At 73.3% G+C, this 41,214-nt stretch carries 33 protein-coding genes; 9 read left to right on the top strand and 24 right to left on the bottom strand.

Annotated elements, in window-relative coordinates:
- Nucleotides 1-349: outer membrane beta-barrel protein (locus LLG88_02145; protein ID MCE5245708.1), on the top strand; the 349-nt coding region annotated here is incomplete at its 5' end.
- A 114-nt stretch (nucleotides 350-463) separates the two neighbouring features.
- On the opposite strand, the gene LLG88_02140 is transcribed toward LLG88_02145, so the two are convergent.
- Together LLG88_02140 and LLG88_02135 are read right to left on the bottom strand one after the other, a co-directional pair.
- Nucleotides 464-2,866, bottom strand: coding sequence for a proprotein convertase P-domain-containing protein (locus tag LLG88_02140; GenBank protein MCE5245707.1), 2,403 nt, complete (start codon nucleotides 2,864-2,866; stop codon nucleotides 464-466).
- 229 nt (nucleotides 2,867-3,095) lie between these two features.
- Nucleotides 3,096-4,682: an alpha/beta hydrolase gene (locus LLG88_02135; GenBank protein MCE5245706.1), complete on the bottom strand. Its 1,587-nt coding sequence runs from the start codon at nucleotides 4,680-4,682 to the stop codon at nucleotides 3,096-3,098.
- A 342-nt stretch (nucleotides 4,683-5,024) separates the two neighbouring features.
- Between LLG88_02135 and LLG88_02130 the strand changes: the two genes are divergently transcribed.
- Nucleotides 5,025-5,312, top strand: a complete 288-nt coding sequence (locus LLG88_02130) for a zinc-ribbon domain containing protein (protein MCE5245705.1) — start codon at nucleotides 5,025-5,027, stop codon at nucleotides 5,310-5,312.
- An 81-nt stretch (nucleotides 5,313-5,393) separates the two neighbouring features.
- Here LLG88_02130 and metH read toward each other — a convergent pair whose 3' ends face one another.
- Nucleotides 5,394-8,831, bottom strand: a complete 3,438-nt coding sequence (gene metH, locus LLG88_02125) for a methionine synthase (GenBank protein MCE5245704.1) — start codon at nucleotides 8,829-8,831, stop codon at nucleotides 5,394-5,396.
- Between the two features lie 57 nt (nucleotides 8,832-8,888).
- Between metH and LLG88_02120 the strand changes: the two genes are divergently transcribed.
- From LLG88_02120 to LLG88_02110, 3 genes are read left to right on the top strand one after another with little or no spacing between them, the layout of a single operon-like run.
- On the top strand, nucleotides 8,889-9,824 hold the full coding sequence (locus LLG88_02120; GenBank protein ID MCE5245703.1) for a hypothetical protein: 936 nt from the start codon (nucleotides 8,889-8,891) through the stop codon (nucleotides 9,822-9,824).
- Nucleotides 9,815-10,672 (top strand): tetratricopeptide repeat protein, encoded by an 858-nt coding sequence (locus tag LLG88_02115; GenBank protein ID MCE5245702.1) that lies wholly within the window; start codon nucleotides 9,815-9,817, stop codon nucleotides 10,670-10,672. The genes LLG88_02120 and LLG88_02115 overlap by 10 nt, the downstream gene beginning before the upstream one ends.
- A gap of 9 nt (nucleotides 10,673-10,681) precedes the next feature.
- Complete coding sequence (locus tag LLG88_02110; protein ID MCE5245701.1) at nucleotides 10,682-11,071, top strand: ferredoxin; 390 nt, start codon at nucleotides 10,682-10,684, stop codon at nucleotides 11,069-11,071.
- Between the two features lie 75 nt (nucleotides 11,072-11,146).
- Here the strand turns inward: LLG88_02110 and LLG88_02105 are convergent, their stop codons facing one another.
- The 5 genes from LLG88_02105 to LLG88_02085 form a co-directional block, all read right to left on the bottom strand.
- On the bottom strand, nucleotides 11,147-12,187 hold the full coding sequence (locus LLG88_02105; protein MCE5245700.1) for a ribonuclease Z: 1,041 nt from the start codon (nucleotides 12,185-12,187) through the stop codon (nucleotides 11,147-11,149).
- 64 nt (nucleotides 12,188-12,251) lie between these two features.
- Complete coding sequence (gene yaeI / locus LLG88_02100; protein MCE5245699.1) at nucleotides 12,252-13,130, bottom strand: phosphodiesterase YaeI; 879 nt, start codon at nucleotides 13,128-13,130, stop codon at nucleotides 12,252-12,254.
- 54 nt (nucleotides 13,131-13,184) lie between these two features.
- Entirely contained in the window at nucleotides 13,185-13,547 is a 363-nt protein-coding gene (locus LLG88_02095) for a hypothetical protein (protein MCE5245698.1), read from the bottom strand.
- A gap of 78 nt (nucleotides 13,548-13,625) precedes the next feature.
- A complete protein-coding gene (locus LLG88_02090) occupies nucleotides 13,626-14,414 on the bottom strand; it encodes a cyclic nucleotide-binding domain-containing protein (protein MCE5245697.1) in 789 nt (262 codons plus the stop codon).
- Between the two features lies 1 nt (nucleotide 14,415).
- The gene (locus LLG88_02085; GenBank protein MCE5245696.1) at nucleotides 14,416-15,417 is read right to left on the bottom strand and encodes an HD domain-containing protein; all 1,002 of its coding nucleotides are present in this window, start codon (nucleotides 15,415-15,417) and stop codon (nucleotides 14,416-14,418) included.
- 151 nt (nucleotides 15,418-15,568) lie between these two features.
- Here LLG88_02085 and LLG88_02080 point away from each other — a divergent pair, with 151 nt between their 5' ends.
- Nucleotides 15,569-18,013 (top strand): S9 family peptidase, encoded by a 2,445-nt coding sequence (locus LLG88_02080; GenBank protein ID MCE5245695.1) that lies wholly within the window; start codon nucleotides 15,569-15,571, stop codon nucleotides 18,011-18,013.
- A gap of 236 nt (nucleotides 18,014-18,249) precedes the next feature.
- Here the strand turns inward: LLG88_02080 and LLG88_02075 are convergent, their stop codons facing one another.
- The 5 genes from LLG88_02075 to LLG88_02055 form a co-directional block, all read right to left on the bottom strand.
- A complete protein-coding gene (locus LLG88_02075) occupies nucleotides 18,250-19,011 on the bottom strand; it encodes a PDZ domain-containing protein (GenBank protein MCE5245694.1) in 762 nt (253 codons plus the stop codon).
- A gap of 31 nt (nucleotides 19,012-19,042) precedes the next feature.
- Nucleotides 19,043-19,483, bottom strand: coding sequence for a hypothetical protein (locus LLG88_02070; GenBank protein ID MCE5245693.1), 441 nt, complete (start codon nucleotides 19,481-19,483; stop codon nucleotides 19,043-19,045).
- Nucleotides 19,476-20,036 carry an RNA polymerase sigma factor gene (locus LLG88_02065; GenBank protein ID MCE5245692.1) on the bottom strand — a complete coding sequence of 187 codons (561 nt, stop codon included), beginning with the start codon at nucleotides 20,034-20,036 and terminating at the stop codon, nucleotides 19,476-19,478. The genes LLG88_02070 and LLG88_02065 overlap by 8 nt, the downstream gene beginning before the upstream one ends.
- Nucleotides 20,037-20,174: 138 nt before the next feature.
- The gene (locus LLG88_02060; GenBank protein MCE5245691.1) at nucleotides 20,175-21,788 is read right to left on the bottom strand and encodes a response regulator; all 1,614 of its coding nucleotides are present in this window, start codon (nucleotides 21,786-21,788) and stop codon (nucleotides 20,175-20,177) included.
- On the bottom strand, nucleotides 21,772-22,935 hold the full coding sequence (locus LLG88_02055) for an iron-containing alcohol dehydrogenase (GenBank protein ID MCE5245690.1): 1,164 nt from the start codon (nucleotides 22,933-22,935) through the stop codon (nucleotides 21,772-21,774). Before LLG88_02055 ends, LLG88_02060 begins: the two co-directional genes overlap by 17 nt.
- Nucleotides 22,936-23,236: 301 nt before the next feature.
- On the opposite strand from LLG88_02055, the gene LLG88_02050 reads away from it, so the two are divergent.
- Together LLG88_02050 and LLG88_02045 are read left to right on the top strand one after the other, a co-directional pair.
- Nucleotides 23,237-24,154 (top strand): radical SAM protein, encoded by a 918-nt coding sequence (locus LLG88_02050; protein MCE5245689.1) that lies wholly within the window; start codon nucleotides 23,237-23,239, stop codon nucleotides 24,152-24,154.
- Nucleotides 24,155-24,193: 39 nt separating this feature from the next.
- Entirely contained in the window at nucleotides 24,194-26,422 is a 2,229-nt protein-coding gene (locus LLG88_02045; protein MCE5245688.1) for an Rne/Rng family ribonuclease, read from the top strand.
- Nucleotides 26,423-26,524: 102 nt separating this feature from the next.
- Here LLG88_02045 and LLG88_02040 read toward each other — a convergent pair whose 3' ends face one another.
- The 11 genes from LLG88_02040 to LLG88_01990 form a co-directional block, all read right to left on the bottom strand.
- Nucleotides 26,525-27,106 (bottom strand): hypothetical protein, encoded by a 582-nt coding sequence (locus LLG88_02040; protein ID MCE5245687.1) that lies wholly within the window; start codon nucleotides 27,104-27,106, stop codon nucleotides 26,525-26,527.
- A gap of 7 nt (nucleotides 27,107-27,113) precedes the next feature.
- Nucleotides 27,114-28,841 (bottom strand): hypothetical protein, encoded by a 1,728-nt coding sequence (locus LLG88_02035; protein MCE5245686.1) that lies wholly within the window; start codon nucleotides 28,839-28,841, stop codon nucleotides 27,114-27,116.
- A 102-nt stretch (nucleotides 28,842-28,943) separates the two neighbouring features.
- Nucleotides 28,944-29,795, bottom strand: a complete 852-nt coding sequence (locus tag LLG88_02030; protein MCE5245685.1) for a DUF3034 family protein — start codon at nucleotides 29,793-29,795, stop codon at nucleotides 28,944-28,946.
- A 123-nt stretch (nucleotides 29,796-29,918) separates the two neighbouring features.
- Nucleotides 29,919-30,995: a nickel-dependent hydrogenase large subunit gene (locus tag LLG88_02025; protein ID MCE5245684.1), complete on the bottom strand. Its 1,077-nt coding sequence runs from the start codon at nucleotides 30,993-30,995 to the stop codon at nucleotides 29,919-29,921.
- Nucleotides 30,992-31,396: an NADH-quinone oxidoreductase subunit C gene (locus LLG88_02020; protein MCE5245683.1), complete on the bottom strand. Its 405-nt coding sequence runs from the start codon at nucleotides 31,394-31,396 to the stop codon at nucleotides 30,992-30,994. Before LLG88_02020 ends, LLG88_02025 begins: the two co-directional genes overlap by 4 nt.
- Complete coding sequence (locus LLG88_02015) at nucleotides 31,393-31,902, bottom strand: 4Fe-4S dicluster domain-containing protein (GenBank protein ID MCE5245682.1); 510 nt, start codon at nucleotides 31,900-31,902, stop codon at nucleotides 31,393-31,395. Before LLG88_02015 ends, LLG88_02020 begins: the two co-directional genes overlap by 4 nt.
- Nucleotides 31,902-32,822 (bottom strand): NADH-quinone oxidoreductase subunit H, encoded by a 921-nt coding sequence (locus tag LLG88_02010; protein MCE5245681.1) that lies wholly within the window; start codon nucleotides 32,820-32,822, stop codon nucleotides 31,902-31,904. The genes LLG88_02015 and LLG88_02010 overlap by 1 nt, the downstream gene beginning before the upstream one ends.
- Nucleotides 32,819-33,283: an NADH-quinone oxidoreductase subunit NuoB gene (gene nuoB / locus LLG88_02005; protein MCE5245680.1), complete on the bottom strand. Its 465-nt coding sequence runs from the start codon at nucleotides 33,281-33,283 to the stop codon at nucleotides 32,819-32,821. Before nuoB ends, LLG88_02010 begins: the two co-directional genes overlap by 4 nt.
- The gene (locus LLG88_02000) at nucleotides 33,280-36,273 is read right to left on the bottom strand and encodes a hypothetical protein (GenBank protein MCE5245679.1); all 2,994 of its coding nucleotides are present in this window, start codon (nucleotides 36,271-36,273) and stop codon (nucleotides 33,280-33,282) included. The genes nuoB and LLG88_02000 overlap by 4 nt, the downstream gene beginning before the upstream one ends.
- 228 nt (nucleotides 36,274-36,501) lie before the next feature.
- Nucleotides 36,502-38,310 (bottom strand): aldehyde ferredoxin oxidoreductase family protein, encoded by a 1,809-nt coding sequence (locus LLG88_01995; protein ID MCE5245678.1) that lies wholly within the window; start codon nucleotides 38,308-38,310, stop codon nucleotides 36,502-36,504.
- A 2-nt stretch (nucleotides 38,311-38,312) separates the two neighbouring features.
- Nucleotides 38,313-38,789 carry a 4Fe-4S dicluster domain-containing protein gene (locus LLG88_01990; protein ID MCE5245677.1) on the bottom strand — a complete coding sequence of 159 codons (477 nt, stop codon included), beginning with the start codon at nucleotides 38,787-38,789 and terminating at the stop codon, nucleotides 38,313-38,315.
- A 480-nt stretch (nucleotides 38,790-39,269) separates the two neighbouring features.
- On the opposite strand from LLG88_01990, the gene LLG88_01985 reads away from it, so the two are divergent.
- Nucleotides 39,270-41,214 (top strand): sigma-54-dependent Fis family transcriptional regulator (locus LLG88_01985; GenBank protein MCE5245676.1); only part of this gene is annotated, 1,945 nt, incomplete at its 3' end.

Genomic DNA, 41,214 nt, shown 5'->3' with positions numbered 1-41,214 from the left:
GTTCACGGTCGGCCTCGTCTTCTATCCCGCGGGGAAGAAGGCGCCGGTGATTCCGTACCTCGGCTTCGGGGGCGGGCTCTACTGGTGGCGCTACACCGAGAACGGCGACTTCATCAACTTCAACGACGAGGCGCTGCCGATCTTCACCGGCGAGTACCGCGCCGACGGCGTGCAGGCCGGCTTCTTCGGCGTCGCCGGGCTCGACATCCCGGTGCAGAAGAACTGGTCGGTCTTCGCCGAGGTCCGCTACCACAAGGTGCGGGCCGAGATGGGCGACGACTTCGACGGGATGGGGAAGATCGACCTTTCCGGACCGCAGGTCTCGGCCGGCGTGGCGTGGCGGTTCTGACCGGCCCCGAAGTTCCTTGCGCGACGAGGCGGCCCCGCGGGACCGCCTCGTTTTTTGTTCCGCGTGCGGCGGCCGCGCTTCCGAACGGCGACGCGCCGCGGATCCCGCGCCGCGTCAGCGGAGGAAGTGGCCCCACGTTCCTTCGCCGGAATGACCGACGGCGTTCACGACGTAGAAGAACGCGCTCCCCGCGGCCGGGTTCGCCGCGTCGACGAACGACGTGTCGGTCGGGTCGGCGTCGGACGCGGTGATGTCGGCGAAGTCGGCGGCGGAGGCGGGCGAGGCGGCGCGGCGGACGACGTAGCGCGTCGCGCCGCCGACCGGCCACCACGAGAACGCCGCCGCCCCCGCGCCGTTCTTCGCGACGTCGAGATGCGGCACGGCGGCGATCGGGCTCTCGAACGGACGCGTCGTCAAGCGCAGCTCGAACTTCGTCAGCGAGCCGGTGTTGCCGTACTCGAGATCCTCGACGCGCAGCGTCCACGTTCCCTCGCACGACGTGCCGACGAGGGGCGCGAGCGAGTCGAGCGGCGCGCGATCGACGCCGAAGACGGCGTCCACGCCCGAACCCCACCACGGCCGTTCCGCGAGGACGTACGACTGCCCACCCGGCGCGACGAGGGTGAGGCGGAGGTCGGAGGGATAGGGGTGCGTGATCGTCACGGCGACGGCGACCGACGCGATCTCTTCGTCGGCGGCGACGACGACCGAGCGCTGCACCGATCCGACGTCGGGAATCGCGGCCGGCAGGCCCGAGGCCGCGGCGGTCAGCGATCCCGCGGCGCCGAGCGGCACGAAGAACGGCGCCGTCGCGCCGCGCGTTCCGTCCGGCGCCGTCCACGCCACGCGCGCGGCGACCTTGTGCCCGGACGGCGCGCCCGCCGGCACGGAAACGGCGAAATGGGGCGCGTTCGATTCGGTCGCCGCGCCGGGGCGCAGCGCGGGCCACGTTCCGCCGGCGCTCTCCGCGGCGAGCCACGGGTCGAGCGACTCGAGCGTGCCCGACAGGCCGGCGAGCGGCCCGCCGTCCTCGCGCACCGTCACGGCGAGCGTCGTCGCTTCGCCCGCGGCGAGGACGCCGTCGTCGTCGGCGGCGCGCGCGCCGACGGCGGCGACGTTCGGCGGCAGCGGCGTCAGCGCGACATTCACCCGCGTCGCCGGGCCGCGCGCGTCGGCGACGCTGAACGGCGCCGACGCGGCGGCGTAGCCGGGCGCCGAGAGGTCGAGATTGAACGCCGCGCCGGCGACGAGCGGACGATGGAAGTCGCCGACCGCGGCGTCGGAGCGGAACGGCTCGGCGCGGCCGCGCACCCGGATAGTCGCCGCCACCGGCGCTCCCGTGACGGCGTCGGTCGCGAGGCCGCGCACGCCGGTCAGCGCGCGCTCGAGGTGCGCGAGCAACGACTCGCGGTTGTCGCTCCAGTACTGGTCGAGCGTCGAGGCCGCCGGCATCTTGGTGTTCGAGAGCTCGATCGTCGCCGCCATCTCGCCGCGGTAGTGGTAGAGCCAGTCCTGCATCCCGCCGGAGACCGCGTACCATGCGGCGCCGTTCGTCATCCCCTGGTGGAACTCCGGGCTCGAGAACATCGGCCCGTTGTGCACGGCGTAGTCGTAGGCTAGCGTGATGAACGTGTCGTCGTCGGGGGCGGCGCTGTAGACCGACGCGCCGGCGGCGTTGTTGTCGTAGGGGTAGTTGTAGACCAGCGAGCCGCCGTGGAGATTCGCGGAGAGCGTTCCCGCGCGGCCGGCCTGCCAGTTCATCAGGTTGGCCGTCTCGGCCGGCCGGTCGGTCGCGACGTCGCGCGGGTCGTCGTACTCATCGGGGAAGGTGCGGTTGAGGTCGACGCCGGCGGCGTTCCAGCGCTGGCCGAGCGCCGCGCCGTCGGGATTGACGAGCGGCATGATCCACGTCTCGACGTTCTCGACGATGTTCCGCGCGCGCGCGTCGCCCGCGTATCCCTCGGCCAGCCAGTGGGCGAGCCGGATCAGCAGCTCCATCCCGACCAGCTCGTCGCCGTGGATCGAGGAGAGGTAGCGGACGACGGGGTGGTCGCCGCGGGAATCGGCCGGCAGGCCGATCCGCACCCACCACATCCGCCGCCCCTGCGTCGTCGCGCCGGCCGACGAGAGACGCACGATGTCCGGGTGCGCCGCGGCGAGCGCCTGCAGGTCGGAGGTCAGCGTGTCGTAGGTGTGGTAGGTCGCTGCGGCGGCCTCCGTCGTCGCCGCCGGCGCGGCGCCGGCGCAGAGGCCGGTCTCGGTCCACGCGAAGCCGAGCGCCTCGAGCTTGTCCTCCTGCGCCGGGGTCACGTAGGCGATCGCCTCGCGCCGGCCGTTCCGCTCGACGTCGAACCGCAGCCGGACGAGCCGCGCGAAGGCGGCGTCGTCGAGCGCGCCGAGATCGACGACGCGGCATTCGGCCGGAGCGGCGACGGGAACGGCGGCGCGCGCGGGAAGCGCGGCGCAAGCGACGAACGCGGCGAACGGGAGGAAGGCGGCGCGGAGAGCCCTGTTCATGGTTCGACAGCTTAGCTCTGAACGGGCACGGGCACAGGAACAGGGACGGGAGCGGAAAGGGGAACGCGAACGGAGATGGGAACAGTGACGGGAGCGGAACGGGGAACGCGAACGGGGATGGGAACAGTGACGGGAACGCGCGCGGAGACGGGAACCGGGACGCGTACGGGCCGGGCCCCGGCCGCGGATGCCGCGGGGGCGTCCCGAAGCGGAACGCCCCCCGGCCGCGTCACTTCAGCTTGGCGATCGCGTCGAGCAGCCGCCGCCGGAACTGCTCCTTGTAGGCCGCCGGCGTCCGCTCGTCGCGGCGGAGCAGCACCAACGCGCTGCGGTACGCCTCCTCCGCCTCCTTCGCCTTTCCCGCGCGGGCCAGCGCCTCGCCGAGGCTCGCCGCGGCGTCGGCCGAATCGGGATACGCCTCGACGTTGAGGCGGAAGGCCTCCGCCGCTTCGGCGACGCGGTTCTCGGCGAGCAGCGCCCGCCCGAGCGCCTCCATCGTCGCCTCGCGGAAGACCTGCCACTGCGGATCGACGATCTTGACCTTGCGCAGCGCTTCCCGAGCCCGCTGGACGCCGCCGCGCTCCAGAAGGTCGAGGAACTGCCCTTCGGTCGGCGGGGCGGGAACGGCGCGCCGGCTCTCGAGCCGCGCGAACCCCGCGGGAAGCCCGAGGCCGTCCGGCGATCCGTCGATGAACGCGCGCGCCTCGGCGTTTCCCTTGAGCGTCGCGTCGAGGAAGCGGCGCGCGTACTGCGCGGCGGTTTCGAAGCCGAGGCGCGGATCGCCGCCCCGGGTCCCGCGCTGGTCGGCGGGAAGCAGCTCGAAGAGCACCACGTGCTGCGAGGTGAAGTCGCGGTGCTCCATCCGCGGCAGGCGCAGCAGGCGCGCGTCGGAGTACTTGAGGGCGCGGAAGAACGCCGGGTCGAAGTCGGGGCGCTCGCTCCCCGCGCCGACGAAGAACAGCGACGGGACGCGCAGCCGGTTCGGGTCGAGGCGCGCGTCGGCGCGCTCCGCGGCGTCGAGATGGAGGATCGATCCGTCGAGCGAGACGAGCGCGGCGACCCGCGTGTCGCGCGTCGCGAGCATCACGTCGGCCAGGCCGCCGAAGCTGTAGCCGACGACGGCGACGTCGCGCGCGTCGGCGTAGGGATAGTCGCGCAGCGTGGCGAGGGCGAACGCCATGTCGCGCGTCTGCGCCTCCGCCCCGATCATGTCCGGGGTCATCGCCCGGCCCTCGGCCCCGATCGACGGCACAGCGGCGACGACGTAGCCGTGGCTGGCCAGGTACTCGCAGAGGATCGAGTTCTCGAAGGCCGAGCCGCTCAGGCCGGCGGCGTAGAGGACGAGCGGGAAGGTCCCCTCGGCGCGCGGCGCCGCGGCGATCGCCGCGGTCGGCGCGGCGAGGAGGGCGCGCACCGTGTCGGCCGGAATCCCTTGCGCCGCGGGGAGGGCGACGAACGCCTCGAGCTTCGCGGCGCGCGCGGCGTCGTCGAGCGGCCCGAAGTCGATCTCGCGCGCGGACAGGGCGACGTAGTCGGCGAACGGAACGTGGGCCGCCTCCGCGGCCGGCGACGCCGGGTACCAGACGAGGATCTGGACCGGCCGCGCGACCTCGCGCTGGTTCGGCGCGCCGTCGGCGTCGCGCGGCGAATCGAACGTGCGCGACTGGTCCCGCGCCAGAATCGGCTGGAAGCCGACGGCGTACGGCCCCGGGCGCAGCCCGCCCCAGCCCGCGTAGGCCGGACCGGCGGCGAGGGCGACCGAGACAGTGGCGAGAAGCGCGGCGAAAACGGCCAGAACGGCCACCGCCTGACGCATGGGGACTCTCCTTCGAGGGGAATATCGATTTTGCGCCGCCCCGCGGCCGGCTGTCGATCCAGGGCAAGGCTCTTCCCGATCGACGGACGGACCCGCCGCCCGAACGGCGGCGGATCTGTCGCCACGGCGCGATTTCTGCGCCGTCCCCATTGACGCCGCCCTCTTTTGTGGGATTCAATACTCCCGTTGTCGCGCTTTAAGGCGCCGCGTTCGGGCCTGCGCGGAAAGGTCCGAACGGGGTTTGCGCACTTGCAGTCCCGGAGGATTCGTCCCGCCGCGCCATCACGTCCGTCGCTTTGCGCGTCCGCGCGCGCACGGCCCAATCGTCCGAGGGAACGCTTTATGCCCGACATGACCATCACCTGCGTGGACTGCGGTAGCGACTTCACCTTCAGCGAGCGCGATCAGGCGTTCTTCGCCGAGCGCGGGATGTCCACTCCGAAGCGGTGCCGCGAGTGCCGCGCCGCCCGCAAGGCTCAGGGCGGCGGCGCCGGCGCGCCCCGCGGCGGCGACCGCGTTCGTCACCCGATCGTCTGCCAGCAGTGCGGCAAGGAAGACACCGTGCCGTTCAAGCCGACGGCCGGCCGTCCGGTCCTCTGCCGTGACTGCTTCTCGGCCGGTCGCCGCTGACCGACCGCTCAAGCAATCGCCGGAACGGGCGCCCCTCGAGGGCGCCCGTTCTCTTTTCGGGCCGCCGCGCGGCGCCGGCGTTCAGTCGGCCGCGCCGGCGGAGAAGTAGCGCGCCGCGGGGTGGTGGAAGACGAGCGCCGAGACCGACGCCTCGGGGTCCATCATCAGGCCGTCGGTCAGGCGCACGCCGATCTCCTCCGGGCGCAGCAGGTCGAAGAGGATCCGCTGGTTCTCCAGCGCCGGGCAGGCGGGATAGCCGAACGACACGCGCAGCCCGCGGTATTCGGCGCGGAAGATCCGCAGCGGCGTCATGTCGGGCGGGTCCGGAATGCCCCACAGCGCGCGCAGGTGCGCGTGCAGCCGCTCCGCCGTCCCTTCCGCCAATTCCAGCGCGCAGGCCGCGAGCGCGTGGGCCTTGAGGTATTCGCCCGCCGCGGTCAGCCGCGCCGCCTCCTCGCGCACGCCGGTCCCGGCGGTCGCGACGAAGAGGGCGACCGCGTCGGGCCGCCCCTCGGCGGGCTCGACCCAGTCGGCGACGCAGAGCCGTCCGCGGTCCGCCTGACGCGGGAACGTCAGGCGCGCCGCCTCGGCGCCGTCCTCCCGCGCGAGGACGATCGTCCGGCCGTCGCGGCGCGCGCGGAAGAACTGGAAGACGGCGCGCGGCGCGAGGATCCCCTTCGCGGCGTACTCGTCGACGACCTCTTCGACGAGCGCCCGCAGCTCGCGGTACTTCGGGTCGCGCGCCTCGGCCGCGCTCCGCACGTTCCCGCGCAGGCCGAGGTGCCGGCCGATCAACGTCTGCTCGTTGGCCCAGGCGAGGGCCTCGCGCGCCGGCAGGGCGTACGTGCGCCGCGCGAAATCGGGCGGCGGCGGGACGTCGGGCGCCGGCGCGACGGTCGGCCCGACCTCCGCGGCCTCGCTCTCCGTCTCGGCCGCGGCGTCGGGCGCGGCGCCGGCGGCGACGCGCGCCGCCTCGGCCGCGAGCAGGGCGCGGGCTTCGGGATCGACCAGCCGCTCGGCGAGGGCGAGCCCCTGCATCGCGTCCGGCGCGTAGAGCGCGATCCCGCCGTAGGCCGGCGCGATCTGCGTCTCGACGAAGCGGCGGCTCAGCGCCGCCCCGCCGCAGAGGAGCGGCACGTCGATCCCCGCCGCCTTGAGGTCGGCCGCGGTCGCCGCCATCTGCCGCGCCGACTTCACGAGCAGGCCGGAGAGGCCGACGATCGCCGGCCGGTGCTCGGCGATCGCCCGGGCCAGCGTCGTCGGATCGACCTTGATGCCGAGATCGACCAGCTTGAAGCCGTTGTTGGCGAGGAGGATCCCGACGAGGTTCTTGCCGATGTCGTGGACGTCCCCCTTGACCGTGGCGAGGAGGAACGTTCCCTTGCGCGGCGCCGCTCCCTGCGGCAGCCGCGGCTCGAGCAGCGCGACCGCGGCCTTCATCACCTGCGCCGACTGGAGCACCTCGGCGACGATCAGTTCGTTCGCGCCGAAGAGCCGCCCGACCTCGGCCATGCCGTCGAGCAGCGGGCCGTTGATCAGGTCGAGCGGCGCGTAGCGGGTCAGCGCCTCCTCGACGTCCGACTCGAGCCCCTCGCGGCGCGCCTCGACGATCCGCCGCGCGAGGCGCGTCTCGATCGGCGCGGCGCCGCCCTCGTCGGCCGCGGCGCGCGGCCGCGCGTCGCGGAAGAGAGCCGCGAACCGTTCCGCGGCGCCCTCGCCGCGGTCGCGGAGCAGGTCGAGCGCCGCCTCGCGCTCTTCCTTGGGGATCTGCGCGAAGCGGACGATCTTCTCGCTGTTGACGATCGCGAGGTCCAGCCCCGCTTCGCCGCATTCGTGCAGGAAGACGGAGTTCAGCACCTCGCGCGCCGCGGGGGGGAGGCCGAACGAGACGTTGGAGACGCCGAGCAGCGTCTTGCAGCGCGGGAAGGCCGCCTTGAGCGCGCGCACCCCTTCGATCGTCTCGCGCGCCGAGCCCTTGTACTGCGCGTCCCCCGAAGCGCAAGGGAACACGAGCGGGTCGAAGATCAGGTCGGTCTCCGGCACGCCGTACGTCGTCGTCAGGATCGCGTGGGCGCGCCGCGCGACCTCCAGCTTGCGCGTCGCGGCGATCGCCATCCCTTGCCGCGGGTCGTCGTCGATGCAGCCGACGACCAGCGCCGCGCCGCGCCGGCGGGCGAGCCGCGCGACCTTGCCCAGCCGCTCCTCGCCGTCCTCGAGGTTGACCGAGTTGACGATCGGCTTCCCCGGCACGAGCTCGAGCGCCCGCTCGACGACCGCCGGGTCGGTGGAGTCGATCATCAGCGGGGCGCGGACGCGCCGCGCCAGCCGCGCGAGCAGCCGCTCCATGTCGGCCCGCTCGTCGCGGTCCGGATCGGCGAGGCAGACGTCGAGGACGTGCGCGCCCCCCGCGACCTGCCCTTGGCCGATCTCCGCCGCCCGCTCCCACTCCCCCTCGGCGACGAGCCGCTTGAACTTGCGCGAGCCGATGACGTTCGTCCGCTCGCCGACGAGCAGCGGCCGCCGTTCTTCGTCGAGCGAGAGGAAGTCGATCCCCGCGACCCGCCCGAACCGCGACGCGGCGGGAACGCGCGGCGCGCGCCCCGCGGCGAGCCGCGCGAACGCGGCGACGTGCTCGGCGGTCGTGCCGCAGCAGCCGCCGACGAGGTTGAGCAGCCCCTCGTCGAGGAACCGCGCCAGCGTCCCGGCCATCCGCTCCGGCGTTTCGGAATACCGCCCTTGCTCGTCCGGCAGCCCCGCGTTGGGGACGCAGGCCACCGGCGTCTCGGCGATCGCGGCGAGCGCGCGCAGCGGATCGGCCATGAACTCCGGACCGACGGCGCAGTTCAGCCCGACGTAGAGCAGGTCGCGGTGTTCGATCGACGTGTAGAACGCCTCGATCGACTGGCCGCAGAGCGTCGCGCCGGACGATTCGATCGTCGCCGAGACGGCGACCGGGCGCGACGTCCCGAGCTCCGCCGCGGCGTCGTCGATCCCCTCGAACGCCGCCTTGACGTTGAGCGGATCGGAGGCGGTCTCGACGAGCAGGTAGTCGCAGCCCCCTTCGATCAGGCCGAGCGCCTGCGTGCGGAACGCGTCGCGCATCTCGGCGAAGGTCGCGCCGCCGGTGAGCAGCAGCGAGCGGGTCGTCGGCCCGATCGAGCCGGCGACGAAGCGCGGCTTGTCGGGGCTCGACGCGGCGTCCGCCTCGGCCCGCGCGATCTCCGCCGCGCGGCGGTTGATCTCCCGCGCGCGCGCCGCGAGGCCGTATTCCGCGAGCACCAGCGGCGTCGCGCCGAAGGTGTCGGTCTCGACGACGTCGGCGCCGGCGGCGAGGTACTCGCGGTGCACGAGGGCGACGAGATCGGGCCGTTCCAGGACCAGCGCCTCGAAGCATCCTTCGCGTTCCGCGCCGCCGAAGTCGGCCGGGCCGAGCCGCTCGCGCTGGAAGCGCGTTCCGGTGGCGCCGTCGAGCACGAGCACGCGGCGCGCCAAGAGTTCCTGGAGTGTGTCCGCTCTCATGGCGCACAAGATACAGCCATTGACAGCGCGCCCCGCCCGCGTCATGGTCCCGACGCCATGAACGACACGCCCACGCCCGCTTCGTTCGCCGCGCGTCTCGCCGACCCGCGGCCGCTCCTCGCCGTCGAGCTGCGTCCGCCGCGGCGCGATCTCGAAGGGGCGCGGGCGATGGACGCGTGGATGGACGTTCACCGCGCCGTCGCGCGCCTCTCGAACGCCGACACGGCGATCTTCCTCACCGACAGCGCGGTCGGCGCCGGGGAGGAGGAGGGGATGGCGCACCTCGCCGCGAACCTCGGTCCGCGCGCGGTGCGCGAACGCATCGTCCCGTTCCTGACCCTCAAGCATCCGCTCGACTACTGCCTGCGCTGCGCGGCGCGCGCGCGGCGCGAGCGGTTCCCCGCGCTCGTCGTGCTCGGGGGCGACAAGCGCGGCGGTCCGCCGCGCTGCCTGCCGCACGCCTTCGAACTGCGCGAGCGGCTGCGGCGCGAGCAGCCGGCGCTGCTCCTCGGCGGCTGGGCCAACCCGAACCGCGACCCGCGCGGCCAGGCCCGCCTGCTCGCCGAGCACCGCGCCGGGGCCGACTTCGCCCTCACCCAAGTCCTGTCGCACCACCAGATCGAGCCGGTCGCGGAGTTCATGGACGAGGCGGCGCGGCTCGGCGTCGATCTGCCGTTGTTCGCGGGCGTCTTCTTTTACCGGAGCGGCCGCCCCTCGACCCTCGCCAAGCTGGCCGACTTCATTCCGGTCCCGGCGGAGGAGCTCAAGCGCGACTTCGGCGAGCGGCGACTCGACGCGGAGGAGGTCGCCGTCCAAACTCTCCTCGCGCTGGCGAAGCTCGGCTTCAAGCGTTACTACATTTCCAATGTACCGACCGGCGACGCGCCGCGAATCCTCGCGCGGCTCGCCGCGGCGGCCGGCCTTCCCGATCCCTTCACCGCGCCGCCCTTCCCGCGAGGGGGCGGCGGCTTGGACTCCAACCCATGGCCTTGATCATCGACGTGACGGTCGAGTCGTTTGAAAAGGAAGTTCTCGAACGGTCGAAGACCATGCCCGTGGTCGTCGACTTTTGGGCCCCGTGGTGCGGCCCCTGCAAGACGCTGGGGCCGATGCTCGAGGCCGCCGTCGGCAAGCTCAACGGCAAGGTCGTCCTCGCCAAGGTGAACGCCGACGAGAACGCCGAGCTCTGCGACGCGTTCGGCGTGCAGGGAATCCCCTCCGTCAAGGCGTTCCGCGACGGCCGCGTCGTCTCCGAGTTCAGCGGCGCGCAGCCGGCCCCGATCGTCGAAGCCTGGCTGGCCGGCCTCGCGCCGACGGCGCTCGAGGAACTGCGCGAGGCGGCGAAGCGCGCCCTCGGCGAGGACCGCGTCGAGGAGGCGGAGCAGCTGCTGCGCAAGCTCGTCGACGAGCAGCCGAAAGACACGGCGGCCCTGCTCGATCTGGCCCGCCTGGTCGCGGCGAACGGCAGCCGCGACGAGGCGCTCGCCCTCTTGGACCGCATCCCCGAGGCCGCTCCGGAAGGCGAGGAAGCGCAGCGCGAGAAGCAGCTGCTCGACCTGCTCGCCGCGGGCCGCCGCGTGCGCAGCCTCGACGCCGCCAAGGCGCGGCTGGCGGAGAGCCCGGACGATCTCGAAGCGCGCTTCTCGCTGGCCGGCGCGGCGTGGCTCTCCGGCCGCGCGGAGATGGCGATGGACGAGCTGCTGGAGATCGTCAAGCGCGACCGCGAGTTCCGCGAGGACGGCGCGCGGCGCGCGCTCTTGGCCCTCTTCGAGCGGTTGGGGCACGACCATCCGGCCGTCGGCCCGGCGCTCAGCAAGCTCGGCATGATCCTCTTCGCGTAGCTCCGCGCGATGGACGGCAAGTCGCTCGCGGAGACGGCCGCCGGGATCGGCGTCGGGTCGGCCCGGCGGCACATCTTCCTCTGCGCGATGCAGCGGAAGCCGCGCTGCGCGTCCTACGAAGAGAGCGCTGAGGTCTGGAACTACCTCAAGGGACGGCTGCGCGAGCTGGGGCTCGACGGCGGCGCCGCGGCGCGCGGCGGCGCCTCCTGCGTGCTGCGGAGCAAGGTCGACTGCCTGCGGATCTGCCGGCGCGGGCCGATCGCCGTCGTCTATCCGGAGGGGACGTGGTACCACTCCGTCACCGTCGAGGCGATGGAGCGGATCATCCAGGAACACCTGATCGGCGGCCGCCCGGTCAAGGAACTCGCCTTCGCCGTCGATCCGCTGCGCCCGCGGTAGAGCCGGACAGCTTCGACGCCGCCGGCGCCCGCGCCAAGCGCCGTCCTCGGCGGATCGCGACGGCCCGCGCCCGCGCTACGCGGCGTCCTCGGGAAGCGGGGCGGGAAGCCGCGGCAATTCCTCGACCGGGACCGGCGCGGCCGCGGCGCGGAACTCGTCGAGGACTTCGTTGGCGCGGTCGTCGTAGCGGGTCGAGAAGTGGATCGGCGAGGCGGCGGCGACGCCGGCCTGACGCGCGATCTCGCCGGCGAGGCGCGCCGTGAGGTGCGCGTTGCGGCGCGCCAGCTCGGCGTCCTCCTCCAGAAAATGAGCCTCGACGACGAGGCGGCGCGCGCCGCGCGCGAACGCGGCGAGACCCTCGGCGGTCGCCTCGGTCGGCGCCGCGTCGGCGGCGTAGACGAGCGAATCGCCCGGCGAGACGATCACCAAGGCGTCGCGCAGTTCGCCCAACGGCGCGGCGCCGCCGTCCGGCGTCGCGATCGGCGTCGTCGGCGGATCGCCGCGCCGCAGCGCCTCCTTGACCCGCGCGAGCCAGGGGCCGGTGGGCAGGCCGCGCGCGGCGAGCGCCGCGGGGTCGATGTTGTAGGCGGCCTTCTCCCGCGCGCGGAAGGCGAGCGAGGCGATCCCGCCGTGGTCGAGCGCCAGCGCCTCGACGACCATCTCGTCGTCCTCGACGAACGTCGCCGGCGACGCGGCGCGGCGCAGTTCGACCAGCGCGGGCTCGAAGCCGCCCGCCGCGGGGAAGCGGCGCCGCTCGAGCGTCGCGCCGTTCCACTCCCGCACCTCGAGGTCGAGCGGGTAGGCGTCCACGAGGTTCCAGCAATACCCCGCGAGATGGGCGGCGACGCGCGCCGCGGTCCCGGCGGGACCGTGGATCCGCAGCGGGCGGTCGCAGCGCCCGAGGCGCAGACGGAGCAGGTGCCCGAGCCCGAAGACGTGGTCCACGTGGCCGTGGGAGAGGAAGACGTCGCTCGCCGCGAGCAGTTGGCGCGGGCCGAGCGCCGTCGCGTCGCCGCAGTCGAAGAGGAGCAGCCGCGCGGAAAGGCGCGGCCGGACGACGAGCAGCGGATCGCCGAACGGGCCGTTGGGGCAGGCGAGTTGGAAGGTCCGTTTCACGAGGCGGTCCGGCGGCTCGGCGGTCCCCCGCGCGCGGCGGGGACCGCGGGCGAAGGCGCGCGCCTTACGCCGCGCGCGTCAGTTCCAGCAGCGTGATCTCGGGGCGCACGCCGAAGCGCACGCGGCGGTTGAAGCCGAGGCCGCGGTTCACGTAGACCAAGCGTCCGTCCGCGGCGACGAGGCCGGCGATGAAGCGCCGGTCCTCCACCGGGCTGAGCGGCGGCCCGATCAGCGGCACGCGGACCTGCCCGCCGTGCGTGTGCCCGGCGAGCATCAGATCGAACGAGGCGCCGCGCACCTGGCGGAAGCTGTCCGGGTTGTGGGAGAGGACGATCCGCGGCACGCCCGCGGTGCGGCCGGCGCCGAACGGCAGCTTGGCGTCGAACGTCGGCGCCCAGAAGTCGTCGAGCGCGACGAGGTCCACCGCGCCGGCGCCGGAGCGGACCGCGACGCGGCGCGTCTCGTTCCGCAGCAGCTCGCCGCCGGCGGCCGCGGCCATCGCCGCGACGAACTCGGCGCCGCGCGGCAGCGCGGGCTTCTCCCACGCGTAGTAGTGGATGTAGTCGTGGTTCCCCATCGTCGCGAACAGCGGCGCGGCGGCGCCGAGCGCGGCGATCTCGCGCCCCAGCGGCTCGAACGCGGTCGCGTCCTTCGTGATGTAGTCGCCGGTCAGCAGGACCAGCTCGGGACGGAGATCGACGGCCGTCTTGACCGCGCGCTCGATGAACTCCCGCGCCACCCACGCCGAACGATGGATGTCCGAAAGCTGGACGAGGCGCAGACCTTCGAGCGCCGGATCGAGCCCCTTGACCGGAATCCGCACGCGCCGCACCTCGAGCCACTCCGGCTCGACGCCGACGGCGTACCCTCCGCCGAGCGCGGCGGTGACCGCGACGGCGGGGGCGGCCCGGCCCAGCAGCGACACGAATTCGCGGCGATTCAACCCACGCGCCTCCGAAGAGCCACGGAAGACGATAGCGCCGCGCGTTTCCCCCGTCTATCCGCCCCGGGACGCGCCGCCGTCGTCCGTCTCCGAGGACGCGCCGCCTCGGCCCGTCTCCGAGGACGCGTTGCCGTCGTCCGTTTCCGGGGGCGCGGGCGGCCCGCGGCGGGTCAGGTTCCGCGACGCGGCGACCTCGATCGTCCCCTCCGCGGGGCGGTAGACCAGCGCCTCGAGCACTTCGTCGCCGCGCGGCGCGAGCGGGTGCGGCTTCGGATGGCGCACGATGCCGAGCAGGACCGCGGCGACCGCGCCCCTCTCGTCGGTTTCGACGTCGAGCAGGATCAGCCGCGCGCGGTGGCGCGGCGCGAGGCGCGCCTGCGCCAAGAGCTCCGGACGTTCAGCGAACAGCTCGTCCACCAGCCGGAGCGCCCCGCGGCGGACGCGCCGCGCTTCGCGTGCGCGGCGCCACCACGAGCGGAGCGCGGCGAGCGTGGGTCAGATCCCGACCGGCGGCTGCCGGCGCTTCTGGAACTCCTCGAGGATCTCCCAGACGCGGGGATGGGCGATCGCCACCGCCTCGAGGTAGTCGCGCGTCAGCTCGAGGATCTCGCAGTCGGCGAGGCAGCGCGCGGTGACGTTGCGCGGCGCGGGACGGAGCGCCGACAACTCGCCGAAGAAGCCGTTGTCGGCGATCCGCTCCAGCTCGACCGGCTTCCCCTCCGGCCCCTCGACCAGCAGCGCGATCTCCCCCTGCGCGAGGACGTAGAGCGAGTCGCCGGGGTCCCCCTGGCGGAAGACGTCCTGCCCCTTGCGGAAGTGATGGACGTTCATCACCTCGACGATCTTGGCCAGCTCGTCGTGGTCGAATTCGGAGAAGAGCGGCACGAAGGCGCGCAGCTTGGTGCGGATCGTCATCGCCGGCGCGTCCGCCGTCCCCTCGTCGCGCGCCGGCGCCGGCGGCGGGCCGGCGATCTCGGCGAGGCGGGCGCGGACGTCGGGGTTGTCGGCGTCGAAGCGCAGCACGGTGCGGTAGACGGCCAGCACCTGCGCCATCTTTCCTTGCTTGGCCAGCGCGTCGGCGACGGCGAGGTACTCCTCGGCCGCGTCGAACGGGCGGCCGGCGGCGAGGAGCGCCTCCGCCAGCTTCTTGCGCCAGAAGAGGGCGTTGGCGGGATCGTCGGCCAGACGGCGGCGGTAGAGCGCGGCCGCGAGGACGTGGTCCCCCTTGGCGGCCGCCGCGGCGGGATCGTCCCGCTCGGCGCGTCGGCGAAGGAACCCGAACATCTCAGCTCCCGCTCGGGGTCAGCAGCATGCGGATGAACTTCTCCGCCAGCCGCTGGTCGTAGTGGTCGCGCTCCTCGACGTGGATGATCCGCAGCGCCTGCTGCCCGCGCCGCGCCCGCTGGTAGGCGCGGTCGGTGGTCATCGCGTCGAAGGCGTCGCAGATCGCGGCGATCCGCGCCGCTTCGGGGATTGTCCTCCCGACGAGTCCGCGCGGATAGCCCGAGCCGTCGATCCGTTCGTGGTGGCAGTGGACGACGTCGTGGACCAGCCCCTCCGGCCAGGCGGTCTCCTTGAGGATCTGGAGGCCGAACGACGGGTGCTGCCGCATCAGCTCGAACTCGTCGGGGGTGAAGCGCCCCGGCTTGTTGATCAGCGCCGCGGGCAGCTTGCACTTGCCGCAGTCGTGCATCAGGCCGCCGCGGCCGATGCCGGCCAGCACGTCCGGCGCGTCGATCCCCGCCGCCCTGGCGAGGGCCACGCTGTAGACGGCGACGTGAACGCAGTGCGTGTAGGTGTAGTAGTCGTGTTCCATCAGCCGCACGGTCGCGGCGACCGCGGACGGCGTCCGCATGAAGTCGCAGATCGTGTCGGCGAGGGCGCCGATCCGCTGGACCGTCTCGGGACGGGACGGATTCGCCATCACGTCCTTCATGATCGAGCGGGAGGTCGTGATCAGCAGGTCGGCGCGCGCCTCGACCGGGGCCGCCTCGTCCATCACCCGGCCGTGGAGGCGCGATTCCATGTAGACCGCCCACCGCTCGGCGTCGCTGAACGGGACGTAGACCGTTTCCACGCCGCTGTCGGTGAGGCGTCGGCGGTGGGCCGCGGTGAACGGCAGGTCGCGCCCGCGGTAGAGGACCGGATCGCGCCCTTCTTCGTGGCGCAGCCAGATTTCGCACGGGATGACCGAGCCCATCTCCAGCATCGCCAAGGCGACGGGGAAGAAGGTGTGCAGTTCGGTCGTCGTCGCGTCGGGCAAGGCGCGGTCCTCCGGACTTCTCATCGGCCGCGCTTCCCCGCTCTTGACCTCTCGCCGTCGCCTCTTGCGGCGAAAGCGGGACGAACAGGGAAGTCGGGCGGGCCGCCCCGCCGGGGGCTACAATCCCGCTTTCCTCGCGCGCCCCGCCCCTGCGGGCCGCGACCGCCGGTCGAAGATGAACGACAACCCCAAGCGCCGCGTCGCCCCGCACGACCTCGTCGGCCTCCAGCTGCCGACCGAACTCGACGTCGCTCCCGACGGCCGGTCGGTCGCGGTCGCGGTCTCCGAGCCCGACTTCGCCCACGGCGAGCACGACGTGCAGCTTCACGTGGCCCCCGATCCGGCCCCCGCGCCGCGCGCCGCCGAGGCGAAGGACGAGGGGGAGCCGGATCTCCCGACGCGGCAGCTTACGCGCGGCCTCTCGCCCGTCTCGCAGCCGAGCTTCTCGCCGGACGGCAAGCTGATCGCCTTCGTCACCTTCCGCCCGCAGCCGCACGAGGACGAGGAGGACGACGAGCGGGAGAACGGCGAGGACAAGGAGCAGGTCTTCCTGCTGCCGGTCGGCGGCGGCGAGGCCCGCCGCCTGACCGAAGCGGGCGAAGGGGTCGAGCTGTTCCGCTGGGCCGCCGACGGCTCGGGGGTCTACTGCCTCTGCGAGACGCCGCGTCCCCCGGCCGCCAAGTCGTGGCGCCGCCGCCGCCGCGACGACAAGGATGACGCGATCGTCGTCAAGGCCGACCTGCCGCGCTTCGAGTTCCTCTTCCAGCCGCTCGACGGACGCGTGCGCCGCCTCTTCGGCGGGCTGCTCGGCGTGGACGACTTCGACGTCTCCCCCGACGGCAAGTGGATCGCCTACGCGACGAACCACACCGGCCGTCCCGAGGACGACGACAAGACCGAGATCATCCTGCGCGACCTCGAGAAGGGGGAGGAACGGCGCGTTTCGGGCGGGCGCGGCGGCGCGGAACTGCAGCCGCGCTTCTCCGCCGACGGACGCCGGCTGTTCTTCCACGGCTGGAACGACCCGGCCTGCGCCTTCTCGCGCCAGGAGCTGTTCGCCGTCGACCTCGCCGCCGAGGGCGCCGCGCCGCGCCCGCTGCTCGCGGGGGTCGGCCGCGACGTCGAGGACTTCGAGCCGCTGGCCGACGGCCGCGTCGCGGCGCTCGTCGCCTGGGGCATGGAATCGCGCCTCGTCGTCGCCGACCCGGAGCGCGGAACGGCGGAGGTCCTGCCGATCGAGGGGTTCAACTTTACGGAGCTCGTCGCCGCGCGCCGCGCGCCGGTCGTCGCCGTCCTCGCCGAAGGGCCGGGCGCGCCGCCGGAGGCGGGGACGATCGATCTCGAAAAGAAGGTCTTCGCGCCGCTCACCGACCTCAATCCCGAAGCGCGCGATTGGCGCCGCGCCGCGCGCCGCCGGATCGTCTGGCACAACGAGGGCTTCGACCACGAAGGGCTGCTCCTGACCCCCGATCCCGCCGACCGCGTCGCCGGCGATCCGCCGCCACTGGTCGTCTGGCTGCACGGCGGGCCGCACTGGCGCGTGCAGGACACGCTGCGCGCGGGCGAGGCGGAGGCGTTCTGCGCCGAGGGGTTCGCGGTCTTCATGCCGCAGTACCGCGGCTCGTCGGGCGGGCCGGAGGCGTACCAGACCGCGATCCGCGGCGACCTCGGCGGGGCCGAGGCGCGCGACGTCCTCGCCGGGATCGACGAGGTCGGGCGATCGGGGCTCGCCGATCTGTCCCGCGCCTCGGTCCTCGGCGCGAGCTACGGCGGCTACCTCGTCAACTGGCTGCTGGCGACGACCGACCGCTTCAAGGCCGGCGTCTCGATCGCCGGGATCTTCGACCTCGCGCAGGACTTCTCGACCTCGGAGTACGGCTCGTGGGAGCTCCACTACCTCGGCGGCGCGCCGTGGGAGCGGCCGCAGCTCTACTTCGAGCGTTCGCCGATCAAGCACGCCGCGTCGATCACCGCGCCGCTCTTGATCCTCCACGGCGTCGAGGACGACAACACGTTCCTGACCAACGGCCGCGCGCTCTTCCGCGCGCTGCGGACGCTCGGGCGGGAGACGGAGTTCGTCCTCTATCCGCGCGAAGGGCACGGCCTGTCGGAGCCCGCGCACCGGCTCGACGAGACGCAGCGCTGCCTGGAGTGGCTCGGCCGCCACGCGCTCGGGCGGATCGCGCCGCGGCTGCCGGGGCGCGAGGTCCGGCGCGAAGGCGCGCGGCTCGTCCTCTTCGGCGCGGAGCCGCGCCGCGAGTACGCCGGCGTGCGTCCCGGCGAGGGACGGGTCTTCGTCGAGGCCTCGGTGCTCGTGGCGAGCGAGGACGAGACGGTCGAGTGCCTGCGCCTCGCGCCGTCGGGGCCGCAGGCCGACATGGTCCTCGTGGACGCCTGCGGCGACGTCTACCGTCCGGTCGGCGTGCCGCTCGAGGTCCACGGCGAACGGCTGATCTTCTTCGGCGGCGGACAGCTCGAGGCGTGGAAGGGGGAGGACGGGCGTCCGCCTTCGCTCCCCGCCGCGGCGGTCTTCGAACTGCCCGAGGAGCCGCGCGCCTACCAACTGCGCGTGAAGGACTTTCCGCCGCTCTTCGTCGACGTCGTTCCGCCCGAAGACTGAAGCCGGTCCGCTTCGCGGCGACTCCGCGGCGCGAAGCGTCGGCGCCGCGCGGGGCGCCGCCTCGCCCCGGAAAAAGCCGACGGCCCGCGTCTCGGGGGCGACGCGGGCCGTCTTCAGGAAAGGGAGGAGGGTGGTTCGGTACTGCGCGAATCCGAGGTGGTGGAACTTGGAGGAGGTAGGTGGTCGTGGTCGTTTGAACGCGAGTCGTCCATCGGTGGTTCGAGTTCGTCCCTGCTTCAGGAGGGCTCTTCGGAGGACCAGGCGGCGGAGCGTTCCTTGAGCTTCTGCTCCATCTCCTTGAGCCGCTTCTCCATTTCCTGAAGCCGCTTTTCCATCTCCTGCGCGCGCCGCATCCGCTCCTGGAACTCCGGGCTCTGCAGCCGCTTCTGCATCTTCTCGACCTGCTCGTTGATCTGGTTCGGGTCGAACGGTACGGCGAAGCGCTCGTCGCCGCGGCGGAACATGAAGACGTCGCCGAAGTCGATCTCGGGCCGCTCGCGTTCGACGAGCGTGGCGACGACCGTGCGGCTCTTGTGGTCGCGCCAGATTTCGAACGACGCCGTCTCCTTGTCCTTCTTCACCCGGACCCGCCGCTGAATGTCGGTCGAGGAACCGATCTTCTGTCCGTCCGCGATCGTCAGGACGTCGCCGACCTTGATGCCGGCCTTGGCCGCGGGGCTGTCGGCCTCGACGTGGGAGACGAGCACGCCCGCCTCCTGCGGCGCGCCGAAGAAGGCGCGGAGTTCCGGCGTCAGGTCGAGCAGCGACACGCCGAGGTAGCCGCGCTTCGCCATGCGACCGGGGCGCGGCGGCATCGGCGGCGCCGGCATGTCCGGCGGATCGTCGTCGACGTCGATCTGGACGTCCCCTCGCCCGGGGGCGGAAACGACGACGGTCCGGGGAACCGGCTTGTCCGGTTTCGGCTGCGCCTGGGCGACGGCCGGCGGAACGAAAGCCGCGGCCACGACGAGGGCGGCGACGGCGGTCAGCGATTTCATCGGCGTGCTCCTTTTGCGGAAGGCGAACGGTTCAAATGTCGGGTTGAAGCGGAGCGCGGAAGACGGCCGGCCGAACCATCTCGCCGCGGATCGGTCCCTTCTTGGCGCTGTCGGCGCGCCAAACAAGGTCGACGTCGCCCGCCCGGCCGAGGAAGACTTCGCCCTCGGCGGGGGCGGCGAGCTCGCGCATCCCCGCGAGCTCCTTGGAAAGCGCCTCGTGCTCGCTCTTGAGCGCCTCGATCTGGGCGAGGTCGCGGGCGCGCTCCCGCCCCAGCTCGATCCGCCACGCGGCGAGCGAGGCGATCGTCGCCGCGGCGGCGAGCCCCATCGCGGCCCAGGCCCAGCGGCGCGGAGCGGTGAGGCGGCGCGCGCCGCGCTCGTCGAGGCGGCGCAGGACGTTTTCGGTGAAGTCGGGGGACGCCTCCGCCCGCGGCAGTTCGGCGAGCAGTCGCTTGAGGTCTTCCTCACGCATCGGCGCCTCCTTCGGCGCCGGCGAGCTGCCGGCGCAATCGTTCGCGTCCGCGCGCGACCCGGGACTTGATCGTTCCCTCGGGCTTGTCGAGCGCGCGGGCAATGTCTTCGTAGCTCCAGTCGAGCGCGTCCTTGAGCAGCACGGCGGCGCGGAACTCCGTCGGCAGCTCGGCCACCGCCTCGGCCACGCGCCGATGCGCCTCGCTGCGGAGCAGCTGGGCTTCGGGCGCGAGCGCGCTCTTGCGGCCGTCGATTCCGAGCAGGACCCCGACCGTCCTCCAGCGCCGCGCGCGGCGGGCTTCGCTCCGCGCGAGGTTCGTGGCGATCCGGAAGAGGTAGGGGGCCAGCTTTCCTTCCTCGCGGTACTTGCCGCGCGACTCGTAGAGCCGCACGAAGGCGTCCTGCGCCAGGTCTTCGGCCCGGTCGCGGCTCCCCGTGAGCCGCGAGAGGTACCCGACCAAGGCGTGTTTGTGTCGTTCCACGATCGCGGCGAAGGCGTCCCGGTCCTCGCGTTGGACCAGGGCCATCAGCTCCGCGTCGCTCGGCTCGTTCATCCAGCCTCCACTCATAGACAACGCCGCCGCCGCGGGATGGTTCCCGGGCCGCGGAGAATTTTCCCGGCCTTTCGGCGTCTCCGCCGGCGGAACGACCGCGGACGGTCGCCGGCGGCCGTCGAACGCCGGCCGGCGCGCTCAGCGGTCGAGGATCTCGCGGACCTTCGCCAGCAGCGTCTGGGGGGAGAACGGCTTCTCGAGGAGCGGGCGGCCGCCGATCTTGCCCGCCGCCGCCTCGCCGTAGCCGGACACGAACAGGAACGGAGTGTTCGGGGCGGCGACGGCGAGCCGCTCGGCGAGCGCGAGTCCGCCGAGGTGCGGCATCCCGAGGTCGGCGACGACGATGTCGGGCGGCTTGGAGAGGGCGGTCAGCCGCTCCAGCGCGTCCTGCCCGTCCCGCGCCTCCAGGACCGCGTAGCCGGCGCGGCGCAGCACGCCGGCCATCAACGTGCGGACCGCCTCTTCGTCTTCGGCCAGAAGGACCAGTTCGCGGCCGCCGGGCGTCGGGCCGGAGGGCCGTTCCTCCTCCTGCTCGCTTTCCGAAAGGGCGCGCGGAAGATAGACCGAAAAGACCGAGCCGCGGCCCGGCTCGCTCTCGAGGCCGATCCGCCCGCCCGACTGCTGCACGATGCCGTCCACCATCGCGAGGCCGAGGCCGGTCCCTTTTCCCGCCGGCTTGGTGGTGAAGAACGGCTCGAAGATCCGCCGCTGCACCTCCGCCGGGACGCCGAAGCCGGTGTCGTGGACCAGCAGCGCCGCCCCCTCCGCGGCCGCGGGCGGCAAGCCGGGGAGCGCGGCGCCGCGGAGCACGTTCCGCGTCTCGATCGTCAGCGTTCCGCCGTCGGGCATCGCGTCGCGCGCGTTGAGCGCGAGGTTCAGCAGCACCTGCTCGATCTGGGTCGGATCGGCCTTGACCTTCCACGGGTCGTCGGCGAGCGCCAGGCGCAGCTCGACCTGCTCGCCGCAGGCCTGGCGCAGAAGCCCCTGCAGCGAGGAGACGATGCGGTTGAGGTCCACCAGCCGCGGGCGGAGAACCTGCTTGCGGGCGAAGGCCAGCAGGTCCTTCGTCATCCGCGCGGCGCGGTCGGCGGCGCGGCCGATCTCCTCCGCCGGTTGGCGCGCGGGACTGCCCTCGGGAAGGCCGTCGAGGAGCATCTGCTGGTAGCCGATGATCGCCGTGAGCAGGTTGTTGAAGTCGTGGGCCACGCCGCCGGCGAGACGGCCCAACGCCTCGACCTTCTGCGCGTGGGCGAGCTCGGCTTCGAGGCGTCGGCGCTCGGTCACGTCCTCGCAGGCGAAGTCGACGAAGGCGAGGCGGCCGTCGGCGTCGAAGTGGCCGGTCCCGGAGACGGAAGTCGACACGAGACCGCCGTCGCGCCGGCGCAGGAGCATCTCGTATCCGCGGACCTCGCCTTCCCGCATGATCCGTTCGAGAAACAAGGCCCGGTCCCGCGGGTCGGCGTAGAAAGCGAGGACGCCCGCCTCGATCAACGGCGCGAGGCTCTCGAAGCCGAGGATCCGCGCCACCGCCGGGTTCGCTTCCAGGATCGTGCCCCGCTCGTCGGGGACGGTGCGCAGGATGCCGACGTTGATGTTGTTGATGAGCGAGCGGTATCGCTCCTCGCTCTCCTGCAGCTCCCCCAGCCGGCGCTGCAGCTCCGGGTAGTGGCTCTTGTGGATCGACTCCTCGCCGAGGCCGAGGATCCGCGCCCGGAGCCGCTCCCATTCGGCCGCGTCAGCAGACTTGTTCATAGAGCGCCGCCACCTCGGCGGCGGTCGGCCGCCGCGGGTTGGTCACGATGCAGACGTCGGCGAGCGCCCGCTCCGCGAGCAACGGCGCGTCCTCGCGCTTGAGGCCGCCGTCGGCCAGCGCGCGGCGCGGGCCGGCGAGGGCCGACAGCCGCTCGATGCGCTCGACGAACTCGGCCCGCCAGACTTCCTCGTCGCCCTGCGTCGCGACGCCGAGCGCCTCCGCGGCGCGGGCGTACTCGTCGCGCGCCGCGGGGAAGTTGTAGGCGACGACCGTCGCCAGCAGCCGCGCGTTGCAGAGCCCGTGGGGGAGGTCGAGCCGGCCGCCCAGCGGATGGGACATTGCGTGGACGAGGCCGAGGCTGGCGTTCGAGAAGGCGAAGCCGGCCTCCAGGCTTGCCATCATCATTTGCGCCGCCGCGGCGCGGTCGGCGCGGTCGGCGACGAAGCGCGGCAGGGCGGCGGCGACCCGCCGCATCGCCGAGAGGGCGTGGGCCGTGGTGAGCGCCCATCCGGCGTTGGAGCAGCAGGCCTCGAGCGCGTGGGAGAGGACGTCCATCCCCACGGCGCCGGCGACGTCGGGCGGCAGCGTCGTGACGACGCGCGGATCGGTCAGCGAAACGTCGGGGACGATCTTGCGGCTGGCGAGGACGTACTTCGTTTCGCGCGCCACGTCGCGCATGACGGCGAACTGGGAGACGTCGGCGCTGCTGCCGCAGGTCGTCGGGACCGCGACGAGGGGCGGGCCCGGCAGGGGAATCTCGTCGATCCCCTTGTAGGCGCCGATCGCGCCGCCGTTGCCGGCGAGGATCGCGATCCCCTTGGCGCAGTCGATCGGGCTGCCCCCGCCGACGGCGACGATGACGTTGCAGCCGTCGCGGCGGTAGAGATCGACCCCCCGCTCGACCTCGGCCTCGCGCGGGTTGGGCGTGACGTCGAGGAACGTCGAAACGTCGAGCCGCTCGCGGCTCAGGGCGTCGGCCGCCATGCCGGTCCAGCCGGCCGCCTCGACGCCGGGATCGCTGACCAGGAGGACGCGGCGCGCGCCGAGATTCGACGCGTACCGCCCGCACAGGTCGAGAGCGCTCTCGCCGAAGACGACCTCCGGAACGTAGTACTTGCGCAGTTCGCCCGGCGGGGGGAGCGACATCGGCCCTCCTCGCGGAGCAACGTACGGTAAAACGCCCCCGCGGCCAACGACTCGGTCGACCTGCGCGCGGGAGCGTCGGCGCGCGGTGCGCCACGCTCGCAGCGGGGCGACGGCAAGAGAGCCTTTTGCCCGCTGCGGCGCCGTGCGGTACGGGATACAATCAGCGTTGAATTCGCCGGCGTTCGGGCGCGACCCGGGGCCGGCCCGGCAAGGACGGACAGTCGTTGAAGACCTTTCCGCGGTCGCCGCGCCGTTTCAGGGCGGCGCTCCGCTTCTTCGGAATCGCCCGCGGGGACCGCGCATGAACGGTCCGTCCGCGCCCGCGCAGTTCCGTCAGGACAGCCATCCCCGCGCGTTCGACGGCTTTCAGTTCGTCTACGCGGTGCTCTCGCGCCGCGCCAAGGGCATTTCGATCGGCATCAACCTCTCCCCCCACAAGCGGTGCAACTTCGGCTGCATCTACTGCCAGGTGGACCGCACGGTTCCGGGGGCGAGGCAGGACGTGGACGAGGCGCTGCTCCAGGCCGAACTCGCCGCCCTGCTCGACGCGGGGGCGCGCGGCGAGCTGGCCGAGCGGGCGAGGCGGGACGGAGCGCCGGAAGAACATTGTCGGGTGGCCGACGTCGCCTTCTCCGGGGACGGCGAACCGACGGCCTATCCGCGTTTCGCCGAGGTCGTGGAGACCGTCGGCCGACTTGCGGCGGAGCGTCTGCCGGGAACGCCGCTCACGCTGATCACCAACGCCACGTTGTTCCACTTGCCGCGCGTGCGGGCCGGGCTGGACGCCCTGGCCGCGCGCGGCGGCGTCGTTTGGGCCAAGTTGGACGCGGGCTCGGAGGAGCAGTACCGGCTGGTCAACGCCTCCGGAACGTCCTTCGACCGCGTTCTCGACAACATCCGCGAGGAGGCCCGTCGGCGTCCTCTGGTCATTCAAAGCCTGTTCCTGCGTCTCGGCGCCGCGGAGCCATCCGAGGCCGAGATCGACGCCTACGCCGGGCGCCTCGCCGCGATCGTCGCGGCCGGCGGCGCCTTGGCCGGCGTGCAGGTGACGACGGTCGCGCGCAAGCCGCCGCGACCCGACGTCGCCGCGCTTTCCGAGGAACGGCTGCGCGCGATCGCCGAACGCGTCCGCGCGGCGCTGCCGGACGTGCCGGTGGAGGTCTATCCCTCCCGCACGTTCGCGACGCCGCCCGCGGCGCAGGGCGAGGACCCGCGATGACCACGAAGCCGACGGCGCCCCGCGACAGGAGACTGCAGGGTGTCCGAAAAGAAGAAAATGCTGATCAACGTCACCCACGCCGAGGAGAGCCGGGTGGCGATCGTGGCCGACGGGGTGCTCGAAGGATTTGAGATCGAGACCTTCGACCACAAGGCGCAGAAGGGGAACATCTACAAGGGGCGGGTCGAGTCGGTGCAGCCGGGGCTGCAGGCCGCCTTCGTGGACATCGGCGGCGCGCGGGCCGGCTTCCTGCCGCTCGACGAGGTCAACTTCAAGCTCCACCCCCCGCGCAAGGAAGGGGCGCAGAAGGGGCGGCTCGAAAACCACCTCCACAAGGGCCAGGAGATCTTGGTCCAGGTCGTGCGCGACGCCTACGCCAACAAGCCGCCGACGCTCTCGACCTACTTCTCGCTCCCCGGCCGCTACCTCGTGCTGACGCCGCACGCCGACGGCGCCGGCATCTCCCGCAAGCTCGACGAGAAGCAGCGCGACCGGCTGCGCAAGGCGCTCGACGCGCTGGACGTCCCCGAGGAGCACGGCGTGATCGTGCGCACGGCGGGGGCGTCGTCGACGAAGACCGAGCTGGCGCGCGACCTCAAGTACCTGCTGCGGGTCTGGGAGACGATCGAGGAGGCCTCGCGCACGGTGCGCGGGCCGAAGCTGATCTACAAGGAGCGGAGCCTCGTCATCCGCACGATCCGCGACCTGATGACGCCGGAGATCGACGAGATCCTCGTCGACGACCCGCGGACGGCCGAGGAGATCGTCGAGTTCTTCGAGATCGCCCTGCCGCAGAAGAAGAGCGCGGTCAAGCTCCACCAGGGCGAGAAGCCGATCTTCAACAAGTACAACCTCGAAGAACAGATCGAGAACATCTTCCGCCGGCGCGTCACGCTCCCCTCGGGCGGCGCGGTCGTCTTCGACGTCACCGAGGCGCTGACCGCCGTGGACGTCAACTCCAGCAAGATGACGCAGGAGGGGACGGTCGAGGACACCGCGTTCAAGGCGAACATCGAGGCGGCGCGGGAGATCGCGCGGCAGATGCGGCTGCGCGACCTCGGCGGGCTGGTGGTGATCGACTTCATCGACATGCGCTCGCGCAAGAACATCCGCGACGTCGAGCGCACGATGAAGGACGAGCTCAAGAAGGACAAGGCGCGCTGGGACGCGACGCGGATCTCCTCGCTCGGGCTGATGGAGATCAGCCGCGAGCGGCTGGCCGCGGGGAAGTCCTCGCTGCGCTACACCGACTGTCCGCAGTGCGAGGGAACCGGCTCGATCAAGACGGTCGAGGCGGCGGCGGTGCAGGCGCTGCGGCGGCTGCAGACGACCGTCGTCCGCGGCGACCTCGAGAACATCGAGATCACGGTGCCGCCCGAGGTCTGCGACTACCTGCTCAACGCCAAGCGGCAGGATCTCGGCTCCTGGGAGGAGCGGTACCACACGCGGATCCTCGTCAAGGGCGATCCCGAGTACATCCGCGACCGCTGCGAGATGCGGACCGTCGTGCGCGAACGGGCCGCCGAGGCCGCGCCGCTCGTCGTCGCGCCGAGCCACACCGAGATCATCGCCGAGGTCGAGGCCGACGAGGCGCGCGAGGCGGAGGAAGCCCGCGCGGCCGAGGCGGCGCGCGCGAAGGCGGCCGCCGAGGCGCCGGAAGCCGGCGCCGCGGAGGAGGCCGAAGGCGCGCCGGCGGCCGAGGGCGCGGGCAAGAAGAAGCGCCGTCGCCGCCGCGGCGGCCGCAAGCACCGCCGTCCGGAGGAGCAGGGCGAGGCGGGCGCCGCGGGCGCGGCGCCGGCCGCGGAGGGCGGGGACTTCTCGTCGGTCGAAGGGGCGATCATGTCCGACATCTTCGGCGACGAGGAACCCGAGGAAGGGGCCGCCGCGCCGGCCGAAGGGACCGTCGCCGCGCCCGAGGGCGAGGGCGGCGAGGTCGCCGCGCCGTCCAAGAAGCGTCGTCGCCGCCGTCGCCGCGGCCGCAAGGGCGGCGCGGCCGCCGCGCAGGGCGCGTCCGCCGAAGGGACGCCCGGCGAGGCGCCGGAGACGGCCGAAGAACCGGAGACGCCGAGCGTCGCCGCGGCGGAGGCCGTGAAGCCCGCGCCCGCGCCGGCGCGCGCGGCGGAGCCCGTCGAGGCCGCGCCGGTTCCGGCGCCCGAGGCGGCGGAGGCGCCCGCGCCGATCGCCGCGCTCAAGGCGGAGATCCCGGAGTACGGCGAAGGGCACGGTCCGCGCGCCCTCTGGTGGCGCGCCCTGATCGGCGAGCCCTGACCGGCGCCGCGCCGCGTCGCTTTTCGTAAGGCCGCCCGCGTCCCGCGACGCGGGCGGTTCTTTGTCCGGCGCCCGCGCGGACCGCGTCGCGCCGCGCGGACGCTACGGTTTGAGCCGGCGGACGAGGCGGTAGAGGAAACCGAAGACGCCGGTCGGGACCGGCTCCGGCAGGCCGAGCGCGCGGGCGCGCATCCGCGCCGCGGCGTGCCGGTCGAGCCGCTGCAGCAGGCGCACGAGCGGGCCGGGACGCGCCGGATCGCGGGCGAGGCGGGCGACGGCGAAGTCGATCACGTGGACGGCGCCGTCGTCGGCGACGAGGACGTTCGAGCGGTGCAGGTCGGCGATCGCCACGCCGCGGCCGTGGACCGCGTCGAGGATCGCGTCGAGCGCGTCGAAGACGTCCGGCGCGGCCTCGCCCGCGGCGAAGGCGCCGAGCTGGCGGCCGGGGGCGAACTCCAGCGCCAGCGCGTCGGGCCGCTCGAAGCCGAAGCAGCGCGGAATGCCCGGAACCCCCTTCAGCCGCTCGTAGACGCGCGCCTCGCGGCGCAGCGTCGGGCGGCCGTAGAACGTCCGCACCCACCACGCCCGCGCGCCGTAGTCCTTGACGACGACCTCGACCTCGCCGCGGCGCTCGCGGCGGACGTCGGCCTTGGTGCTGTTGCGCGGGGCGTCGAAATCGCTCATCGCGGCATTATCGGGCGCCCGGCGACGCGGCGCCCCGCTCCTCGGCGTAGCGCGGGCGCGCCGTCGGATCCTCCGGCGCCCGGCCGGCGAGGAGCCAGGAGTAGGCCGCGGCCTTCTCCGGCAGCCCGGCGCGCCAGAAGTGGGCGCTGAGCGCGATCGCCAGCTCGCGGTCGGCGCCGAGCCCCGGCGCGGCGAGGTAGCCGCTGCGCAGGCGGTCGAACGCCTCCGCGTCCCGTCCCGCGCGGAGGAGAAAGACCGCCTCGCGCGCCTCGCCCCAGGCGTCGAACGGCAGGAGGCGCAGCAGCGCCGCGACGTGGGGCCGCCGCTCGTCGTCCCCCGCGCCGCGGCGGACGAGAAGCGCGTCGAGCGTCGGACAGACGACGACGAGACGCGGCTCGCGGACCAGCGCCTTCGCCAGCAGCCGCTCCGCCTCGTCGAGCGCGGCGTCGGGCGGGGCGGGACGCTGCGGGACGACCGGCGCGGCGTCGGCGAGGCGCGGTCCGGCGAGGGCGAGGCCGAGCGCGGCGGCGCGCGCCGGGTCGTCGGGGGTCGCGTCCGCGGCGCGCCGCAGGAAGCGGACGCGCGTCGCGCCGGGCGACCGCGCGGCGACGATCCCCCAGAGCCGCGCTTCCGCCTCCCGCCGCGCGGCGGCGCGCGCGTCCGGGGCGAGGAGATAGAACGTGTCGTCGAGCGCGGCGAGCGCCCGCGCGACGCGCCGCTCCTCCGCGCCGTCCGCGTCGTCGGCGTCGTTCCGCGCCGCGTCGTCGCTCCGCGCCGCGTCGTCGTTCCGCGCCGCGTCGTCGCTCCGCGCCGCGTCGCCGCTCCGCGCCGCGTCGCCGTCCGGCGGCGGTGCGGCGGCGAGCGCGGCGGCGGCGCGCCAGGCGCCGGAGACGAAGAGGTCGTGGTCGGGCGCCAAGGCCAGCATCACGCTCCGCGACTCGAAGACGCCGTCCTTCTTCAGCCGCGCCTCGCTCGTCGCGGGGAGGAAGCCGTCGGCGACGACGACGAACCCGAGGCGCAGCGCCTCCGGCGCCGTGGCGCGCGGGAACTTCTCCTTGTCCCGCACGTTGAACGGCCCCGACGAAACCTGCGCCAGGCCGCTCTCGTTCGTCGCGCCGACGTACTCGAGCGGCGGCGCGGGGCGGGTCCGCAGCCAGGGGTTGCGCCGCTCGTCGATGTCCGGCGTCTCCTCGCGCGCCCCGGCGAACGACGTCGCGCGCCAGAACGGATCGAGCGCGGCGGCGAAGGCGCGCGCCTCGTCGGCGGGGAAGGGGCGCGGCAGGTAGCGCCAGGCGCCGAAGAGGCGCGCCCCGCCCTCGTCCTGGTTGACGGTGCGGAACGATGGGTCGACGTAGCGGTAGAGGCGCGCCCCGGCGACGGGACGGCCGTACGGGTCGAGGACCAAGAGCTCGGTCGTCACGGCGCGCCGGCGCAGCCAGCGCTTGGACGGCGCCTTCGGCGGCGCGGGGGGCGCGAACGGCGCGTCGGCCTTGCGCAGGCGGCGCCGCGCGCGGCGCTCCGCGTCGCGGCGTTCCGCCGGCAGCCGCCCCGTCTCGTCGGCGGCGAGGTCGGGACGCTCGACGCCCCGCAGCACCGGGACGAAGCCGCGGAACTCGGCGTCGTAGACCGCCGCGATCGGGGGGCGCTTCCCCTTCAGCCAGTCGAAGAGCCCCGCCTCGGCCGGAAGACAGGCGAGGACGAGCGCGGCGGCGGCGAGGGGGAGAAGTCGGCGCATCGCGCCATCGTAGCCTCGTCGGGGCGGGGGAGGCGAGACGCCGCGCGAAGACGAAGCGGGCCGCGCGCCGAAACGCGCGGCCCGCCCCGGGGAGGAGTCGGATCAGAAGGCGTACTGGACGCCGACGACGAGCCCGCCGCCGAAGCCCAGCGAGCTGCCGGTCTTGCCGCCGTTGAAGGTGTTCTCGCCGGCGTTGGTGTAGGCGATCGCGAACGACAGGTTCTTGTCGACGAAGAAGCCCGCGTGGACGTTGTAGTAGTTCGCGTCCTTGTAGTTGCCGCCGGCCGGGCCGTAGTCCGGGCCCTGGCGGAACTCGACGCCGAGGCAGAGCCAGCTCGTCGGGATGACGTCGACGTTGGCGAAGCCGATCACCTTGCGCTCGTTGTTGAAGCCGATGGCGCCGGTGACCTGCTCCTTCGTGGACTGCGCGCCGATCGAGACGAGGATCGGCTTCGGGGCCTGGGTGATCAGCTTGGTGGCCACGACGTAGTAGTCCATGCCGCTCTTGTTCTCGGCGAACGGGAACGACGTGCTCTTGTGCTTCGCGCCGATCGAGATCGCCGGGATCCACTTCGTCCCCGCGGCGTTCTCGTTGACCACGAGCAGCTTCGCGCCGATGGTCTTCTTGTGGATGTTGGCGAGCCCTTCGACGGCGATCGACTCGAAGCCGTAGGAGACCTCCAGCCGCTTGTTGAACGACGTGGCGACCCCGACCGGCGTCCAGTCGATCGACGAGTCGCTGAGGTCGATGTACCACACGCCGACGCGCGGCTTGCCGATCTCCAGCGGCCCGATCTGCGCGCCCGGCTCCGAGCCGGCGAGGTAGGCGACGGGGTTGAAGGCGATGCCTCCGACTCCTTCGAGGTTGACGAACGGCGCGCCGGCGTGGGCGGCGCCGGCCGAGAGCGCCGCGACGGCGGCGAAGACGACGGCGAACAGCGTTGCGCGTTTCATTGTGCGTCCCTCCTTCGGGTTCGTTTCTCGTTTTCGGACAGAGCGCGGGCGTCCCGCGGCACGCCCGCGGCGGCCCTCCGCCCGGTTTTCGGTGGATCGGTCAGGCTCTCGTCGGCGGCGTCCCTACCTGTCCGTGCAGGAGTAGCAAGGGTCGATCGAGGCTTGGATCAGCGGCACGTCCGCGAGATCGGCCCCGAGGACCATCGGTTGGACGGTCGGGATGTTGGGGAAGGTCGGCGTCCTCACCTTTACGCGCGCGGCGACGTCGCTCCCGTCGCTGGCGACGAAGTAGAAGACCTCGCCCCGCGGCGCCTCGACCCGCATCACCGCCTCGCCCGGCGCGACGGCGTAGATGTCGCCGCGGTTGAGCGGCCCTTCGGGCATCCGGTCGAGCGCCTGTTCGACGAGGCTGCAGCTTTCGAGGATCTCGAGCGCCCGGACCACGACGCGGGCGAAGACGTCCCCTTCGCTCCGCGTCGGCACGGCGAACTGGAGCTGGTCGTAGACGAGATAGGGGGCGTCGCGGCGCAGGTCGCAGTCGACGCCCGACGCGCGGGCCACCGGCCCGACCGCGCCGAGGGCGAGCGCGTCGTCGCGCGTGAGCACGCCGACGCCGGCGCAGCGCGCGGCGACGCCGCGGTCCTTGGTGAAGATCGGGATCAGCGAGCGGACCGTCTCCTCGCGGATCGCGCCGACCGCGGCGCGGATCTCGTCGCCGCAGGTCACGTCGCGGTTGACGCCGCCGACGCGGTTCATCGAGTAGTTGACGCGGTTGCCGGAGATCTTCTCCAGCAGGTCCATCACCCCTTCGCGGAGCTGGAAGCAGCGCATGAAGAGGGTCTGGAAGCCGATCAGCTCGGCGGCGACCCCCGCCCAGAGCAGGTGGGAGTGGAGCCGCTCGAGTTCGGCCATCACCACCCGCACGTACTGGCCGCGGGGCGGAACCTCGATGCCGCCGATCCGCTCGAGCGCCATGCAGAAGGTCATCGAGTGGACGTTGGAGCAGATGCCGCAGACCCGCTCCATCAGCGCCGTGGCTTGGGTGATGTTCTTCCGCTGTCCGAGCCACTCGATGCCGCGGAAGTTGAAGCCGACCTTCAGCGACGAGCCGACGACGGTTTCCCCCTCGCAGCGGACGTCGATCTTGTACGGCTCTTCGAGCGCGACGTGGTAGGGACCGATCGGGATCTCGTAGCTCATCGGCCCTCCCCGCGGCCCGGCAGCATCACGCCCGGCTCGTCGCCGTCGCGCAGCATCAGCGGCGCCGTGTCGGCCCGTCCGGCGAAGGCGACGGCGTAGTACTCGCGCGTCTCGCGTTCCGCCCAGTCGGCGCCGGGCCAGATGTCCACGACGCTCGGCGCCGCCTCGCCGGGGGCGAGATCGGCGACGATCGAGAGGAGCGTTCCCGCGTCGTCCCAGTGCCACGAGAGGCGCAGCCCGTCTCCCGCGGGGCGGGCGACGAGGGCGGCGAAGCGCGTCGAGCCGGTGCGCATCGCGGCCGCGACTTCGCGCACGCGGCTCGCCGGAACGTCGAGCCAAAAGCCGTCGGCCCGCTCGGCCCACGCGCCGCCGACGTTCTTGCGGATCTCTTCCGCGCTCATGCCTTCTCTCCCGTGGGGAAGACGCCGCGCTGCAGCCGGATGCGGCGGCAGCGGACGCAGAGGCGCAGCGCCGCGCGGCCCGCCTCGTCCATTTCGGCGAAGTGCTTCTCGACCCACGGTTCGGGGGCGGGACGCACCGGCGCGCCGCAGCGCGGGCAGGTCGGGAACGGCACGAGGACCATCTCGTCGAGCTCGCCGCGCTCGACGTAGGGGGGCACGGGAACGGGGTCCATCGTCAGCGCGCCGCCGGGGCAGTGATCGACGCAGCGCTCGCAGAACGTGCAGCGCCCCGGGTCGTAGGACCAGGCGTAGCCGCTCTCCGCCTCCGCGCCGGCGATCGCGTTCCCGACGCAGACGTAGGCGCACGTGCCGCAGGCGACGCAGGACGCGGGGTCGATCCGCACGTAGCCGCGGAATCTCGCCGGGGAGGGCGCGTGCTCGGGGAGGCGGACCGTCGCCGGTCCCTTGACGATGTTGCGCGCCATCACGCGCAGGATGTCGAACATCAGGCCCTCCAGTGGCGCAGCACGGCGGCGGCGACCAGCGCCGCCGCGGCGGCGAGCGAGGCCCAGCGCCACAGGAACCGCGCGGCGCGCCGGAGCTTGAAGCGCGCCGTCGCGGCGCCGACCGTCGCGAGGAGCGCGACGACGACGAGCGAGAGCGCGGCGAAGACGACCGCGGCGAGCGCCGGGTGGGCGTCGCGCAGCGGAACGGCGAGGACCGCGGCGAAGCCGGCGAGAGCGACCCGCTCGAGGCCGTGCGTCAGCTCCCAGAGCGCGAGGCGCGGGCCGTCGTACTCGGTGAGCGGGCCGGCGAGGATCTCCTGCTCGGCGTTGGCGACGGAGAACGGATTGACGCGCAGCTTGACCGGCAGGCAGAGCAGCAGGGCGACCAGCGCCGGAACGCGCACCGCCCACGGCGCCGCGGCGGCGATCTGGGCGAGGCTCAGACTGCCCGACGCCGCGGCGAGCGCGATCAGCGCGGCGAGGAACGGCACGCCGCCGGCGAGGGAGAGCACCGCCTCGCGCGTCGCGCCGACCTCGCCGTAGATCGAGCGCGAGGCGTAGCCGGCGAGGACCAGCAGCAGCGGCGGCATCTCGAGCAGGCCGACGAGCAGGATCAGGTCCCCGGCGAAGCCGGTGCCGTCGGCGAAGACCGGCAGCAGGGCGAGGGCGCCGAGCATCGAGCCGAGGGCGAGGAGCGGCAGCAGCGCGAGCAGCGTCTTGTCGGCGGCTGCGCGCGGCGCGGGCCGCTTGGCGAGCAGCTTGACGAAGTCCCAGAACGGCTGCGTCAGCGGCGGGCCGAGCCGGGCGCCGAAGCGGGCGGCGAGGCGCCGCTCGACGCCGAGCATCAGCCAGCCCATCGGCGCGGCGTAGAGCAGCCCGGGGAAGACGAGCAGCGCGAGGAGGGCGCGGTCGAAGTTCATCGCCCCTCCTTGGCGCGCGCGACCATGATCTCGATCGCCTTGGCGACGCCGTCCACGATCGCGTGCGGGCGCGGCGGGCAGCCGGCCACGTAGACGTCCACCGGCACGATCCTTTCGAGCGGGCCGGCGACGACGGGACTGCCGGCGAAGACGTTGCACGATGCGGGGCAGGAGCCGATCGCGACGACCGCCTTCGGCTCGGGCATTTGGGAGTAGATCGTCCGCAGCGCCTGCTCCGTGGTCTTCGTCACCGGTCCGGAGACGCAGAGGATGTCGGCGTGCCGCGGGCTCCCTTCGAGCTTGACGCCGATCTGCTCCACGTCGTAGCGCGGCGTGAGGCAGGCGACGAGCTCGATGTCGCAGCCGTTGCACGAGCCGGAGTTGAAGTGGAACAGCCAGGCCGAGCGGCGTCGCGCGCGGTCCACGAGCCGCATGGCGAGGCTTCCGAAGAGCGCGCTCATGCGGCGCCTCCGACCAGCGCCGGCCAGAACCCGGCGCCGAGCAGCGCGACGGCGAGGAGCGCGATCGCGATCGTCAGCAGGACCGGCGCGCCGAGGCGGACCGGGGCCTCGCCTTCGGGCGGATCGCCGCCGCCCCACCAGAAGAGGGCCACCGCGCGGGCGTAGGTCGCGACGCAGAGCATCGCGCACCCGCAGAGCGCGGCGAGCAGCCACGGCTCGGCGGCCGCGGCGGAGAAGATGCGCCAGTGGCCGGCGTAGCCGAGGGTCGGCGGGACGCCGAGCACGGCGAGCGCGCCGACGAGGAACCCGGCGGCGGCGACGGGGTGGCGCGAGGCCAGGCCGCGCGCGCCGGGCGCCGCGCCGGCCGCCTCGGGGGCGGCGACGCAGGCGAAGAGCAGCGCCTTGGCGAGGGAGTGGACGGCCGCGCCGAGCATCGCGCCCTCGAGGCCGAACTTCCCGCCCAGCGTCAGGCCGACGAGGAGCATCCCCATGTCCTCGACGGTGGAGAAGGCGAGCAGCCGCTTGAGGTCGCGCGCGGCGAGCGCGAGGAGCGCGCCGACGGCGGCGGAGAGCAGGCCGAGCGCGAACCACGGACCGGCGGGGACGAAGAGCCAGCCGGCGGTCGCGCGCAGCGCGAGCAGCTCGGCGAAGACCGCGACGTCCACGACGCCGATCACGAGGCCGGCGACGACCGCGGGGGTCGTTTCGGCGACGGTCGGCAGCCAGCACCAGAGCGGCACGAGGCCGAGCTTGATCGCCGCGCCCGGCAGGAGCAGCGCCAAGGCGAGGCCGGCGTTCCCCTGCTCCGCGGCGTAGGCGCCGCCGAGCGTGCCGACGGCGGAGAGGACGACGGCGACGAGATAGGCGCGCCCCGCGGCGTTCGATCCGCGGCGCCAGACGACGAGCAGCGCGACGACCGCGCCCACCTCGAGCAGCACGGCGCGGAGCATTCCGTCCTGCGCCAGCGCGCCGCCGGCGGCGAGAAGTCCGGCGAGGGCGAAGGCCGGCGCGAGGCGGCGCGTGGCGGGGAAGGCGCCGGCCGCGAGGAGCAGTCCGGCGAGCGCGACGCCGACGGCGGCGGCGAGCGGCCAGACCGCGGGGGCCGGCGCGTCGGGGACGTTGGCGACGGCGACGGGCACGACGAGCGCGCCGACGGCGAGCGCGGCGGCGACGACGAGCAGCGCGGCGACGCCGTGGGCCTCGACGCGGCGGGCGAGGACGTCGAGCAGGGAGGCGCCGCGGCCGAGCGCGCGCCACAGCGCGAGGTAGAGCTTGTCCACGTCGAAGGCGCGGTAGAACGGCGCCAGGTTCTGCTTGACGATCAGCGAGAAGTCGCTCGCGGCGAGGCGGCCCTGCGGACCGAGCGGCTCGCCGCCGGTGAAGACGGTCGGCGCCCCGTCGGCGGCGAGGGCGGCGCGGCCGGGACGCGCGATCAGGTAGACGATCAGCGCGATCGCCGTGGCCACGAGGCCGAGACCGAGGCCGGCGGTCGCGTACCACGAGCCCTGCCCGACGCCGAGACCGAACCAGCCGACCCCTTCGAGCGGCGCGCAGCCGAGGGCGGGGAGCAGCGGGTTGACGAGGTACTTCACGGCGAACTGCGGCGCGACGCCGATGAACACGCAGCCGGCGGCGAGGACGGCGATGCCGGCGGTCATCGTCCACGGCGCTTCGTGCGCCTTCGCCGAGTCGGGCCCTTCCGGCCCGAGGAAGACGCCGCTCGTCGCCTTGAGGAAGGAGAAGGCGGTGAGGATGCTGCCGACCCACGGGATCAGCGCGAGCAGCGGGCGGTTCGCCTCGAGCGCCGCGTTGTAGAGCAGCCACTTGGAGACGAAGCCGTTGAGCAGCGGCACGCCGGCGATGCCGCCGGCGACGATCAGCCAGAGCGCGGCGGTGCGCGGCATGCGGCGCCCGAGGCCGCCCATCCGGTCCATGTCGCGCGTCCCCGTGGCGTGCTGCACGGCGCCGGCGCAGAGGAACAACCCGCCCTTGAACAGGCCGTGGTTGAGGCAGTGCAGCAGGCCGGCGGCGATGCCGAGCGGCGTGCCGAGGCCGAGGCCGAGCATCATGTAGCCGATCTGGCTCACGGTGTGGAAGGCGAGCAACCGCTTGAGGTCGTGCTGCGCCATGGCGAAGAGGACGCCGACGAGGATCGTCAGCGCGCCGAGCCAGGAGACGCCGATTCCCCATTCCGCGGGCCAGGGGCCGAAGCCGTGGAGCCGCGCGACGAGGTAGACGCCGGCCTTGACGTAGCAGGCGGCGTGAAGCAGCGCGCTCACCGGCGTCGGCGCGGCCATCGCGTCGGGGATCCAGGTGTGCAGCGGGAACTGCACCGACTTGCCGACCGCGGCGACGAGCGCGAGGAGGAAGATCCCTCCGGTCAGCGCTCCCTGCGCGCGCGGGTCGGTCCAGAGCGTCGAGCCGGTGCGGAGATAGAGGAGCACGACGGCGGCCAGCAGCCCGTACCCGGCGAGGTGCGTCATCGTCAGCACCTTGCGCGCGCCGAAGGCGGAGTCGGGGTTGCGGTACCAGAAGCCGACGAGCAGGAAAGAGCAGAGGCCGACCGCCTCCCAGCCGACGTAGAGCATGAACAGGTCGGCGGTGTAGACGAGGTGGATCAGCCCGGCGACGAAGGCGAGCATCAGCGCGTAGAAGCGGGTCGCCCCCTTCTCGCGCGCCATGTAGCCGATCGAGTAGAGCAGCACCGCGGCGCCGATCCCCGCGCCCATCATCGCGAAGAGGAAGCCGAGGCCGTCGATGTGGTAGGCGAGGGCGAGAGGTCCGTCCCAGCTCCCGAGCGAAACGTCCACGACGCCGCCGGCGAGGATCGTCGGCCAGGCCGCGGCGACGCCGGCGAAGGCGGCGAGGCCGGCGGCGAAGGCCAGCCAACCCTTGGCGCGCGCCGAAAGCAGTCCGGCGAGCAGCAGTTCGAGAACGACGCCGACGCCGAGCGCGCCGAGCGGAAGAAGAACGAGCGCGCCGCCGGTCATCGGCGTCCCCGCCGCGGGCGAGCCGCGCCGCGCGCGTCCAAGGCCGGAAGGCGAAGCCGCATCGTGGGGCCAGTCATCGGAGTCCTCGTCGTCGTCGGCGGCGCGCCGGCCGCGCCGCAAGAAGCCTGTGGCTCGGTGGTTCCGTGGAGCGGCGCGCGGCGGTCCGCGCGCGGGCGGAGACGAATGCGGCGCCGCCCCGGTCCTTCGGGGCGGCGCCGCGTCCGCGAATCAGGCGAGCGCGAGGTCGCGCAGCCGTTCCTGGGTCGGGACGCCGTGCTTGTCCCAACCGCGAAGCTGGTAGTACTCGGGGAGCATCTCCGGCACGTGGCTGAGGTGCCCCTTGGCCGGGCCGGTCTGCACCGGCAGGTCCTTCGTCAGGCGCGTCGGGAGGACGTCGTCGGCGTCGGTGAAGCCGGCCTTGAGGTTGAAGAGCCGCTCGAGGTTCCAGATCCGCTCGCCGGCCTTGAGGTAGTCCTCCACGGTGTAGGTCACGCCGGTGAGCGCGGTGATCATCGCCGCGTAGTCGTCGCCGCCGAGGCCGAAGGTGCCGAAGATGCAGCCGCCGGAGGCGTCGATCGCCGCGGTGAGGTCCTGGAACAGCTTCACCCAGCCCGGCTTGTCCTTCGTCTCGCGCGGATCGAGGGTCGCGCCGCAGCCGAGGACCTCGACGGCGATCGTGTACCCCTTGACGTGGCAGCCGCCGCGGTTGCAGGTGGCGTACTCGAGGCCGATCCCCTGCACGCCGCGCGGATCGTAGGCCGGCATCTCCTGCTTCTTGACCGTCATCGAGAGTTCGGGGTGGCCGTAGGAGTCGGCGAAGCGGTAGGAGCCGAAGGAGAGCTTGTCGCCGAACCCTTCGCGCAGGCCGATCTGCTTCGTCAGCTCGTGGATCATCGGGACGGAACCGAAGCTCAGGTCGAGCCCGCCGGTGTCCTTCTTGGTGATGATCCCCTTCTCGTACATCTCCATCGCGCAGGCGATCGTCGAGCCGACGGAGATCGGGTCGAGGCCGAGTTCGTTGCAGAGGTGGTTGCTGCGGGTCACGACGTCGAGGTCGTCCACGCCGCAGTCCGGGCCCATCGACCAGGCGGCCTCGTACTCCGGCCCCTCGCCTTCGCCGGCGTAGAGCGGGTTCTTGACCTTGCTCACGCGGCCGCAGCTGATGTAGCAGGAGAAGCAGCCCTTCGGCCGCACCAGCTGGTTCTTGCTCAGCGACTCGCCGCCGACCTTGTCGGCCGTGGGGAAGTAGCCGTCCTGGAAGTTGCGCGTCGGCAGGGAGCCGATCTGGTTGAGGATGTTGACGAGGACGTCGGTGCCGTACGCCTTGAGGCCCGCGCCGCCGACCGGGTGCGCCTTGAGCTTCTTGCGCCCCTCGACCACCGCCGCCTTGAAGGCGTCCGGCCGCGCGACCTTGATCGAGCCGGTGCCGACGACGACGACCGCCTTGAGGTTCTTCGAGCCCATCACCGCGCCGACGCCGGAGCGGCCGGCCGCGCGGTGCATCTCGTTCATGATCACGGCCATCAGGCCGAGCTTCTCGCCGGCGGGGCCGATGCAGGAGACCTTCGCCTCCTCGTCGGTCTCGGCGCGCAGCATGTCGGTCGCGTCGGGAACCCACTTGCCCCAGACGTGCGAGGCGTCGCGGATCTCGACGTGGTCGTCCTTGATCCAGATGTAGGACGGCTTGGCCGCCTTCCCTTCGATGATCAGCGCGTCGTAGCCGGCGTAGTGGAGCTCCGGGCCGAACGAGCCGCCGGAGTTGGAGCCGGCGATCGCGCCGGTCAGCGGGCTCTTCGTCACGACGTGGAAGCGGCCGCCGGAGGGGGCGAACGTGCCGGAGAACGGCCCCGGCGCGTAGATCATCTTGTTCTCGGGGGAAAGTGGATCGACCTTCGGATCGACTTCGTCGACGAAGATCTTGTCGGCGAGGCCGCGCGCGCCGAGGAACAGTTCGGCGTCCTTGCGGTCGAGAGCTTCCTTCTTGATGGTCCCGGTGGTCAGGTTCACGCGCAGGACCGTGCCGCTCCAGCCGAACATGCTCAGCCCTCCACGAAGGCCGCCTTGAACTTGGCGGCGAAGGCCTTCTTGCGCGACCGCGTGGAGATGTTGTCGTCCACGTACTCGAGCGCGGCGCTGGGACAGGCGCGCACGCACTCCGGATCGCCGTTGCAGGTGTCGCACTTCAGGATCGCGCCGGTGACGCCGTCGTAGACCGCGTTGCCGAAGGGGCAGGCGACCGTGCACATGCGGCAGCCGATGCACTTCGAGCGGTCGTACTCGACGACCGACGCGCCGGCGGCGCGGTGCATCGCGCCGGTCGGGCAGACCTTCGCGCAGGACGCGTCGTCGCACTGCTGGCACATCATCGGCACCGAGAAGCCCTCGCGTTCCCACGAGTAGACGTGGACGCGCGTGCCGCTCGGCCGGAACTGGCCCTCGTGCCCGAAGACGCAGGCAAGGGCGCAGTTGTGGCAGCCGGTGCATTTGTCGGGATGGATCATCAGTACTTTGGCCATGGCTCTCCTCGAACCCGCTGCTGAGCGCGCGTTGCGCCGTCGCCGTGCGCAGCGGCCGCGGGGCCCGCGCCGCCGGCCCGGTCCGCGCGATGCGGCGGGTCGGCGCGCCTTGTTCCCCGAAGTCGCTCTCTGCTTATGCAATCCGCGGGCCAGCGCGCGGAGGACGGTCGCGGCGGGATCGGCGGCATTCGAGCGTTCCCGCCGCGACCGTCCCGGCGAGCGCCGACGCGCGGCGCGAAAGGCGCGGGCGCACCTTCCGCCGGCGGGGCCAACCGTAGGACCGTCAATAATTTGGAGTGAAACGACGTCCCGCGGGCGGGCGGCCGCGCGCCGCGCCCCGGGCGCGACGGGACGGCGGCGAGGCCGCGTTCCCGGCGCGGCGCGCCGCCGAAAATTCCGACAAGACAGGCGCGACATGTAACAGGGGCGCGACATTGACGATACAGGGGGCGGGTGACACCTTTGACGCCGGAGACTTCCATGCCCCCCTCCGGCCCGATCATCGCCGTCCCTTCCGCGGACATCCACGCGACGCACGCGGAACGTCGCCTGGCGATCGAGCGCGCGTGGGAGCGGTACGTCGATACCGGCGCCGTGCCGGAAGGCGTGCGCGAGGAAATCGTCCGTTCGTGGCGGCGGTCGCGCGAGACGAGCGGCATCGATCCGGGGCTCGCGATTCCGGGCACGGTCGAGCGCGAGGACGAACTCGCCGAACGCCGCCTGCGGGACGACGTGCTGCGGATCGCGCAGCCGGTCCTGCGCAGCTTCGCCGAGCGGCTCGATCTCCGCGACCACGCCCTGGCCTACTTCGACGGCGACGGCTGGATGCTGTCGATCGACGGCGACGGCGCGGTCGTGGAACGCCTCGCGGAGATCAGCTTCCAGCCCGGAACGAACTGGAGCGAGACCTCGGCCGGCACGAACGGCCCCGGCACCTCGCTCGCCGAGGCGCGCGCGCTCGAGGTCTTCGCCGCGGAGCACTACATCGCCGCCTGGCAGCCGTGGAGCTGCGCCGCGGCGCCGGTCTTCCGGCCCGGCGAGGACCGTCCCGCGGGGATCGTCGATCTGACCGGCCCGTGGGCGGTGCGCCGGCGGCAGGCGCTGGCGATGGTCATGGCGATCGCGCGGGCGATCCAGGAGCGGGTGCGCGCCGAGACGAGCGTGCGCGACGCGGTGATCCGCTACGCGCTCCGCGCCGCGCGCGACACCGGCGACGCGCTCGTCGCGGTGGACGCCCGCGGACGGATCGTCGCCGTCAACGAGGCCGCCGACCGCCTGCGTCTCGTGCCGTCCGGGGTGCTGCCGCTCGGCCTGCGGGCCGCGGTGGCGCGGGTCCTCGGCGGGCCGGCGCTGGGGGACGTGCAGATCGACCCGCCCGACGGGCCGCGGATCGTCGCCTCGGTCGTGCAGCACGAGGAGACGCCGGTCGGCGCGATCCTCCGCGCCGCCGTCCCGCTCGTCGCGCGCCGCGGCGTCGTCGCCGCGCGCGGCAACGCCCGCTACCGCTTCGACGAGATCCTCGGGCGGTCGCCGAGCCTCCTCGCCGCCGTCGGCCTCGCCGAGATCGCCGCGCGCAACGACCTCGCGGTCGTCGTCTCCGGCGAGTCGGGAACGGGGAAGGAGCTGTTCGCGCAGTCGATCCACAACGCGTCGGCGCGCCGCGCCGGCCCGTTCGTGGCGGTGAACTGCGGCGCCATCCCCGAGCAGTTGGTCGAGGCGGAGCTGTTCGGCTACGAGCCGGGGGCGTTCACCGGCGCGCGGCGCGAGGGGAACGTCGGCCGGTTCGAGGCCGCGGACGGCGGCACGCTGTTCCTCGACGAGGTCAGCGAACTGGCGCCGGCGGCGCAGGCGGCGCTGCTGCGCGTGCTGCAGGAGCGCGAGGTCGTGCGCCTCGGCGGCGCGGCGCCGCGGCGCGTGGACGTGCGGATCGTCTCCGCCACGAACCGGCCGCTGGACGAGGAGACGCGCGCCGGGCGCTTCCGCCGCGATCTCTACTACCGGCTGAACGTGCTGCCGATCGAGCTGCCGCCGCTGCGCGACCGCGGGGACGACGTCGCGCTGCTCGCCGAGGCGTTCCTCGCGCGGGCCGAGGCGCGGGTGGGGCGCGAGGGGCTGTCGTTCGCGCCGGACGCGCTCGCCGCGCTCCGCGCCTACGGCTGGCCGGGGAACGTGCGCGAACTGCGGAACATCGTCCTGCGGGCGGCGGCGATCGCGCCGCAGGAGGAGATCGGCGCGGCCGACCTCTTGCTGCCGGGCGCGGCCGACGCGACGCCGCCCGGCGCCGCGTCGCGCGGCGGCGCCTCGATGCGCGGCGGAGTTCCGTCGTTCCGCGGCGGCGCGCGGGCCTGCCCGGACGACGAGGCGCGGGGCGCGCTGCTCGCGGCGATCGAGTCCTGCGGGTGGAACCTGGCGTCCGCGGCGCGCG

The organism is bacterium (genome assembly GCA_021372775.1).
GTDB lineage: Bacteria > Acidobacteriota > Polarisedimenticolia > J045 > J045 > JAJFTU01.
Note: the sequence above shows the minus strand (reverse complement) of the source record. Positions and strands in the feature narration are given on the sequence as shown.

Coding starts and splice junctions, on each gene's coding strand:
- LLG88_02140 (MCE5245707.1), bottom strand. CDS start 2,866: ATGAACAGGGCTCTCCGCGCCGCCTTCCTCCCGTTCGCCGCGTTCGTC.
- LLG88_02135 (MCE5245706.1), bottom strand. CDS start 4,682: ATGCGTCAGGCGGTGGCCGTTCTGGCCGTTTTCGCCGCGCTTCTCGCC.
- LLG88_02130 (MCE5245705.1), top strand. CDS start 5,025: ATGCCCGACATGACCATCACCTGCGTGGACTGCGGTAGCGACTTCACC.
- metH (MCE5245704.1), bottom strand. CDS start 8,831: ATGAGAGCGGACACACTCCAGGAACTCTTGGCGCGCCGCGTGCTCGTG.
- LLG88_02120 (MCE5245703.1), top strand. CDS start 8,889: ATGAACGACACGCCCACGCCCGCTTCGTTCGCCGCGCGTCTCGCCGAC.
- LLG88_02115 (MCE5245702.1), top strand. CDS start 9,815: ATGGCCTTGATCATCGACGTGACGGTCGAGTCGTTTGAAAAGGAAGTT.
- LLG88_02110 (MCE5245701.1), top strand. CDS start 10,682: ATGGACGGCAAGTCGCTCGCGGAGACGGCCGCCGGGATCGGCGTCGGG.
- LLG88_02090 (MCE5245697.1), bottom strand. CDS start 14,414: ATGTTCGGGTTCCTTCGCCGACGCGCCGAGCGGGACGATCCCGCCGCG.
- LLG88_02085 (MCE5245696.1), bottom strand. CDS start 15,417: ATGAGAAGTCCGGAGGACCGCGCCTTGCCCGACGCGACGACGACCGAA.
- LLG88_02080 (MCE5245695.1), top strand. CDS start 15,569: ATGAACGACAACCCCAAGCGCCGCGTCGCCCCGCACGACCTCGTCGGC.
- LLG88_02075 (MCE5245694.1), bottom strand. CDS start 19,011: ATGAAATCGCTGACCGCCGTCGCCGCCCTCGTCGTGGCCGCGGCTTTC.
- LLG88_02070 (MCE5245693.1), bottom strand. CDS start 19,483: ATGCGTGAGGAAGACCTCAAGCGACTGCTCGCCGAACTGCCGCGGGCG.
- LLG88_02065 (MCE5245692.1), bottom strand. CDS start 20,036: ATGAACGAGCCGAGCGACGCGGAGCTGATGGCCCTGGTCCAACGCGAG.
- LLG88_02060 (MCE5245691.1), bottom strand. CDS start 21,788: ATGAACAAGTCTGCTGACGCGGCCGAATGGGAGCGGCTCCGGGCGCGG.
- LLG88_02055 (MCE5245690.1), bottom strand. CDS start 22,935: ATGTCGCTCCCCCCGCCGGGCGAACTGCGCAAGTACTACGTTCCGGAG.
- LLG88_02050 (MCE5245689.1), top strand. CDS start 23,237: ATGAACGGTCCGTCCGCGCCCGCGCAGTTCCGTCAGGACAGCCATCCC.
- LLG88_02040 (MCE5245687.1), bottom strand. CDS start 27,106: ATGAGCGATTTCGACGCCCCGCGCAACAGCACCAAGGCCGACGTCCGC.
- LLG88_02035 (MCE5245686.1), bottom strand. CDS start 28,841: ATGCGCCGACTTCTCCCCCTCGCCGCCGCCGCGCTCGTCCTCGCCTGT.
- LLG88_02030 (MCE5245685.1), bottom strand. CDS start 29,795: ATGAAACGCGCAACGCTGTTCGCCGTCGTCTTCGCCGCCGTCGCGGCG.
- LLG88_02025 (MCE5245684.1), bottom strand. CDS start 30,995: ATGAGCTACGAGATCCCGATCGGTCCCTACCACGTCGCGCTCGAAGAG.
- LLG88_02020 (MCE5245683.1), bottom strand. CDS start 31,396: ATGAGCGCGGAAGAGATCCGCAAGAACGTCGGCGGCGCGTGGGCCGAG.
- LLG88_02015 (MCE5245682.1), bottom strand. CDS start 31,902: ATGTTCGACATCCTGCGCGTGATGGCGCGCAACATCGTCAAGGGACCG.
- LLG88_02010 (MCE5245681.1), bottom strand. CDS start 32,822: ATGAACTTCGACCGCGCCCTCCTCGCGCTGCTCGTCTTCCCCGGGCTG.
- nuoB (MCE5245680.1), bottom strand. CDS start 33,283: ATGAGCGCGCTCTTCGGAAGCCTCGCCATGCGGCTCGTGGACCGCGCG.
- LLG88_02000 (MCE5245679.1), bottom strand. CDS start 36,273: ATGACCGGCGGCGCGCTCGTTCTTCTTCCGCTCGGCGCGCTCGGCGTC.
- LLG88_01995 (MCE5245678.1), bottom strand. CDS start 38,310: ATGTTCGGCTGGAGCGGCACGGTCCTGCGCGTGAACCTGACCACCGGG.
- LLG88_01990 (MCE5245677.1), bottom strand. CDS start 38,789: ATGGCCAAAGTACTGATGATCCATCCCGACAAATGCACCGGCTGCCAC.